Consider the following 57265-nt stretch of genomic DNA (forward strand, 5'->3'; position numbering starts at 1 on the left):
TCCTCGGCCACCGCGACCTTCGCGCCATGCGCCGCCGCGACGCGGGAAGCCCGCACGCCTCCCGATCCCGCACCGATGACGAACAGGTCGAAGTCGTAGTCGCTCATTCATGCCTCCGCTGGGTTGCGCCCGCATATGGAGCGTCCCCGGCAGAGTTACAAATGAGAATCGTGTGCCTCCCGCAAGCGGGAGGGGCCGGGGGTGGGCGCGAGCGAAGCGAGCTTTGCGCAACCCCTCCACCTCCAAAAGAGGCTAATCCGTCAAACCCCACCCAGGGCCAGATCGATCAACGCCATCGTCGACGGGTCGAAACCCTTCGGCCCCTCCGCCTCGATGGACCGCGCAATCTCCTTGCCCAGCTCGACGCCGAACTGGTCGAAGGGATTGATCCCCATCAGCACCGCATTGGCAAAGGTCCGATGCTCGTAGAAGGCGATCAGCGCGCCCAGGGCCTCCGGCGTCACATCATCCAGCAGGATCGTGGTCGAAGGCCGGTTGCCCGGATAGGCTCGCGCCGGATCGGCCACATTGTCCTTGCCGCGCATCAACGCAGCCCCCTGCGCGAAGCAGTTCACCAGCAAAGCGCGATGATGCGCCGGATCGAGCGCATGGCCCGGCTCGATCGAGGCGATGAATTCCACCGGCGTCAGGATCGTCCCCTGATGCAGCAACTGGAACACCGCATGCTGCGCGTCGGTGCCCACGCCACCCCAGGTGATCGGCGCCGTCGGCCCATCGACCGGCGTCCCATCCCGCGTCACGCTCTTGCCGTTGCTCTCCATCTCCAACTGCTGGAGATAGGAGGGCAGCAGCCGCAATCTTTCGTCATAAGCGAACAGGGCCCGCGTCTGGCAGCCCAGCACCCGCGCATAATATTGATCGACAAAGGCGGCGATCAGCGGCGCGTTCTGCCTGGGGTCGCTCAGCCGGAAATGCCGGTCCATCGCCGCCGCGCCTTCCAGCAGGCTCTCGAAAGCATCCCACCCCAGCGCCAGCGCCGCCGGAAACCCGATGGAGGACCAGAGCGAATAACGCCCGCCCACGCTCTCGGCAAAGGGCAGCACCCGCGTCTCATCCACGCCCCACTCGATCGCCTTGTCCGGCGAGGCGGTCAGCGCGATCACCCGGCCATAAGGGTCGTCGACGCCCGCCTCGACCATCCAGTTGATCGCGCTTGCCGCGTTCAGCATGGTTTCGGTGGTGGTGAAGGTCTTGGAGGCCACCGCGATCAGGGTTGCTTCGGGGTCGAAACGCGAAATCGCCCGCTCCAGCGCCGTACCATCGACATTGGACACGATGGCGACGTCATAACGCCCCCCATCGCCGCCCAGCGCATCGACGATCAGGTCCGGCCCCAGCGCCGACCCGCCGATGCCGATATGCAATATATGCCGGATCGGCCCCAGTGCCTCGCCCTCTATGGCGTCGATCAACGCCCGCATCCGCGCATGGAACATCTTGGCCCGCGCCACGCTGTCCGCGTTGCCCTCGCCCCGTTCGGCGGGATGCTCGGCGGCGCGCCCCTCGGTGTTGTTCACCGCCTCGCCCGCGAACAGGGCGTCCCGGTGCGCGGCGAAGCCCTTTTCCTCGGCCAGCTTCAGGAACCCGTCGAACAGGCCATCGGTCAAATGCGTCTTCGACCAGTCGAAGCGGATCGGGCCTTGTGTCAGGGTGAATTTGCTCAGCCGGTCGGGATCGGTGGTGAAGATGGACTTGAGATCGGCCTGGGGAAGAGCCGCGAGCGCTGCCAGTGCAGGGCTGGACATTGGGGAATATCCTCTTGTTTTGCCGTTGATCGATACCGACGCTGCACCTGTCGATTCTTGCCCATCCTAGCCCAGTCGTTCCGCTATTGCACCGCTCAGGCAGAAAAATCAGGTTGCAGGACAGCATGATGAGAGCAGCAGTTGGTCTTTAGGACGGATGGACATTCAGGAGATGACGTGGCGAAAATGGTGGTTTTCTGCGACCCGGAGCGTAGCGTACTAAAAGTAGGTGAGCACCGGAAGCGCGGAGATTGAAGCGAGGCACGTGACTCGCTTCAACCATTTGCAGGCAGCCAGAACTGAATGCCGATCCGTCCTAGCGCGCTTGACGGCGGCTTTACTAACCCGCAAAAGCCGCGACGGCCTGTTTTCAGGGCGAATTGAAGGAAAAGACGACCAAGCATGAGCGCAAAATCCGAAACGCGGGATTTCCTCTGGTTTCTCGCAAAGCTGGCGGTGTTCGTCTTCGTCCTGCGCAGCTTCATCGTGTCGCCCTTCAACATCCCGTCGGAATCGATGCAGCCGCGCCTGCTGATCGGGGATTATCTGCTGGTGGCGAAATGGCCCTATGGCTATTCGCGCTATTCGCTGCCCTTCGGCGTGCCCCTGATCCCCGGCCGCATCTTCGCCTCGACGCCCCAGCGCGGCGACGTGGTGGTGTTCAAGGCGCCGCCGAACCAGAAGAACGACTATATCAAGCGCGTCATCGGCCTGCCCGGCGACATGATCTCCGTGCGCCATGGCACGGTCTATCTGAACGGCCAGGCGATCCCCAAGCAGAAGGTCGATGACCTCGTCATCCCCGTCACCCCGAACATGACCGACGCGGCGACGAAGGAAGGCAGCCCCTCCCCCTGCTACCGCCCGAAATTCGAGGAAGCAGCGCCCGGCGGCGGTCGCCAGTGCCGCTACCCGCAATATCGCGAGACCCTGCCTGCCGTCGATGGCAAGCCGGGCAAAAGCTATAATGTCCTCGACCTCATGCCCGACGGCGCGGCGGACGACCGCGACACGGTGGTCGTGCCCGAAGGCCATCTCTTCATGATGGGCGACAATCGCGACCGCAGCGCCGACAGCCGCTTCCCGGCGGTCGACGGCGGCGGCATCGGCCTGGTGCCGGAGGAAAATCTGGTCGGCAAGGCGATGATCTCGGTCTTCTCGACCGATGGCAGCGCGAACTGGCTGCTCCCCTGGACTTGGGTTTCCGCCGCGCGTTGGAGCCGCATCGGGGAAGGCTTTTGACGAAACCCGACACCGAAGGCTGGCTGAGGGCCCTGATCGGCCGCGCGCCGAAGGACCCGACTGCCTTCACCCAGGCGCTGACCCATGGCAGCGCCAATATGGTGAATTATGAACGGCTGGAGTTCCTGGGCGACCGCATCCTCGGACTGCTGATCGCAGAGTGGCTCTACGACCGTTTTTCGGGCGAACCCGAAGGCAAGCTCTCCCGCCGCTTCAATGCGCTGGTTTCCGGCGAGACCTGCGCCGAAGTCGCCCGTAGCGCCGGGGTTCCCGCTCATCTGGTGCTCGGCAAGCAGGCCCGCGACGACGGCGCCGCCGATAGCGACAATGTGCTGGGCGACGTGATGGAGGCGCTGATCGGCGCCCTCTATCTGGAGGGCGGCCTTGAAGAAGCCCGCACCCTCGTTCGCCGCCTCTGGGGTGAACGCGTCGACACCCAATCGAGCGCGCCCAAGCATCCCAAGTCCGCGCTCCAGGAATGGGCGGCCGCCAACAAGCGCAAGCCCCCCGAATATGCGATGACCGACCGCTCCGGCCCGCACCACGCGCTGCGCTTCACGGTGACGGTTTCGATCAAGGGTGCAGGCGAAGCGAGCGCAACCGGCGGCTCCAAGCAGGAGGCGGAAACTGCTGCCGCCCAAGCGCTGCTGGACAAACTGACAATCTGAACGACTTTTATGATATGATGTACTCCTGCGAAGGCAGGAGCCCAGTTGAAACGGTAGAACTGGGCTCCTGCCTTCGCAGGAGCACTTGGCGCGATCCGAACGGAGATATGTTTGACTGTTGAGTTAGAAACCCAGCGCTGCGGCGTCATCGCCATCGTCGGCGCGCCCAATGCCGGCAAATCGACGCTGGTAAATGCCCTTGTCGGCCAGAAGGTGGCAATCACCAGCCCGAAGGCACAAACTACCCGCACCCGCGTCATGGGCGTCGCGATCGAGGGCGACGCGCAGATGGTGCTGGTCGACACACCCGGCATCTTCGCCCCCAAACGCCGCCTGGACCGCGCCATGGTGCAGGCCGCATGGGGCGGCGCGCAGGGCGCTGACCTGATCGCGCTCGTCGTCGACGGCAAGGCGGGCCTGGGTGCCAAGATGGAACCGATCGTCAGCGCACTCGCCGCCCGGCCGGAAAAGAAATGGCTGATCCTCAACAAGGTCGATATCGCCATCAAGGAAAAGCTGCTGGTCCACACCCAGCGGCTCTACGAACAGCTCGACATTGCGGAGACCTTCTTCGTCAGCGCCGCGACCGGCGACGGCCTTGCGGAACTCAAGACCGCCTTTGCGAACGCCATGCCGCAAGGCCCCTGGCACTTTCCAGAGGATCAGGTTTCCGACGCCACCGACCGGATGCTGGCGGCCGAGATCACCCGCGAACAGCTCTATCACCAGCTCCACGCCGAACTGCCCTATGCCGCGGCCGTCGACACGGAAAAATATAGCGAGCGCGAGGACGGCTCCGTCGAAATCCACCAGCAGATCCTCGTCGGCCGCTCCAGCCAGCGCGCCATCGTGCTGGGCAAGGGCGGGCAGCGCCTCAAGGAAATCGGTTCAAAGGCCCGCGCCGAGCTGGCCAGCCTGCTCGGCGTCAAGGTCCACCTCTACCTCCACGTCAAGGTGAAGGAAGATTGGGAGGATGACCGCTTCATCTACCGCGACATCGGGCTGGACTGGGTGGAGTAGAAAATCGCTCGGCGAGGCGAACGGCCTGAGAAAAAGGGGCTCCCGTCCGGACGGGGGCCCCTTTTTCATTACTCCGCCGCTGCCTTCTTCTTGGCCGGCGCCTTCTTGGCGGCAGGCTTCTTCGCCGCCGCCTTTTTCGCAGGCGCCTTCTTCCCCTTCTTCGCAGGTGCCGCCGCTGCCCGTGCATCGATCAGTTGCGCGGCCTCCTCCAGCGTCAAGGCATCCTGCTCGATCGTCTTGGGCAGCGTCGCATTGGTCGTGCCGTCGGTGACATAAGGCCCATAGCGCCCCGCCATCAGCTTGATGTCCGCCTCGGTGCGCGGATGCTTGCCCAAAACCTTGAGCGGCTCACGCGAGGAAGACCCCCGCCCGCCCTTGTTCGCCGCATCCGCCAGCTTGGCAACGGCGCTGTTCATCCCCACCTCGAAAATCTCGGCGGTGGAGGACAGCCGGCCATATTTGCCGTCATGCAGCAGATAGGGACCGAACCGCCCGATATTCGCCACGATCGGCTTGCCCGTCTCCGGATGCAGCCCGACCTCGCGCGGCAGGCTCAGCAGCTTCACCGCCCAGTCCAGCGTCATCTCGGGCAGATCCTTGGGGATGGAACCGCGCTTGGCCTCCTTGCCCTCGCCCATTTCGATATAGGGACCAAAACGCCCCGACTTCCTCACGATGTCCTGCCCGGTTTCAGGATGCTGACCCAGCACTTCCGGTCCGCTATCCTCGCCACCTTCGCTCCCGCCCGGCTGCCCGAACTTGCGTGTATATTTGCACTCCGGATAGTTGGAACAGGCAATGAACGCGCCGAATCGTCCGCCGCGCAGCGATAATTGCCCATCGCCGCACATCGGGCAGGCCCGCGGATTGCTGCCGTCCGCCTTGGGCGGGAAGAGCATCGGCTCCAGGAACTTGTCCAGTTCCGCCGTGATGTCGGACGGCTTCTGCTCCATCACCTCGGCGGTCTTGGGCTTGAAGTCGCGCCAGAAAGCTTCCAGCACCGCCTGCCACTGGGCACGGCCGCCGGAAATATCGTCCAGCTCTTCCTCAAGCCCCGCCGTGAAGTCATAGGACACGTACCGCTCGAAGAAGCGCTCCAGGAAGGCCGTCACCAGCCGCCCGCTCTCCTCGGCGAAAAAGCGGTTCTTCTCGATCCGCACATAATCGCGGTCCTTGAGCACCTGAAGCGTCGAGGCATAGGTGGACGGACGCCCGATCCCCAGTTCCTCCAGCTTCTTGACCAGCGATGCTTCGGAGTAACGCGGCGGCGGCTGGGTGAAATGCTGCTCGGCCGTCACCTTTTTCTTGGCGGGCGCATCCCCCACGCCCAGGCGCGGCAACAGCTTGCTGTCGTCATCCTCGGCGTCGTCGCGGCCCTCTTCGTAAAGCGCCAGGAAGCCCGGAAAGATCACCACCTGGCCCGTAGCGCGCAGGGCATGCTGCCCGGTGCCATCGACCAGATCGATGACCGTCCGCTCCAGCCGCGCCGAAGCCATCTGGCTCGCCAGCGCCCGCTTGAAGATCAGGTCATAAAGCCGCGCATGATCGCCCGACCCCACCTTGTCCCGATAAAATTCGGTCGGACGGATGGCCTCGTGCGCTTCCTGCGCATTCTTCGCCTTGGTCTGATATTGGCGCGGCTTTTCGGGCAGATAACCGCCGTCATAGCGTTCCGCGATCGCCTTGCGCGCGGCGGAAATGGCGCTGCCGTCCATCTGCACGCCGTCGGTACGCATATAGGTGATCGCGCCGTCCTCATAAAGCTGCTGCGCGATCCGCATCGTGTGGCTGGCGGAAAAGCCGAGCTTGCGCGCCGCCTCCTGCTGAAGCGTCGAGGTCGTGAACGGCGCCGGAGGATTGCGCGAAACCGGCTTCGTCTCCACCTTCTCGACGGTAAAGCGCCCGGCCTCCACGTCCGCTTTCGCGGCCATGGCGTCGCCTTCCTTGCCGATGGTCAGCCGCTCGATCTTCTCGCCGCGCCAGCGCACCAGCCGCGCGGTGAAGCCCTGCCCGCCCTGTTCCATCTCGGCCGCGACCGACCAATATTCCTGCGGCACGAAGCTCTCGATCTCGCGCTCGCGCTCGACCACCAGACGCAGGGCCACGGATTGCACGCGCCCCGCCGACTTGGCGCCGGGCAGCTTGCGCCACAGCACCGGCGACAGGGTGAAGCCCACCAGATAATCCAGCGCCCGCCGCGCCCGATAGGCGTCGATCAGATCCTCGTCCAACGCGCGCGGCTGGGCCATCGCCTCGGTCACCGCCTGCTTGGTGATCGCGTTGAAGGTCACGCGGTCCACCTTCTGCGGCAACGCCTTCTTGGCGCGCAGCACCTCCTGCACATGCCAGCTGATCGCCTCGCCCTCGCGATCGGGGTCGGTGGCCAAGATCAGGCGCGTCGCCTTCTTGGCTTCGTCGGCAATGGCTTTCAGCTGCTTGCCCTTGTCGCCATAATTTTCCCAGCTCATGGAAAAGCCATTGTCCGGGTCCACCGACCCGTCCTTGGCCGGCAGGTCGCGGATATGCCCATAGCTCGCAAGCACATGGAAATCGCCGCCCAGATATTTCTCGATGGTCTTCGCCTTGGCCGGCGATTCTACGATGACAAGCTGCATTCAAGCCCCGGTTCTGAAATCTCTCACGTACACGCGCGAGTCTGGAAGGTGTTTTCGGCGGACGTCAAGCGCCCCTTATGTCCAAATGTGAAGCGATCATGACAAGCTGACCCGTCCGCCCGCATGCCGCTCCAGCCGGGCCGCCAGTTCCAGCTCCAGCAGAACCGTATGCACCACCGCCGGACCAAGACCCGAAAGCCGGATCACTTCGTCGACCGGCACCGGCGCGGTCCCCAGCAGCGCGAAGATCGCCGCCCGCTCATGCTCGGCCACATCGGACGACACAGGCGCGCCCGCGAAATCGAAGCTGCCCTGCCGCACCATGCGCGGATCGATGGCCCCGATCGCCTCGATCACATCGGCCGCATTCTGCACCAGCACCGCCCCCTCCCGGATCAACTGGTTGCATCCTTGCGCGCGCGGATCAAGCGGCGACCCCGGCACCGCCATCACTTCGCGCCCGGCTTCCCCCGCCAGTCGCGCCGTTATCAGCGACCCGGATTTCGGCGCAGCCTCCACGACGACGGTGCCCCGCGCCAGCCCCGCGATGATCCGGTTGCGCGCCGGAAATTGCCGCGCCAGTGGCTGCGTGCCCGGCGGATGCTCGGTCACCAGCAGCCCCTGCTCCGCGATCTGCTCCTGCAAAGCCTCGTTTTCCGGGGGAAAGGCAATGTCGATCCCGCAGGCAATGACCGCTATCGTCCCACTCCCGATCGATCCCTGATGCGCCGCCGTATCGATCCCGCGCGCCAGCCCCGACACCACCACGGCGCCACGCTGGCCCAGATCCTGCGCCAATGTCCGCGCGAACCGGCATGCCGCCGCCGAGGCATTACGCGCGCCGACCATGGCAACACACTCCCGCGCCATCAACCCGGTGTCGCCCCGCACGATCAGCGCGGGCGGCGCGCCTTCCATCTGATCCAGGAGAAAGGGATAATCCCGGTCTCCCATCAACAGATAGCGCGCGCTCACCGCGCGGGTTCGCGCAATCTCCTGCTCGACCAGTCCGGCATCGATGATGGCCCCCTTGCCGCCGCCCCGCGCCGCCAGTTCCGGCACCGCGCGCAAGGCCTCGCCCGCGGTTCCGAAGCGCGCCATCAACTGACGGAAAGTCACCGGCCCGATGCGGGGGCTGCGGATCAGGCGCAGGCGGTTGAACCGCTCCTGTTCGCTCATTCGCCGGACGCTGATTTCTTCGAAGCGCCAACCTTGGGCTCCATCCCCTTGGCCAGCCGCGCGATATTCTCTCGATGCCGCCACAACACGATCAACGCGAGCGCCAGCGCCACGGGCACCAGATCGATCCGCCCGAAACACCACATGGAGACCGGCGCGCTGACCGCCGCCGACATGCCCCCGACCGAGGACCATTTCGTCCCGAACAGCGCGGCCAGCCACACCACCGCGAAGACGATGCCCGCAGGCCAGTAAAGCGCGGTCACCACGCCCATCATCGTCGCCACGCCCTTGCCGCCCGCAAAGCGCAGCCAGAGCGGATAGCAATGCCCGATAAAGGCCATCGCCCCCGCCATCGGCCCGCCACCATCGACCAGCGCCGCACCGATCAGCACCGCCGCCGCGCCCTTCGCCAGATCAAGCAGCAAGGTCGCCGCCGCCAACCCCTTGCGCCCGGTACGCAGCACATTGGTCGCGCCGATATTGCCCGACCCGATCTTGCGCAGGTCGCCCGCGCCGGTGAAGCGGGTCAACAGCAGGCCGAAGGGGATCGAACCCAGCAGATAACCGATCAGCAGGACGAATGCGGGAATTAGCCAGGGAGGGGTCATGATATCGCCGAAATAGTTGCGGCGCGACCATAGCGTTCCCGGCGCACCGGGCAATGCCCAAAGCGCCCGATTTCGACAGGCATTCGCTTGATTTATCCCGGATCGCGCCTAGGCTCGCCCGACAAATCCCATTGCCAATGCCATAGCCGGAGCCGCCATGACCGACCGTGCCTCCCTGGAACCCTGGACCAGTTTCTGGCGCCCCTGGATCGCGGCGTCGCTCGCGCCTCAGCAGCTATGGCAATCGATCAATTCGGGATGGTCGTTCGGCAATGTCATCGTCAACGAGAATAATTCCTCAGCCCCCCAGACGGAGCAGGCGATCCTCGCCGAGGATAGCTACGGCCGGCAGATCGGCAAGCTGCTGGACGCCGTCGACGCGCTGGTGAAGCGGCAACCGGACTGGGACAGGACGGAGGCCTATAGCGAGGTAGCGGAGCTGAAGGGACGGGTAGATGGGGTGAAACATGCCATGGCGCTCAAGCGCATCGATCAACTCCGCCGCGATCTCGACATGCTGCGCGATTCCGCCGATGCGGCCGACCGCACGCAATATGAGGCCAGCATGGCGGCGCTGCGCGGCCTGCTTTCCCCCAGCCCGCCGGGCACCCCTAAACCGCCCCGTTGACACCAGCGCCGGTCGCCGCGACATGTCGAACATAATGACAGTCGCATCCACTGCCCCCCTGCTGTTCTTCGATTCCGGCGTCGGCGGACTTTCCATCCTCGCTCCGGCACGGACAGCACTGCCCCATGCGCCGATCGTCTACGCGGCGGACAGCGCCGGCTTCCCCTATGGCACCAAGAGCGAAGCGGAAATCGCCGCGCGCGTGCCCGCCCTGCTCGGGCGGCTGGTCGAACGCTATCGCCCGCGTCTTGCCGTCATCGCCTGCAACACGGCGTCCACCATCGCTCTTTCCGCGGTGCGTGCGGCGCTGGACATACCCGTCGTCGGCACCGTTCCCGCCATCAAGCCCGCCGCCCTGCTCTCGCAGAGCCGGGTCTTCGGCGTCCTCGGCACCGATGCGACCGTCCGCCAACCCTATGTAGACCGTCTGGCCGCCGAATATGGCTCGGATTGCACGGTATTGCGCCATGGCTCGGCGGCACTGGTCCAACTGGCGGAAGCGAAATTGCGCGGCGAACCGCTCGATCCCGCCGTCGCGCACGACGCTCTTGCCGGGCTGTTCGATCAACCGGGCGGCGACCGGATGGACGTCGTGGTGCTCGCCTGCACCCATTTCCCGCTGGTCGAGGAGGAACTCGCCGCCGCATCGCCGCGCCCGCTCCGTTTCGTACATGGCGGCGAAGGCATTGCCCGGCGCATCGCCTATCTGACCCAGGGCCAGGACTGGCCTGCCGCCGCTCCTCCCGGAACTGCCGTCTTCACGAGACTGGATGAGGGGGTGGAACCCCTTCGCGCCGCGCTCGCGCGCTATGGACTACAGCGGATGGAAGGGCTTTGAACGGGGGTGGACCATTGGTCCAATCGCAAGCCATTCTATCAGTGTGATAGGTATTTCTCCCTAGCGCTGCGAGCGGTTATCACTGGTAATAGGGCGCCGCAGCAGGTAATGCCCCCTCCATAAGAGGGGATGCGGGATCAGGGACAGGGCGTTAAGTGAACTACAAGCACATCTTCACGCAGGCTATCGACCGGCTCCACACGGAAGGTCGCTACCGGGTGTTCATCGACATCCTGCGCAACAAGGGCGCATTCCCCAACGCCCGCTGCTTCCACGGCCATAATGGTCCCAAGCCGATCACCGTCTGGTGCTCCAACGACTATCTCGCCATGGGCCAGCATCCCAAGGTCGTCGCCGCCATGGAGGAGGCGCTGCACGATGTCGGCGCAGGCTCGGGCGGCACCCGCAACATCGGCGGCAACACCCATTATCATGTCGATCTCGAAGGCGAACTGGCCGACCTGCATGGCAAGGAAGCGGCGCTGCTCTTCACCTCGGGCTATGTCTCGAACGAAGCGACGCTCTCCACCCTGGCGAAGATCCTGCCCGGCTGCATCATCTTCTCGGACGAACTGAACCACGCCTCGATGATCGCGGGCATCCGCAATTCAGGCTGCGAAAAGCGCGTCTTCCGCCACAATGACGTCGACCATCTGCGCGAGCTTCTGGCCGCCGAAGATCCCGAAGCGCCCAAGCTGATCGCCTTCGAAAGCGTCTACTCGATGGACGGCGATATCGCCCCCATCGCCGCGATCTGCGATCTGGCGGACGAATTCAACGCGCTCACCTATCTGGATGAGGTCCATGCGGTCGGCATGTATGGCGCGCGCGGCGGCGGCATTTCCGAACGGGACGAGGTCGCCGATCGGGTGACCATCATCGAGGGCACGCTGGGCAAGGCTTTCGGCGTCATGGGCGGCTATATCGCGGCCGACCAGATGATCGTCGACGTGATCCGCAGCTACGCGCCGGGCTTCATCTTCACCACCTCGCTCTCGCCCGTGCTGGTCGCAGGCGTCCTCGCCAGCGTCCGCCATCTCAAGCAATCGAGCGAGGAACGCGAAGGGCAACAGGCATCCGCCGCCACCCTCAAGCGGCTGATGGCCGACGCCGGCCTGCCGGTGATGCCATCGGTCACGCACATCGTTCCGCTGATGGTGGGCGACCCGGTCAAGGCCAAGCGGATCAGCGACATCCTGCTCGCCGAATATGGCGCCTATGTTCAGCCGATCAATTACCCCACCGTTCCGCGCGGCACGGAACGGCTGCGCTTCACCCCCGGCCCTGCGCATACCGAAGAGATGATGCAGGACCTCGTCTCCGCGCTGGTGGAAATCTGGGACCGGCTGGAACTGGAACTGAAGAAGGCGGCCTGATCCGGGTCACACCCGGATCAACCCACCCCTGACCGCATAGCCGCGATACAGCATCCGGCTGTACGGAAAGCCGCCCATGTCGGCCGCCAGTCCCTCGATCGCCTGCCTGAGCCCGGCACGCGGCGACACATGGAACCGCGCCAGCCATCCGAACAGCGCCCGCTTCCACAAAGCGGGCAGATCGTCCTGCTGTCCGAAGTCCACCACCTCCAGCTTCCCGGCTGCCGCCACGCATCGCGCGGCCTGCCGCAACGCCTTTTCCCAATCGGGGATCATGGAGAGCGCGTAGCTGATGAACACCCGCTCGAAATCCGCGCGCCCGAACAGTGCCTGCGCCTCGAACCCGCAGGCATCGCCCTGCATCAGCACGACGCGATCGGCCATGCCCGCTTTAACCGCCGCCTTGCGCGCCGTCTCCAGCATCGCTTCGGAAATATCGATGCCATAGAGCCGCGCCTCCGGCCACGCCTTGCCGACCGCGATCAGGTTGCGCCCGGTCCCGCAGCCGATTTCCAGCACGGCCCCGCCGCGCGGCGGCGCGAGATCGGCGATCAATCCATCCCGCCCCAGCAGATAATATTTCCGCGACAGGTCGTATATGTGCCGCTGATGCCGATAGACGCTGTCCATCAGCCCGCCATGCTCGGCGCTCATCAGGCGCCCTTCAGCACATAGAGGTGCACGCCGCCATAGATGGCAGATCGGTCCCGCGCGGTATAATCGATCGATTCAGCGGCCCGGTAATCCCAGCGCGACAAGAGCGCGTCATCGACCCGCCCCGGCAGGATGCTCGGCTCTCCCGCCGTCCGGAACAGCACCCGCGCCCCCGGCCGCGCCGTCCGCGTGATCTGCGCCCACAACGCATTCAACTGCGCATCGTCCATCCAGTCCTGCGCATCCAGCAGGATGTAGCGATCCGCCGACCCCGCATCCTGCGACGCCAGGAAATCGGTGAAATTCACATGCCGCACATCCACTCGCTCCGCGCGTTCGACCACCGCCTGATGGTTCGCCGCCTGTAGATAAGGCGGCAAAGGCCCCTCGCCCCCGGCATAGCCCCGGCCAAAGGCCTGAACCGCGAAATAATTATCCTTAAGGTCAAAGCCGCAGGCCAGCTTCTCCAGCCGCGCCTTCAACACGCTGTCCATCCGCTCGTCCCCGGCCAGCGCCTCATATTGCGCGGGCGGAATGCCCAGGCCGAAGAGCGAAGCGGGCTGGCTCGTCAGCCAGCGCATGAAGGCGCTGTCGAAAACAGGCGCCAGCTCCGTCTCGAAGATCGCCCGCTGCTCCTCGATGCTCCGGGCATCCAGCATTCGGCGGGGATTGACGCCCTGCAGCCGCGCCAGCAGATGCGCCGCGCCGATGAAGCGCCCCAACAACCCATGTTTGTAGATGCCGCGCGCGAACCCGCCGATGCGCCGCCGCCCGATGAAGTCGCGCCCTTCCCAGTAACGCCGCGTCGCATCGTCCAGATGTGGCGCCACGAACATCCTGTATGCCGCCACATTCTCCCGGCAATCGGCCCTGGCGAAGAAGCGATGGAACGCCTCATGGTCGGGCAGGGTCCGCGCCGCCGCCAGCTTCAGCCGGTTGAGCGCGATATGCGCCGTATTCAGGTCGACCGCCGTGATCTTCGCCGGATCGGCGGTCAGATAGCTCAGCACATTGCATCCACCCGAGGCGATGGTGACGACATGGCAGTCCGGCCTGATCGCCAACGCTTCCATGTCGACCTCCGGGTCCTCCCAGATCTGTGCATAGACGAGCCCCCGGAACGCGAAGGTAAAGGCGCGCTCCAGCAAGCCCTGCCGGGAAAGATGCCGGTGCCGATGCACCGCGCGGGTAACATTCCGATGAGCCCTCGATGCCATAGTCCGCGCCTCCTCGCTGCCGGGTCGTGGGGCGGCGCATAGGGCAACGGGATGTCGCTGGCGTGACTCTGAGGTTACGGCAATATGAAGCCCCTTGCGGAACCAACCCGCCCGCTCCACTTTTTCCAACAAGCCATGCCCCACTGGATCGAACCTCACCCGACCGGCATCTACGTCCGCCCCGCCGACGCCTGGATCGATCCTTCCACCCCGCGCGAACGCGCCCTCGTGACCCACGGCCATGCCGATCATGCGCGCGGCGGGCACGGCCATGTCTGGGCCACGCGGGAGACCCTCGCCATCATGGCCCTGCGCTATGGCACGGCATCGGGTACGCCCGTCCCCTATGGCGAAGAAGTCCGCATGGGCGGCGTCACGATCGGCTTCGTGCCCGCCGGCCATGTCCTGGGCTCTGCCCAGATCGTCCTCTCCCATGCGGGGGAGCGCGTCGTCGTCACCGGCGATTACAAGCGCCGCCCCGATCCGACCTGCAAGCCGTTCGAGCCCGTTCCCTGCGACATCTTCGTCACCGAAGCGACCTTCGGCCTCCCCGTCTTCCGCCATCCCGACACGGGCAGCGAGGTCGATCGCCTCCTTGCCGCCCTGCACGCCCATCCCGACCGCTGCGTCCTCGTCGGGGCCTATGCGCTCGGCAAGGCCCAGCGGCTCATCATGGAACTGCGCGGGCGCGGCCATCACGATCCCATCCACATCCATGGCGCGCTGGAACGGATGTGCGACCTCTACCGCCAGTTCGGGATCGAACTGGGCGACCTCCGCCCTGCCACGGACGTGCCGGCCAGGGAGATGCGCGGGCGCATCATCGTCTCCCCCCCTTCCGCGCTCAACGACCGCTGGAGCCGCCGCCTGCCCGATCCGATCACCGCCATGGCGTCGGGATGGATGCGTGTCCGCCAGCGCGCGCGCCAGCGCAATGTCGAACTGCCGCTCGTCATCTCCGACCATGCCGATTGGGACGAGCTGACCGACACCATTCGCGAAGTCGCTCCATCGGAAACCTGGATCACCCACGGGCGGGAGGAAGCGCTGCTCCACTGGTGCATGACCCATCAGATGCGCGCCCGCGCCCTGGCCCTGGTGGGCCGCGAAGATGAGGATGAGGGGTGATGCGCGCCTTCTCGCAATTGCTCGACAGCCTGGTCTACACCCGGTCCCGCAACGGCAAGCTCGACCTCATCGCCCATTATATGCGCACCGCCCCGGACCCCGACCGGGGATGGGCGCTGGCCGCGCTCACCGGCAATCTCGACCTCAAGGCCGTCAAGGCCTCCGCCATCGGTGAAATGGCCCGCGCCCGCACGGACCCGGTCCTTTTCGAAATGAGCCGCGACTATGTCGGCGACCTCGCCGAAACCGTGGCCCTGCTCTGGCCCAGGGCAGAGGGCCAGGCTGAAGAGGTGGACGACGCCACCCTCACCCTGTCCGCCATTGTCGACCGCCTCCACGCCGTCAGCCGCGCTTCCGCCCCGGCCGTCCTTGCCGGAATGATGGATCATCTCGACGCCTCCGGCCGCTTCGCCCTGCTCAAGCTCGCCACCGGCGGCCTGCGCGTCGGCATTTCCGCCCGCCTTGCCAAGACCGGCTTCGCCCAGGCGTTCGACCTCGACGTCGACGAGGTGGAGGAATGCTGGCACGCCCTCGCACCCCCCTATACGGATCTCTTCCGATGGGCGGAGGGCAAGGCCGACCGTCCCGATCCGGCCGGCACGCCTTTCTTCCGCCCTTTCATGCTCGCTCACCCGCTGGAGGCGGAAAGCGTCGACCTCGACCATTATGCCGCCGAGTGGAAATGGGACGGCATCCGCGTCCAGATCGTCGGGACCGGGCGGGAAACCCGTCTCTACAGCCGGGCGGGAGACGACATCACCGCCACCTTCCCGGACATAGCGCAGGCCTTCCGCCATCACGCGGTCCTCGACGGCGAATTGCTGGTCAAGGGGGAGTTTCAGGGCGGTGAGGCCGCCAGCTTCAACGCCCTCCAGCAACGCCTGGGTCGCAAGGCGGTGACGGCCAGGATGATGAGCGACTATCCCGCCTTCGTCCGGCTCTACGACATATTGCTCGACGGGGAAAACGACTTGCGTGCGCTTCCCTGGGCACAACGCCGCGCGGCACTCGAAACCACCGTCCCGGCCCTCGACCCCGACCGGTTCGATATTTCCGCCCTGATCGAAGCGCCCGATTTCGAAACCCTTGCCGGCATCCGCGCGGGCGCCCGCGACGCTTCGATCGAAGGCGTGATGCTCAAGCGCCGCGACAGTCCCTATGTCGCCGGACGCAAGGCCGCGCTCTGGTACAAATGGAAACGCGACCCGCTGACCGCCGACTGCGTGATGATGTATGCGCAGCGCGGCCACGGCAAACGCTCATCCTTCTATTCGGACTATACGTTCGGCTGCTGGACGGAGGACGGCGAGTTGCTTCCCGTCGGCAAGGCCTATTCCGGCTTCTCCGACGAGGAACTGAAATGGCTCGACCGCTTCGTGCGGACCAACACGGTCAACCGCTTCGGCCCCGTGCGCGAAGTCGAAAAGTCGCTGGTTCTGGAAGTCGCCTTCGACAGCATCCATGACAGCAAGCGGCACAAATCGGGCCTCGCCATGCGCTTCCCCCGCATCGCCCGCATACGCCGCGACAAACCGGCAAATGAAGCGGACACGGTGGCGGGCCTGCGGCGGCTGGTCAGTTGAAAATTTCGTCCCTTCTTCGGGGCGGCGAGCCCTGCGGATAGCGCCCGCCCAACCTGTGACTTTGCGCTGTCACGCGCAGCCCCTATATGGGCGCTTTCGCGCCTTATGCGCGGCACAGCTATGGAGCAGTTGAATTGAGCAAGGTTCTGGTCATTGGCGCGGGCGGCGTGGGTTCTGTCGCGGTTCACAAGATGGCCCAAAATCCTGATATTTTCAGCCATATCACGCTCGCCAGCCGCCGCATCATCTCGTGCGAGAAGGTCGCCGAATCAGTGAAGGCGCGCACCGGCGTCACCATCGACGTGGCGCAGGTCGATGCCGACAATGTCGCCGAAACCATCGCCCTCATTGAGAAGGTTCAGCCCAAGCTGGTCGTCAACCTCGCTTTGCCCTATCAGGATCTGGCGATCATGGACGCCTGCCTTGCGACCAAGACCAACTATCTCGACACCGCCAATTACGAACCGCGCGACACCGCCCGGTTCGAATATAGCTGGCAGTGGGCCTATCAGGAGCGCTTCAAGGAAGCCGGCATCATGGCGCTGCTGGGTTCGGGCTTCGACCCCGGCGTCACCAGCGTCTTTGCGAGCTACATCAAGAAGCACCTGCTCGACCGGATCGACACGCTCGACATCCTCGACTGCAATGGCGGCGACCATGGCCAGCATTTCGCCACCAACTTCAACCCGGAAATCAACATCCGCGAAGTGACCGCGCCGTCGCGCCACTGGGAAGGCGGCAAGTGGGTCGAAGGTCCGGCGCTCAAGCACAAGCAGCCCTTCGTCTTCGACCAGGTGGGTGAGAAGAACATGTACCTCATGTATCATGAGGAACTGGAATCGCTCGCCAAATTCTACCCGGAAATCAAGCGCATCCGATTCTGGATGACCTTCGGCGACGCTTATCTCAAGCATCTGGAGGTGCTGCAGAATGTCGGCATGACGCGGATCGACCCGGTCGTCTACAATGGCCAGGAAATCATCCCGCTCCAGTTCCTGAAAGCCGTGCTGCCCGAACCGTCGAGCCTGGGCTCCACGACCAAGGGCAAGACCAACATCGGCGACATCGCGACCGGCGAGAAGGACGGGCAGCAGAAGACCGTCTATGTCTACAATGTCTGCGACCATGAGGAAGCCTATGCCGAAACCGGCAACCAGGCGGTCAGCTACACCACCGGCGTCCCGGCCATGATCGGCGCCGCTCTGATGCTGACCGGCGCGTGGAAGGGTGAGGGCGTGTTCAACATCGAACAGCTCGATCCCGATCCCTTCATGGACATGCTGAACAAGCATGGCCTGCCCTGGCAGGTCAAGGAACTGGACGCGCCGCTCGACTTCTGAGCCGCACGAAACGACAGACCATTGCCCCGGCCATCGCCCCGGCCATCGCGCCGGGGCACTGCCTATTGATCCTCAAGGGGAGCGCCCCATGGAAACCAAAGCCGGCGATCCCGCCGCCTTCGCGCATTTCGATCTCCACCGCGTCCCCTCGCCCGCCTTCGTCGTCGACGAGGCGGCGGTGCGGCGCAACCTGTCGATCCTGCGCGACATCGGCGAACGCGCGGGCATCAAGGTGCTGGGCGCGCTCAAGGCCTTTTCCATGTGGTCGCTGGGCGGCGTCGTTGCCGAATATCTCGACGGCGTCTGCGCCTCTGGCATTTACGAGGCGCGTCTGGGTCGGGAGGAATATGGCGGCGAGGTCGCGACCTATTGCGCCGCCTACAAGCCCGATGATCTGGCCCAAATCCTCAAGATCTCCGACCATGTGATCTTCAACAGCCCCGGCCAGATCGCCCGCCTGCGTCCCGTCATCGACGAAGCGCGTCTGAACGGTGTGAACTTCGACATCGGCCTGCGCATCAACCCCCTTCATGCGGAGGGGGAAGTGCCCAAATACGACCCCTCCCAACCCCACAGCCGGCTTGGTTTCCCCGTCGACCAGTTGCGGCCCGAACATCTGGACGGGGTCGATGGCCTGCACGTCCACAATCTGTGTGAACAGGATTTCCTGCCGCTCGAACGCACCTGGGCAGCGATCGAGTCACGCGTCCTGCCGCATGTCGGCCGCCTCAAATGGCTCAATTTCGGCGGCGGCCACCATGTCACCCGCGCCGACTACCAGATCGATCTGCTGATCGCCTTCCTGCAACGCATCAAGGCGCAGACCGGCCTGGAACTCTATATCGAACCGGGCGAGGCGATGGCGCTCGACGCCGGCATATTGGTGGGCGAAATCCTCGACGTGATCGACAACGGCATGCCGGTCGCCATCACGGACATTTCCGCCACATGCCACATGCCCGATGTCATCGAGGCGCCCTATCGCCCCGCCATGCTGCATGAGGATTCGGAAGGGCAAGCCACTCGACTCGGTGGTCCGTCCTGCCTCGCGGGAGACATTATCGGCGACTATCGAGTCCCCGGTGGCGCGACTCCGGGACGGCGGATCGCCTTCCTCGACCAGGCACATTATTCGATGGTAAAGACCAATACATTCAACGGCGTGCCCCTGCCCGCCATCTGGCTGTGGAACTCGGAAACCGACGAACTCAAGGAAATCCGCCGTTTTTCCTATGAGGATTTCAAGTCCCGTCTCTCCTGACGCACATTTCGTAGTCGGCCGCGCAACAAAATTTACGCACGCGCTTTACAGGGGGGGATGGCGGGCATATATCGGCCCTCCGCTGCCCCATGGGACTTCCACCGCAAGGCAGCTTCTTTGCCAACGACTACACTGGAGGTCCCTTGAGTTGCACAAGCATCATAGCGCGCTGGGGGTAGCGACCACCCTCACACCGGCAGCACCGGTAACGCTGATTCGTCCCCAGGCTGCTGCCCGGGCCGCCCGCTTCTTCACGGAGAAGTTTCCGGGGCGGTCGCTCTATGCGGTCAAGGCGAATCCGTCTCCCGATTTGATCCGCACCTTGTTCGCCAGCGGGATCACGCATTTCGACGTGGCCTCCATCGCGGAAGTGCGGCTTGTCGCTGAGACGCTGGCCGATGCTGACGGATCTCAGGCCAAGCTCTGCTTCATGCACCCGGTCAAGGCCGAGGAAGCGATCGCAGAGGCGTACCATGTCCATGGCGTGCGCACCTTCTCGCTCGACACGCTCGACGAGCTGGAAAAAATCCTGCGCGCCACGAACGACGCGACCGACCTTGAGCTGTGCGTGCGCCTGCGCGTTTCCTCCGAACATTCGGAACTCAGCCTCGCGTCCAAATTCGGCGCCGAACTGGGCGAAACCCGCGAACTGCTGATGGCCACCCGCCAGGCGGCGGACGCGCTCGGCATCTGCTTCCACGTGGGCAGTCAGGCGATGTCGCCCCAGGCCTATAGCGACGCCATCGAACGCGTGCGCGCCGCGATCGTCGACGCGGCCGTCACGGTCGACATCATCGATGTCGGCGGCGGCTTTCCGTCTGTCTATCCCGGCATGGAACCGCCCGCGCTGGAGGCCTATTTCGATGCGATCCATCGCGGCTTCGAAAGCCTGCCGGTCAGCTATTCGTCGGAACTGTGGTGCGAGCCGGGCCGCGCTCTGTCGGCGGAATACAGCTCCGTCGTGGTGCGCGTGGAGCGTCGTCGCGGCTCGGAACTCTACATCAACGACGGCGCCTATGGCGCGCTGTTCGACGCGGCGCATATCGGCTGGCGCTTTCCCGTGGCCCTGCTGCGCGAGGAAGAGAGCGAGGCGGAACTGACCGGCTTCTCCTTCTACGGTCCCACTTGCGACGACATGGACCATATGGTGGGGCCCTTCATGCTGCCGGAAGATGTGCGGGCGGGCGATTATATCGAGATCGGGATGCTCGGAGCCTACGGCGCTGCGATGCGTACCGGCTTCAACGGCTTCACATCGGAAGCGATCGTCGAAGTGGAAGATGAGCCGATGGCCAGCCTCTATATCGATGCTGTTCCGGTTCGCCGTCGCGCAACTGTCATCAAGCTGGGGTAGAGGCTCAGGCCTCCCCTTGGGAGAGGATGCAAGGTCCCTCGCCGCACTCCCCCGCGGCGGGGGGCTAATCTTATCCGCGCCGGAAAATCCCGACCAGTTCCACATGGGTCGACCAGCGGAATTGCCCGACCGGACGGACGCTTTCCAGCCGATAGCCCCCGCCGATCAGATGAACCGCATCGCGCGCAAAGCTGGCGGGATTGCACGAAACATAGGCGATCGACGGAACGGCGGAGGCCGCGATCTGCATCACCTGCTCCCTGGCGCCAGCCCGGGGCGGATCGATGACGATGGCGGCAAAGCGGTCCAGTTCCGTCGGTATCAGCGGACGCCGGAACAGGTCGCGATGATCCGCCACCATCCGCCGCTGCGCGCGATTGGCCGACGATTTGAGCGACAGCACCAGATCGCGCGCCGCTTCCGCCGCATAGACGGGGCGCGCCTCCCCCAGCGCCAGCGCAAAAGTGCCCAGCCCACAGAACAGGTCGGCCACCACACCCTGCTTCGGCAGCGCGTCGCGCACCGTTCCCACCAGCGCCGCCTCGCCGTCAGGCGTGGCCTGGAGGAAGGCATAGGGCGGAAAGGCCACCGGCACGCCACCGAAGCTGACGGTGACAGGTTCCGGCTCCCAACGGGTCTGCGGGCCATCGCCTTCATCGACGGTCAGCCGGGCCAACGCCTGTTCCTGTGCGAAGCCAAGCAGGGCTTCGTCCGCCGCCAATCCTTCGACCTTCACGCCTTCCAGCAGCAGATCGATTCCCTGATCGGTCAGCGACATGCGCACATGCGCCGCCTGCCGATCCCGCAGGATCGCTGCACAAAGCGCGCGCAAAGGCTCCAGCAGGGCGAACAGGCGGGGATCGAGTATCTCGCACATGGAAAGGTCGATCAGCGCATGACTCCCGGCCTCCGCAAAGCCGATGACCACCCTGCGCCCTTGCCTGCTCGCTCGCAGTGAAGCGCGCCGTCGCGTGCGTGGCGGCGAGATATGCGGCGGCAAAATGCTACCGGCTGTCACACCCTGCCCGGCCAAGGCCCCGGTCACGCGCGCGGTCACGAAATCGGCATAGCTGGCCTCATCCACATGCTGCAATTCGCAGCCACCACAGGACGGGAAATGGCGGCACGGCGGATCGACATGGTGGGGGCCGCGCAGGATCGATCCGTCAGGATTGATGCGGTCGCCCGGCGCGCTCAACGGGACATGGCGCCCCTGGGCCGTCACGCCGTCGCCCTTGGCGGCAATGCGAACGATGATGTCGTTTTCGATGTCGGTCACGCTCTTGGCCTTGATTACAGGCGCGAGGCGATAGCCGCTGGCAGTTCCACAAGCAAATCATCCGCGACGAATGCAGCCCCGGCCCTTCGCGCGGCCTCCCCATGGAGCCACAGCGCTTCACAAGCTGCGCGATATCCGTCCCCAGTGACGGCAAGCCGGCCAGCCACCAGCCCCGCCAGCACATCGCCAGTGCCTGCCGTCGACAACCAGGCGGAACTGCCCGATGCAATCATTGCGCGGCCATCGGGGGCAGCGATGACGCTGTCGCTGCCCTTGTAGATCAAGATCGCGTCGGCTCGCCTCGCAGCCTCCAGCGCGCGGTCGATCTTGCTGCCCGGCAAGTCGCCGAACAGGCGGACAAATTCGCCCTCATGCGGAGTCAGGATCGCGCCAGCCGGAATGGCGTCGACACCCTTGCCCGCAAGCAGGGTAAGCGCGTCCGCGTCCAGCACCAGGGGGTGCCCGCTCACCATCGCCGCCTCCAGCCTCGCGGTCGCGTCCTGATCAAGGCCCAGCCCCGGCCCGACCAGAACGGCCTTGAACCGGGCATCATTCAGCAATCGCCCGACATCGCCAGCGCCATCGGCCTTTTGCGTGATGATGGCATCGGGGCTGCCGCCGACCAAATCGTGCGCAATATGACGAACCATCCCTGCTCCGGAATGCGCAGCGGCGTGGCTGGCAAGCTGGCCGGCGCCCGCCATTTCGCCGCCAACCACCGCGACCAGGCCGCGGCTATATTTATGGTCCAACGGTTTCGGCGGGAACATGGGTGGCGGAGACAGGCGATGAACCGTCGCAGCCGACACATCAATGCCGATATCTGCACAGATCAGCCTTTGCCAGCAGTTCGCGGACGGTTGCAGCAGATGGGCGGGTTTGAAGGCGCCCAAGGCAACACATATGCCAAAGGCCGGAACGGCCGAAAGCAGGGCGCCGCTATCCGTATCGACGCCGCTGGGCAAGTCGACCGCATAGCTGAAACCGGCGCTGGCCGTCAGCGCGCAGAGGCGATCGGCCAGGGCAGGGTCCAACCCCCGCGACAAACCGGTTCCGAACAGGGCATCGACAATCTGGGTCGCCGGTGCGGCGCTGAAGATATCCTCCACCGGCCCCGCCCAGCACGCCCGCGCCTTGAGGCTCGAAGGTGTCAGGCTTTCACCCAATGCAGCGACGCGGACCGGCACACCGCGCGCGCGCAGCAATCGGGCGATCACGAAACCGTCGCCGCCATTATTGCCCGGTCCGCACAGCACCAGAAGGTCCCTCTTGCCGCCTGCCCGCCAGACAATCTCCGCCGCAGCCGCGCCAGCGCGCTCCATCAATTCATATTCGGGCACGCCGGTCGCAAAGACCGCCTGCTCGGCCGCTCGCATTTGCGCGGCAGTCAAGATCGCCTCAGCCCTGCTCATTTCAGCACCTCGCCGAACCGCGCGGGCAGACGATAACGATCGGGGCCGACGCTCAATTCCGTCCTGTCCCCGTCCACCCTGCGATTGCTCGATTCCTCCGCGCCATCGGCGGGCATGACGCTTTGCCCATTCTGGATGATCAGGAAGCGACGAAACCCGCCATCGGCATGGCGTATGGTCAGAAGATCGCCATCACGCTCGACGGGGCAATGGCCGGTCCAGTCGGCGCCGATACCGATCGCGCATTCCACCGTTTGTTCGGCATGACCCGCCCCCGGTTGCGCGCCGCATCCTGTCAACGCCAGGAAAAGCGCCATCGTACCCGCTGCAAGGCCATATCTCGGCATGCTCGTCATGCCAGCTGGTTGCGGCATTCCAGGACGATCGGGCCCAATATCCTGGCGAAACGCGCCTGGCCCTCCGGATCGCCGACCAGATCCTGCCGCATCTCTACACCAAGATAGGGGATACCGTTATCCTCAGCATGGCGGTTCATCGTCGCATTCAGCAACTTGCCGGAATAGGGCTGCTGGTCCCCAACCTTCAGGCCCGCATCCTCCAGCTGGGGAATGGCGATGCGCGCCGCCCTGTCATCCTCATTATAAAGAATGCCGATATCCCACGGGCGCTGCTGATCGGGATCGCTTGCCAGTCGGGGTGTGAAACTATGCACCGACAGGATGAAGGGCGATCCCATATCGTCGAGCAGCCGACCGATCCGATGATGATAGGGATGGTGGAAACGGATCATCCGCGCGGCAAGGTCGGCATGACGGTTACCGGGAATGGCGTGGCCGTCGCTCATCACGGGAAGCAGGCCGGGAGCGTCATCTTCCCGGTTGAGATCAATCACGAGACGGGACACACCACCCAATATGGCGGTGCAGCCCAGTTGTCGGGCGAGAAACGTGCTGACCTCGGCCACGCCGATGTCGATCGCGATATGATCGTTCAGCAGCGCGGGATCGATGCCCAGTTCGATATCGACCGGGACGCGGGCCGAGGCATGATCGCCGATGATCAATATATCGAGATCGCCGCCGTCAACCTCCGTATAGGCCTCGTTCATGCGCTTCTGATCCTTGTTTCCGCGATCCACCATTGCGGATGCCCCTCCCGAAGCGAAGTCGCCGCCGCCACCAAATCACGCTCCGTATCGAACAGCGCGAAGCACGTCGCGCCTGATCCCGACATGCGGGCCATCGCCACGCCTTCGCAGGATCGCAGGCCTGACAGCACCTCGCCGATGACGGGTGCTACGGCCATCGCCGGCGGTTCAAGATCGTTGCGCCCGGCCTCGACCAATTGCCGGAGATCGCTGGCCGCCAAAGCGCCGCGATCGACCTGATCCCATCCTCCGAAAATGCGTGCCGTCGAAACGCCCACACCGGGATTGACCAGCAGCATGGGCATACCCGCCAGGCCGGGGATCGTCTGGCGCTGCAACACTTCGCCCCGGCCACTTACCATCTGCGTCACGCTAGACAGGCAGGCCGGAACATCCGATCCCAGCGACAGGGCAATCTGCTCCAGCGTCTCCGGCACGATGGAGACGTCCCACAACCGCATCAGCAACCGCAACGCCGCTGCTGCATCGGCCGAACCGCCGCCAATGCCAGATGCGACAGGCAGGTTCTTCGTCAGCACCAACGCCGCGCCATCGTCTTTCCCGACATGGAAGCGCAAGGCGCAGGCAGCCTTCATCACCAGATTATCCGGTCCGGCATCCAGCATCTGCGCAAAAGGCCCCTCCACACGCAGGCTGATCATGCCATCGAGCCGGACATGACCGGCCAGCCGATCGCCCGCTTCGGCAAAGACGAACAGACTTTCCAGCGCATGATAGCCGTCAGGCCGTCTTTTCCGGACATGGAGCGCCAGATTCACCTTGGCAAAGGCCGTTTCGACCAGCTCTCCGGCACGGCATTCCGCTTCAACGTGCGGCATATTCCGGTTTCATTCCCTCTTTCGTTTTGGCGGCCAGACGCTCCGCCGCATGCCCTTCGGCAAAAACCGATGCTGCGCGCCAAGCATAGCGCGCTTCGTAACGGCGCCCCACCGCCCAGAGCGCATCGCCGAGATGCTCGTTGATCGTCACATCGGCCGGAGCCCCCGCCGCCGCGCGTTCCAGCATCGGCACGGCCGAGTCCAGGTCGCCGGTAACGAACTGCGCCCAGCCGAGCGAATCCGTGATCGAGGGGTCCTGCGGCTTGAGCGCGCTGGCCCGCTTCAACAGCCCAAGCGCTAAGTCCATATTCTGTCGCCGCTCGATCTGCGCATAGCCCAGATAATTGAGCACGGTCGGCTCATCGGGCGCGATCCTGGCCGCCCGTTCCAACACCGTCCGCGCCTCGCTCCAACGAGCGCCTTGTTCGAGTGCGCTCCCTTCGAACAACAGCAGGGCCCAAGGCACGCCCTCTTCGGGATAGCGCGCCTGCGCAGCCTGGAAGGCGAGCGCCGCACCGCCAAAATCCTTATCCTCCGCCAGAAGCCGGCCAAGCTGTACATGCCGTCCCGCTCCGGCCTGAGGGGCTGCCGCCAAAGTGCGGGCCAGGGCGATAGCCTCCCCGCGCCGGCCCGACGCGGCGAGCGCCTCGACCAGTTCTGCCTGTCCCAGCGCACCATACCAACCCGTGGGCACAACCTTGCGCGCTTCCTCCACGCCATAGGCGGAATAGCCACCCCGCGTGAGCAGGTCCGCAAGAACGACGCGAAGCGCGCTTTCCTCGGGGGCGGCGAAGCTGGCGATTCGCGCCAGCCGGATACCCAGCGTTCCTGTGCTGTTATCGGTCGAGATATCAGCCGCCAACCGTGCGAGCAGATATGCGAACCCCTGCGCGGGCGACAGTGGCTTGCCGCCTGCGGCCGGCGGCCTGCCCCGATCAATATCGGCCCGTGCCCGGGCGAGATCGGCCTCATCCTCCGGCAGCAGCGCCAAAGCGTGAGTCTTCGCGCCCCTGGCCGCGAGTTGTCCCGCGAAGAGCAATCGCATATCCGCCGCCGGTCCGACCCGCAGGGCCAGCGCGCGGCGGATGGCGGGTTCCGCCATGTCCAGATCGCCGCGGCCAAGCGCCAGCAGCGCCTGATGCTCGTCGGCATAGCGTTTTGCCAGGGACGCGAAACGGTCGTTGGGATCAATGGCGGGCGGCGCATAATGCCCTTCGCCCATCGAAATCCAGCTCAGGATGATAGGCGCGAGAAAGGCGAAATTGGCTTCCGTGACCAGCCTGTCGACCAGTCCGCGCGCCGACGCCCAATCCTTGCGGTTCAATGCGTCGCCAATCTGAAGCAACGTGCCGTCGCGGGGCAGCAGCCCATCACTTTCCAGCAAGGCGGCGGATTTGAGCGCCAGCATCCGGTCACCGCTGATCAGCGCCTGGAAATAGGAACGCCGGGCTACCGACAGGCTTGCGGGGTCCCGCCCCAGCGCCTGTCGGTAGCTGTTGAGCGCCAGGCCGGGGGCGCCGTCACCGTCTGCCAATCGCCCGCGCATATAGGCGTGCAGCGCGCTCCCCGGATCGACCGATGCCCCCGCCACGGCGGGCAGCATCAGCATCATTGCAGCAAATGCATGTTGAGGCAGGCGCCTACATATTGGGATAGTTCGGTCCTCCGCCGCCTTCGGGCACGACCCAGTTGATATTCTGGGTCGGGTCCTTGATGTCGCATGTCTTGCAGTGGACGCAGTTCTGCGCATTGATCTGGAAACGGGGATTGCCCTCTTCCAGCCCGACCACTTCATAGACACCCGCCGGACAATAGCGTTGTGCCGGCTCGTCATAAAGGGGCAGGTTGTAGCTGATCGGGATCGACGGGTCCTTGAGCTGCAAATGGACCGGCTGATCTTCCTCATGGTTGGTGTTGCTGAGGAACACCGAAGACAGACGGTCGAAGCTGATGACGCCGTCGGGCTTGGGATAGTCGATCTTCTTGCTGACGTCCTTGCGCCAAAGCTTCTCGGCATCGGGCTTGTGCTTCATCGTGAAGGGCAAGCCGATCTTGAGCGTGCGCATCCACATGTCGATGCCGGCCAGAACCGTGCCGATGGTGCCGCCGAATTTGCTCAGCAGCGGTTCGGCATTCTTCACCAGTTGCAACTCGGCCGCGATCCAGCTCGACCGCAGCGTCGGCTCGTAATCGGCCAGCACGTCGCCCGAACGGTTGGCCTGGATCGCCGCGAAGGCTGATGCGGCGGCCAGCATTCCCGACTTCATCGCGGTATGCGTGCCCTTGATGCGGGGAACGTTGACGAACCCTGCGGAGCAGCCAATCAGCGCACCGCCGGGGAAGGCGAGCGTGGGGATCGACTGCCAGCCACCCTCGTTGATCGCACGCGCGCCATAGGAGACGCGACGGCCGCCTTCCAGATATTTGCGGATTTCCGGATGCTGCTTCCAGCGCTGGAATTCCTCGAACGGATAGAGATAGGGGTTGCTGTAGCCAAGGCCCACGACGAATCCCAAAGCCACCTGGCCATTGGCCTGATGATAAAGGAAGCCGCCGCCATAGGCATCCGTCAGCGGCCATCCCTGGGTGTGGATGACCAGACCCGGCTTGTGCTTGGCGGGGTCGATGTCCCACAATTCCTTCATACCGATGCCGTAGACCTGCGGTTCGCAGTCGGCGTCCAGCGTGAACTGGCGCTTCAGTATCTTGGTCAGATGGCCGCGCGCGCCCTCGGCGAAGAAGGTGTAACGGGCATGCAGTTCCAGGCCCGGCTGATAGTCGGGCTTGCGGTTCCCTTCGCGGTCGATGCCCATGTCGCCGGTAGCGACACCCTTCACCGAACCGTCCTCATTGTAGAGGATTTCCGCCGCTGCGAAGCCGGGGAAGATTTCGACACCTAGCCCCTCGGCCTGCTCGGCCAGCCAACGGCAAAGATTGCCCAGCGATCCGGTATAGGTGCCCTTATTATGCATCCAGCCGGGCGTCATGATGTGCGGCATCGCCATCTTGCCGCCCTTGCTGAGGAACCAGTGCTGGTTATCCGTCACCGGCGTTTCCGCCATGGGACAACCCATATCGCGCCATTCGGGAAACAGTTCATCCAGCGCCTTGGGATCGACCACCGCGCCCGACAGGATATGCGCCCCGATCTCCGACCCCTTCTCGAGTACGCAAACCGACAATTCCTGCCCGGCTTCGTTCGCCAACTGCTTCAACCTGATCGCAGACGACAGCCCGGCCGGTCCTCCGCCGACAATGACGACGTCATAGGGCATCGAATCCCGTTCGCTCATAGTCCCTCCATCTTGCGCGCGCCCTTGGTTTTCTCCCCAATCCGATCGCCGCGCTACCCAAACGTTTTACCACTGAGCGCGATGAAGAAACTTGACCACGGCGTCAACCTCTGGCCCAAGAAGATCGATGCGGGGATTATTGCAGGAAAATGTGGCAGAGGCTGCCGGCGCCTATCTGGCTTGGTGGAATCTGGCGGGCGTGGATTGCGCCGTCGGTGAGACGCCGGTCAACTGGTTGCGTCCCGCGCCGACGGCAGCGCCGATCGGCGAATCCCCGGCTGTGTCCCAAGCGCCGTCGCGATCCCTTCCGCAAAGCTTGGAGGCATTCCTTGCCTGGCTTGCCGAGGCGGCCGATCAGCCGGAACGCCGCTGGCCCGGAACGCCGATCCGGCCCACAGGTCCCACCAACGCACCGTTGATGATCGTCACCGACATGCCTGATCCCGCCGACGTCGGCGCAGGGCATTTGCTTGCCGACAAGGCGGGGCAGTTGTTCGACGCCATGCTGCGTGCCATCGGACTCGGTCGTGCGGACATCCATCTCGCATCGCTTTTTCTGTCGCGCCCCCCCGGCGGCATGGTCGAGGCTTCTGATCTCATGGCCGCCGCGGCAAGAATGCGCACACATGTGATGCTTGCCGCGCCCCGGCGATTGTTGCTGCTGGGCGACCGCACGATCCGCGCGCTACTGCCCGAAAATCATCGTTTACCGAATTTTAACCATGATGACGGCACTGTTCCCGTCTTCGCCACATTTCATCCCCGCCTGCTGCTCGGTCAGCCCGCGGCAAAAGCGGAGTGTTGGCGTATATTGCAGAGTCTGATCGAGGAAATGCCCCAGTGATTCGCGCCGTAACCCGTTCGTCATGCCTGGCCATGGCTGCCGCCGCCGCATTGGCTGCCATGCCCACTCGCGCCGATACGGGGGGTGCCATAGTTGATTATTCCAATTCCCGGTCCACAGCACCGTTGCAACTGAACGATGCCGACAGGACACGTTACAGCGCCATCTTTGCAGCGCTGCGTGACCAGAAATGGGTCGATGCCAAGGCGATGACTCTCGCATTGGGAGCAGACGACGCCATCCGGCCGGTTGCCCTGGCGGAACTGTATCTCGCCAAGAATTCACCGCGCGTCGAACTGTTCGAACTGCTGGATCTGATCAACAAGGCGCCCTGGCTCGACAAGGCGGATCAGCTTTCCCGTCTCGCGCAAAAGCGCGGGGCGACGATTTTACCTACCCTGCCCCAGGTTCAGAAGATGGTCTGGCTGGGTAGCGCGCCGCGCCGCGAATATGTGCCCGCGGTCAAGACGGACATGCTGGCCCAGACGCTGGTCGGCCAAATCCAGCCCTTCATCAAGAATGATGACCCCGCGGGCGCCGAGGCCCTGCTTGCTACCGCGGAACCCGGCCTGACGCCGGACGGCCTGACGGAAGTGCGACAGCGCGTTGCCTGGGCCTATTATATCGAAAGCGACGACAACAACGCCCGACGCATGGCGGCCAGAGCGCTGGAAAGCCGCAGCGGCGGCGACTGGGCGGTGCAGGCCCATTGGACCACAGGGCTTGCCGCCTGGCGGCAGAATGATTGTCTGACGGCTGCCCCCGCATTCGCCAATGTCTCGGCATTGGCCGGCAATGCGGATATGCGCGCCGCGGGCGCCTATTGGGCGGCGCGGGCCTATATGGTCTGCGGTGAAGCGGAGAAGGTCGAAAATTTCCTCAAGACCGCCGCTCGGTCGGATGAAAGTTTCTATGGGCTGCTGGCGCGCGAGACGTTGGGCATGCCGCTGGGCGGCGCTCCGGTTGCGGCCCGCTTCGGCCCCGTCGAATGGCAGCAACTCAAGGACAGCCCGAACGCCCGCGCAGCGATCGCCTTGGTGGCGGTCGGCGAAAATGGTCGGGCCGATCAGTTGCTCCGTTATCAGGCGCGGATCGGCGGCACGGGTCAGTATGACGCCCTGCTTCGCCTCGCCAGCGCGCTGAATCTTCCGGAAACGCAGCTCTGGCTGGCGCATAACGGGCCTGCGGGCAAGCAGCCGGCAAGCTTTGCCCGATTCCCTGCGCCGGCGTGGCGTCCCGATGGCGGCTGGCGGGTCGATCCCGCGCTGATCTATGCGCACACATTGCAGGAATCGGGTTTCCGCCGTGACGTCGTCAGCAGCGCGGGTGCGCGCGGCCTGATGCAGGTGCTGCCCAGCACCGGCAACCTCATGGGTCTAGCCTCTTCCGACCAGCTTTTCGTGCCGTCGACCAACATGGAATATGGCCAGCGCTATCTCGAAAGCCTGCGCGACATGAGCGCGACCGGTGGATTGCTGCCCAAGGTGATGGCCGCGTACAATGCCGGACCAATGCCGGTGGAGCGGTGGAATAGCGAAGTGAAGGACAATGGCGATCCCCTGCTCTTCATCGAATCGCTGCCCTATTATGAAACCCGCGCCTATGTGAACATCGTGATGCGCAATTACTGGATGTATCAGATCCAGGCGAAGGGAAGCGCGGATTCGCTGACCGGCATGGCACAGAGCCTGTGGCCGACCTTCCCGGGCGCCAAGGGTGCGCGGCTCGTTCGGCTGACCCCCAAGACGCCGATGGCGAGTGCGAGCATCGCGGGCGGCTCCGACTGATGCCGATCGATGAAAGCCGGGCCTTCCTGCCGGTCCGGATCGCGCTTCTTACCGTGTCAGACAGCCGGACAACCGCCGATGATCGTTCGGGCGACATATTGGCGGAACGAATCGGCGCTGCCGGTCATATCCTGGCCATGCGCTATATCGAACGGGACGAACGCGCCGCCATCGTCGCCCGGCTCCATAGCTGGATCGACGATCCCGAGATCGATTGCATCATCACCACCGGGGGAACCGGCGTCACGGGCAGAGATGTCACTCCAGAGGCGCTTGCCCAGGTTCAGGATAAGGAAATCCCCGGCTTTGGCGAACTCTTCCGCTGGTTGAGCTATCAAACCATCGGCACTTCCACGATCCAATCGCGCGCGACGGCCTGCGTCGCGCGGGGCACCTATATTTTCGCGCTACCGGGATCGACCGGCGCCGTGAAGGACGCGTGGGACGGCATCCTGGTCAGCCAACTCGACAGCCGTTTTCGCCCCTGCAATTTCGTCGAACTGATGCCGCGCCTGACCGAGCGTTGAGGTTTATTTGCCCTTCACCGGGTTTTCCTTGAAGAATTTCGCGGCCTCGTCCAGCATGACCGCCCACCAGTCGATCACATCGGCGAAATTCTTCTGATTGAGCCCGCCTACGGTCGTCACATCATAAGCCAGTGCCAGCGAATGATCGTCCCAGACGGACATCTGGCTGAAACGCTTGTCCTTGTTCCATTTGTTGGCAAGTTCCGGTGTATTGCCGCCATCATCCTCGAAGCTCAGCTGAAATTGCAGCGATCCGCATTTCTTCGCCTGCTCGCATTCGTAGAAGAAGATGGTGAAGTTATAGCCATTGGCGGCGCTTTCGATCAATGGATTGCCTGTTGTCTTACTTTTGCCCAGAGCAGCCTTATAGCCCTCGGCCTGCAAGGCACGGACCACCGATTGCGGATCGCTGGCGCAGACAAGTCCGTCACCGCAAGGGTCGGCATCGACCGCCCAGGATGGCGACGCCGTCGCGACGATTCCCATGGCCACGGCCATCGCTATCCTCTTCATCCACCCCCCTTGAAATCATGGCATGTTGATGCCCGGAGCAAATCGTCTTGTCAATATGTTCCTCTTATGTTCTAACGACAAGATGGTCGTTGAGAAGGGCAGAGGTGCGACGCTGAATGGCGAGAGCCGGCGCTTCAACATGCCTGAACGGATTGCGGACGGGGATTGGCTCGACACGCTTGAAGAAGTGGATGGTCTTCCGCCGCGCCGCCGTACACAGGTCACGGTGGAGCAACCACGCACAATCATCAGCCGCAACGCGTCCCCGGATATTGCCTTCAGCCAGTCGATCAACGCCTATCGGGGATGCGAACATGGTTGCATCTATTGCTTTGCGCGGCCCACCCACGCCTATCACGACCTGTCGCCCGGGATCGATTTCGAGACGCGCCTGTTCGCCAAGCCGAACGCGGCGCAATTGCTGAAAGTCGAACTTTCGCGCAAGTCCTATCATGTCGCGCCGCTGGCCATCGGGACCAATACCGATCCGTATCAACCCATTGAAAAGGATTGGACAATTACTCGACAATGCCTTGAAATATTATGGGAATGCCGACACCCGGTTTATATCACCACCAAGTCCGACCGCGTCTTGCGGGACATCGACCTGCTTGCCGGGATGGCACGGCACGATCTTGTTTCCGTGATGATTTCCGTGACCAGCCTTGATCCGGCCGTCGCCCGGACATTGGAACCGCGTGCGCCGCATCCACTACGTCGACTCGACGCCATTCGTCGTTTATCGGAGGCTGGCGTTCCGGTGGTCGCCAGCATATCCCCGATCATCCCCGCCATCACCGATCATGAGATAGAGTCGCTGATCGCCCATGTGGCTGCGGCGGGAGCGCGGGAAGTGAGCTATATCCCCGTCCGTTTGCCCCATGAGGTCGCGCCCCTGTTCCGGGCATGGCTGGAGGCTCACTATCCCGATCGTGCGGGCAAGGTCATGGGGATCATCCGTGAATTGCGGGGCGGGCGCGACAATGATCCCGATTTCGGCAGCCGGATGCGCGGGAAGGGCGTATGGGCCGACCTTATCAGGGCGCGCTTTCTGAAAGCACGCCAGCGGGCAGGCTTAGGCGGCCGGCGACTGATGCTGCGCACCGACCTCTTCCGTCCGCCCCAAGGCGACCAATTACGGTTATTTTAGAGCATCTTGCACAAAAGTGGGAACCGGTCTTGCGCAAAAATGGGGCGGAAACGAAAAACTGGGCGCGCATCCCAGACTTTGATTTAACGCGGCGCCCTCTAACTCACGAGCCTCATTCCCGACCGCCTGTTGCGCGCTCGGTAACCGTCGGCCTTGGCTTCCATCCGTTCGAAGCGGCCAATGCGGAGACCTGGAATGAGCGCGATCGCATCGACTTGGTCGGCGCCGACTAGATAATCGTCCCCCAGGAAAAGCCGTGCAGCCTTGCCGTCCGCGACGGGTGCGCGAAGAAAGACTTCGCTCCGCCCCCCCTTCGCGCGCGCCAGCAATTGCGCCAAAGCCTCGGCCGCCGCCGGATCACTGACATCGACCACCAATTCCATACGTGAACTGTTGGCCAGGTGGCGGAACGGCTCAACCCCGCGAATGGTGACACGCGGCGTTTCCTCTCCAGGCAGACGGTCCAGCTCGACCATCAGCAGCGCGCAATCCCCTTCGCGGGCCATGTCCTCGATCGCCTTGCACGCCTCCTCATCGAAGCAACTCGCCTGAAACTGGCCGCTGCTGTCGGAGAAGGTGGCGGCGGCATAACGCGCACCCCGCTTGGTTTCGCGCCAGCGCACATCCTCGACCATGGCGGCCATCACGCCATTGGCCCGGCCGCCTTCGGCCACTGGCTCCGCGCAAATCGCGCCATAACTCTTCGCGCCCCGCGCTTCCGCCAGATGCCGGAAGCGATCCACCGGATGGGCCGAAAAATAGAAGCCGAAAGCATCCTTTTCCTGCGCCATGCGGTCAGCGGTCGACCAGGTCTGGTGCGGGGGAATGCGCACATCGGCATGGGGTGTCTCAACGTCCCCGAACAAGCCGCCCTGCCCGCTTTCCCGTGCCTCGGCCGCGCTGGAGGCCACGCTGAGAATGGTCTCGGCGGCGGCGTGGACGCCCGCTCGGTCGGCATGGATGCCGTCGAACGCACCTGCCGCCGCCAGGCTTTCCAACTGGCGCCGGTTCAGGAGGCGCGGTTCGATCCGGTCGGCAAAATCGTCCAGCGACTTGAAGGAACCGCCCGCGTCGCGCTCCGCGACCAATTGTTCCATCGCCTTTTCGCCCACACCTTTCAGGCCCCCCAGCGCATAGCGCACCGCAAAGCCAAGGCGTGGATCATCGCCTTCCTGCTCAACCGCCTCGACCGAAAAATCGGCCAGGCTGCGATTGATGTCCGGCGCAAGGCAACTGAGCCCCATTCGACGCATATCATCGACGAACACCGTCAGCTTGTCGGTCAGGTGAATATCGAACGCCATGGAGGCGGCGTAGAATTCCGCCGGGAAATGCGCCTTCAGCCAAGCCGTCTGATAGGCGAGCAAGGCATAGGCGGCTGCGTGCGATTTATTGAAACCGTATCCCGCGAACTTGTCGATCAGGTCGAACAGTTCGTTCGCCTTGCCTGCCGCAATATCACTCTTTGCGCAGCCCTCCACGAAACGGGTGCGCTGGGCATCCATTTCCGCCTTGATCTTCTTGCCCATCGCGCGGCGTAGAAGATCGGCGTCACCCAGCGAATAGCCGGCCAGTATCTGCGCGGCCTGCATCACCTGTTCCTGATAGACGAAGATGCCATAGGTTTCTTCGAGGATCGGTTTCAGCAGGATATGGGGATATTCAATATCTTCCTGGCCGTTCTTGCGACGGCCAAACATCGGGATATTGTCCATGGGCCCGGGACGATAGAGCGACACCAGCGCGATGATGTCCCCGAAATTGGTCGGACGCACGGCGGCCAGCGTCTTGCGCATGCCCTCCGATTCCAACTGGAATACGCCCACCGTATCACCGCGCTGGAGCAGTTCGTAGACAGCCGGATCGTCCCAGCCGAGTACGTTCAGATCGATCTCCACCCCCCGCCCGGCGAGCAGTTGCACGGCCTTGTGCAGGACCGACAAGGTCTTGAGGCCAAGGAAGTCGAACTTCACCAGCCCCGCGCCCTCGACATATTTCATATCGAACTGCGTCACCGGCATGTCGGATCGGGGGTCGCGATAGAGCGGCACGAGCTGCGACAGGGGCCTGTCGCCGATCACCACGCCCGCAGCATGGGTGGAGCTGTGACGAGGGAAACCTTCCAGCTTCATCGCATAGTCGATCAGCCGCTTGACCTGGTTGTCATTGTCATATTCCGCCCTGAATTCGGCAACGCCATTCAGGGACCGTTCCAGCGTCCAGGGATCGGTCGGATGGTTGGGCACCAACTTGGCGAGGCGGTCGACCTGGCCATAGCTCATCTGGAGCACGCGGCCTGTGTCCTTGAGCACCGCGCGAGCCTTGAGCTTACCGAAGGTGATGATCTGCGCGACATGATCCGCGCCATATTTCTGCTGGACGTAGCGGATGACTTCGCCGCGCCTGGTTTCGCAGAAGTCGATATCGAAGTCGGGCATGGAAACGCGTTCCGGGTTCAGGAAGCGTTCGAACAGCAACCCCAACTGCAACGGATCGAGATCGGTGATGGTGAGTGCCCAGGCGACGACCGAACCGGCGCCCGAACCACGGCCCGGACCCACCGGAATATCATGATCCTTGGCCCATTTGATGAAATCCGCGACGATCAGGAAATAGCCCGGAAACCCCATCTGGATGATGATGTCGGTTTCGAACTTCAATCGGTCGAAATATGGCTTGCGCTCTTCCTCGCCGGTGATCCCGACCCTGGCCAGCCGTTCCTCCAGCCCCTGTGTCGCCTGCTCACGCAGCATCATCGCCTCGCCCTCTATATCGCCGGCGAGGCTGGGAAGGATCGGCTTGCGCTTGGGCGCGGCCACGGCGCAGCGCTGAGCGACCACCAGCGTGTTGGCGAGTGCTTCGGGCAGATCCTCGAACAGCCGCTTCATTTCCGCCGCCGGTTTCATCCAGGCATCGGGCGAACTGGTGCGCCGATCGGGCGTTTCCACATAGGCGCTGTCCGCAATGCAGAGCATCACGTCATGCGCCTCATGAAAATGCGGCTCTGCAAAACAGGTGGGATTGGTCGCCACCAGCGGCAGGTCGCGCGCATAGGCAAGGTCGAGCAGTTCCGGTTCCGCCTTCCCCTCGACCGGATCGAGACGGCGGCAGATTTCTATATAGAGCCGCCCAGGGAAAAGCTCTTCAAGCCGGTCCGCATAGGCCAGTGCGGCATCGGGCTGGTCCTCGGCGAAAAGGCGCGCCAGGGCTCCCTCGCCCCCTGCCGTCAATGCGATCAGGCCGTCCGTGCGGCCCGCCAGCGTTTCCAGGCTGATATGGGGCACTTCCTCGACCGGCCGGTCCAGATGCGCCATGGAAACGAGCGCGCAGAGATTGTCATAACCCGTCGAATCCTGCGCATAAAGGGCGATCCAGTCATGCACCGGCGCGGCATTGGCAGGACGGCCGGGCCGGGAAATGCCGATCATCGCGCCGATGACCGGCTGTACCCCCTCCCCTTTGCAGGCATCGGAAAAAGCCATGGAGCCGTAGAGGCCGTTGCGGTCGGTAATCGCCGCAGCGGGAAAGCCCAGGGCCTTGGCCTGTTTGGCGATCTTCTTGGGGTCGATCGCCCCTTCGAGCATGGTGAAGGAAGAAAAGACGCGAAGGGGGACGAAACCGGCATAAGGCATTTTGCCAATCTAGGCGTCCCCCCCGATTCGACGCCAGCCCCTCACCTTAAGAAAGTCGTGGGTAACATGAAGGCTTTCCGAAAAAGAAACTCGTGAACCGGTCGATAGTTAACTCATCCCCAATTTTTGAGCGTTACGACCGGCTCATGCGTTTATCCACCATCACCAACTACGCCTATGGTGCCACCGTATTCCTGACGCTGGCGTCGGGCACCGTCATGCTGATGGCATCCAGCGCCGAACAGACCGAGCGCGCCGCCGTCGAGCAACGCTCGACCTTCGACCAGATGACAGCGACCCTGGAGGAGGATGTCTATCGCCAGACGGAGCAGGCACGCAGTTTCGTGATCACGGGCGATCCCACCCATGTCATCGCCTATCGCCGGGAAAAGGCCGAATTGCATTCGGTCGAACAGAGGGTTGCCCATCTTCAGGACGCAGGCGCCAATATCAGCGAACTGGGTGCTCTGAAACAGGCGCTGCGCTGGGCGGACGCCCTTGTCGACGAGCAGGAAGCCGCCATCCAGGCTGCGCAAAAGGGCGATGGAGAAACTGGGCGCAAAATCCTGTTCGGCGATGAATATGGCCGCGAACTGGATCGGGTTGCCGCTCAGGTCGGCAAATTCCAATATATGCTGGATCAGCGGACCGAAGCCTCCGTCCGGCGGGCGACCGATACCGCCCGGCAGTGGCGCTTCATGTCCGAACTCATGTTGGGTGCGACTGCCCTGCTTTTCCTGTGCGTGCTGTACTTCATCCTGAAACAGCGCATCCTGCGGCCGGTGGTGCGACTGAGTGACGTGGTGACGCGGCTGGCGGCACAGGATTTCGCCGCCGTCCCGCCCGAACTTCCGCAAGTGGACGAAATCGGGGACATGGCGCAGGCCGTGCGCATCTTCCGCGAAAACGGGCTGGAACGGCAACGATTGGAACAGGAGCGTGACGCCGATCGCGTCACCCGGGATCAATTGTCGCGCATGACCCAGCGTTTGCAGGGTTGCGACAGTATAGGTGATCTGGTCGACATCGTCGGCCGCTTCGCGCCGGAAATCGCACCCGGCTTCGCAGGACGGCTCTATATTCAGGACATGCGGCGCAATGCCATGGTCCAGGCCTGTCAGTGGCTTGAACCCCGCCAGTCACAAGCGCCGGAATTTGCGCCTTCCGCCTGCTGGGCGCTGCGCCGTGGCCAGACCCACAAACCGACGGGCGAACTGATCGATATTCCGTGCGAACATCTGGGTGGCCAGAGCGCCATCGCGACCATATGCATCCCGTTGACGGCGCAGGGAGAAAGCATCGGCCTGCTCTATTTCGAGCAGCCCGACAATGTGCCCGCCGACCAGCTAAACCGCGCGGAAAAATATCTGGAGATGCTGGCGGAGAATATCGGGCTCGCGCTCGCCAATCTGCGTTTGCGGGACGCGTTGCGACAGATGGCGATGGCCGATCCTTTGACCGGCCTTGCCAATCGGCGCCGCTTCGATGCGGTGTTCAAGGAACAGATCGCCCTGGCCGAAAGCAAGGATGCACCCTTGGCCTGTCTGATGATCGATATCGACCATTTCAAGCGGTTCAACGACAATCATGGTCATGATGCGGGCGATGCGGTGCTGCGCGCGGTTGGCGACGTACTCCATGAGGCTCTTCGCGAAAAGGACTGCGCTTTTCGTCTGGGAGGGGAAGAATTCGTGCTGCTGATGCCCGGGTTTAACCTGGATCAAGCATTGGACCGTGCGCGCATGGTCCAACAGAAGATACAGGATTTGCGCGTCGAGCATCGCGGCGATGAACTGGGACCAGTCACGGCATCGTTCGGCCTTGCGGCTTTTCCCGATCATGGCCGGGCGGAAACGCTGCTGCGGACCGCCGATGCGGCGCTGCTGCGCGCGAAGAGTCAGGGCCGCGACCGGATCGTGATCGCAACGGTGCGGGACGCCGCCTCACAGGTGGCCTGAACCATCCTCCAGCACGCCTTCGTGCAGGCGAACCACCCGGTCCATCTTCTCGGCCAGCCTCTCATTGTGGGTCGCGACCAGTGCGGCCGATCCTTCCTCCCGCACCAGGCGCAGGAATTCGGCCAGCACGATGTCGGCGGTCCGTTCATCCAGATTGCCGGTCGGCTCGTCGGCCAGCACCAGCGCGGGCCGGTTGGCGAGCGCGCGGGCCACGGCGACGCGCTGTTGCTCACCGCCCGAAAGCTGGCTCGGCCGATGCTCCAGCCTGTGGCCGAGCCCCAGCGATCCCAGCAGGGATTCGGCACGGGCCCGCGCCGTGCCCATGTCCACGTCGCGGATGACCTGCGGCAGGACGACATTCTCGATCGCGTTGAAATCGGGCAGCAGGTGATGGAACTGATAGACGAAGCCCAGCGCATCCCGCCGCAACCGGGTGCGCCCGTCATTGTCGAGTTGCGCCGCCTCTTCACCGCCAATGCGGATCGACCCGTCGAAGCCGCCTTCCAGCAGACCCACCGCCTGAAGCAAGGTCGACTTGCCCGACCCCGATGGTCCCAATAGCGCTACGATCTCGCCGGTTCCGACCGAAAGATCGACGCCGCGCAGCACCTCTATAGTGACGCCGCCCTGGGTGAAGCTGCGCTTGAGGTCGCCGACCTTCAATATGTCATTCATAGCGCAGCACCTGCACGGGATCGGTATTGGCGGCCTTGAACGCCGGATAGAGCGTCGCGAGGAAACTGAAGATCAGCGCCATCAGGCAGATGATGGTGATCTCCACGGGATCGGGCTTGGCCGGCAGTTCGGTCAGGAACCGGATCGAGGGGTCCCAGAGATTCTGCCCGGTGAGGAACTGGATCGCATTCACCACGCTCTGCCGGAAGAAGAGGAAGGTGAAGCCCAGCACCATGCCCGCCGCCATGCCCAACGTGCCGATGGTGACGCCAACGGTCATGAAGATCTTCACCAACCCGATCCGGCTGGCACCCATGGTCCGCAATATGGCTATGTCCCGCGTCTTGGCGCGCACCAGCATGATCAGCGAGGAGAGGATGTTGAACACCGCGACCAGCACGATGATCGACAGGACGACGAACATCGCCACGCGCTCGACCGCCAGCGCCTCGAACAGCGATGCGTTCATCTGACGCCAGTCCGTGATGACGGCGCGGCCCGCGACCTTGCCCGCCAACGGCTCCAGGATCGCGCCGACCTGATCGGCATTGACCGTCTGGACTTCGATCATGCCGACCACATCGCCCAGCAGCAACAATGTCTGCGCATCCTCCATCGGCATGACGACGAAGGCCTTGTCATAATCATAGATGCCGACTTCGAAGATGGCGGCGACCTGGTAGGACACCTGGCGCGGCACGGTGCCGAAGGGGGTGGAACGCCCCGCCGGATTGATGATCGTGATATTGTCGCCGAGTTGGACGCCCATATTCTCGGCCAGCCGGGATCCGATCGCCACCTTGCCGCCATGGGGGGTCAGCGCATCGAAATTGCCCGCGACAACCTTCGCCTTCAAGGTCGCATTGTTGCGAATGTCATTGACGGTCATGCCGCGGACCAGCACGGCCTCGACCCGTCCCTGGAAGCTGCCCAGCAAGGGCTGGTCGATCAGCGGCGTCGCACTGACGACGCCGGGCGTCGCCTTCGCTTCCTTCAGCACCGCCTTCCAATCGGGCAGGCGCCCGCCATAGCCCTGCACCACCGCATGGCCGTTGAGGCCGACGATCTTGTCGAACAGTTCGGCCCGGAAGCCGTTCATGACGCTCATCACGATGATGAGCGCGGCCACGCCCAGCATCACCGCAACCAGGCTGATCCCGGCAACGAGGAAGATGAACCCCTCTCCTTTGCCGGGCAGCAGATAACGCTTGGCGATCATCCGTTCGTATCGGGATAGAATCATGATGGCGCGGAATGGCCTCTTGATAAGGATATGGCTTGCCCGTCTAGCACGGTATCGATCAACGGCAAGCATTGCCCGATTGTTGCATCGACGCCACAGCATGATCGGGAAAATCACAGGGAGCATAAATAGCCCGTGACAGCGGCCTGCGCAGTCCATAGCACAGGCTTCGAAGCACAGGTAAATGGCCGTGGTTCAGGGATACTGCATCCCGCTTCGAGCTTAGGGGGCTAAGAAGCGGTCGAGGCAGGCCAAGGGGGAGACGAGCAATCGTCCATTAGTACCCGGGTCGTGGCAGCACGGCCCGGGTACTTTTCTTCGTTCTGCCCGCCGTCGGTCGATGCTGCCCTCGAAATCAGGGATCGGCTGTCCGGTTGTGACGTCATGCAACGACGGCTTCCGTATCGGGCGAGCATATCGCCCTGTCCCACTTGAAACACCCTGACGTCGAACCATATCCGCATTGTCCGGCCGCCGCTTGGGGTCGGACAGCGTTTCGCCGGATGCCAGATCGGGTCCGGCAGGATCATTTTGCTCTTAGGAGATTATGACAATGCGTGGTTTTGACCTGACCCCCTATCGTCGTTCCACCGTCGGCTTCGACCGCCTGTTCGACCTGATCGAAAATAACGCGCGGTTGCAGCAGGCTGACAATTACCCCCCCTTCAATATCGAGCGGCTCTCCGATGATCGCTATCGTGTGACGCTGGCCGTTGCCGGATTCCGCACCGACGAGATCGACATCACCGCCCAGCAGAACCTGCTCCAGGTGACGGGCCGGAAGGAAGAATCGCAGGGCGGCGACCGCGCCCGCTTCCTGCATGTCGGCATCGCCAATCGCAGCTTCGAGCGCCGTTTCGAACTGGCCGATTTCGTCCGGGTGGAAAAGGCCGATCTGGCCGACGGCCTGCTGATCATCGAGCTGGTCCGCGAAATACCCGAAGCCATGAAGCCCAAGAAAATCGCCATTAATGGCGGTCAACTGGTCGACATCAACGGCAAGGATCGCGACGCCGCCTGATTCGCAGCTATGTGACAGGGTGGGCGCGGCGTTCGAACGCCGCGCCCTCTTTCATCGAGATCAAATCTCGACCTGGCTGCCCAATTCGACCACGCGGTTGGTCGGCAGGCGGAAGAATTCCATCGCACTTTCCGCATTGCGCAGCATCCAGGCGAAAATCTTCTCCCGCCAGAGCGGCATGCCCGGCTTCGCGGAGGGCAGCAATGTCTGGCGCGCCAGGAAGAAGCTGGTATCCATCATCCGAAACGCCTGACCGCAGCCGGTGACATTCTTGAGCGCGGCGGGCACGTCAGGTTCCTGCATGAAGCCATATTGCAGGACGAGGCGGTAGAAGCCCCGACCCAGATCCTCCAGCCGGCACCGGCCGTCATCCTCGACCACGGGCACGTCCTTGATCTTGACGGTGAGCAGGATCACTCGTTCGTGCAGCACCTTGTTGTGCTTGAGATTATGCAGCAGCGCATGGGGCACGCCGTCGGGCGTCGAGGTCATGAATACCGCCGTTCCCGGCACCCTTACCGCGCTGTTGGCGGCGGATGCCACGAACACCGGGATCGGCATGGCGGCTTCGCGCAGGCGATCCTGCACCAGCCTGCGTCCGCGCGACCAGGTCGTCAGCAGCGTGAAGATGACAAAGCCGATCAACAGCGGGAACCAGCCGCCGGCAGGCACCTTCGTCAGGTTGGCCGCCAGATAGGCGCCGTCGACCAGGAACAGCACCGTCAAAAGCGGAGCCGAATAATACCAGGGCCACTTCCACAGGCGGTAGAGCAGCACGGTCAGCAGCACATTGTCGATGAACATGGCGCCCGTGACGGCGATGCCGTAGGCCGCGGTCAGGTTCGATGAGGTCTGGAACACCAGCACCAACAGGATGACCATCACCATCAACCCCCAGTTGATGAGGGGGATGTAGATCTGACCCGCGGTCGACGCGCTGGTATGGGCGATGCGCAGACGCGGCATGAAACCGAGCTGGATCGCCTGCTGCGTCACGGAAAAGGCGCCCGAAATCACTGCCTGGCTGGCTATGATCGCCGCCAGTGTGGCAAGGCCGACCAGCGGCAATTGTCCCCATTGCGGCGCCAGATAGTAAAAGGGGCTGTGCAGCGCCGCCGCCCCCTCCCGGAACAGAAGCGCGCCCTGTCCCATATAGTTCATCATCAGCGCGGGCAGCACGAAGGCCAGCCAGGACACCCGGATCGGGCTGCGGCCGAAATGGCCCATATCGGCATAAAGCGCCTCCGCCCCCGTCACCGCCAGCACCACCGCGCCCAGCGCCAGGAAGGCGGGCAGCGGATCGGTGACGAAGAACATGAAGGCCCAATAGGGATTGAAGGCGTGCAGGATGCCCGGCGTCTTGACGATGCTGATGATGCCCAGCACCGCGATGGTCAGGAAATAGAAGAGCATGATCGGGCCGAAGAGCGAGGCGACGCGATTCGTCCCCAGCCCCTGAATCCAGAACAACCCCAGCAGGATCATGATCGCTGCCGGCAGGATCAGCGGCGCGAGGTTGCTGTTGTAGACGGCAAGGCCCTCGACCGCCGAAAGCACCGAGACCGCGGGGGTGATCATCGAGTCGCCGTAGAAGAGCGAGGTCGCGAACACCCCCAGCAGCACGATCCCGCGCGACCAGCGCTGGGTCTTCGTCTGGCCGTTGATCAGCGCCAGCAGGGCCAGGCTGCCGCCCTCCCCCTTATTGTCGGCGCGCATGATGACGGTGACATATTTCAGCGTCACCACCAGCATCATCGACCAGAACATCAGGCTGATGACGCCCAATATGTGATCGGGATCGAGATCGAGATGATGATGCCCGGCAAAGGTTTCCCGGAAGGCGTAAAGCGGGCTGGTGCCGATGTCGCCGAACACGATGCCGATGGCACCCACCACCAGCTTCAGCGTCGCCTTCTGCCCCGCATGGCCATGACCCTGGGCGTCGTCCTCCGCATGCACGGCGCCGGTGTTGGTCGCGTCAGCCATGAAGAAAATGCCGAATTGTCATGATCTTTGGACACCTGAACGGGGAAGCGGCCCGTCTTGTCATTCCATAAGCCCCCGCAAACCGCCGCGCCCTATCATGGCTCCATGGTCTAGGCAATGCGTCGGTGGGCCTGATCGGCGCTATGGGCTTTGGGAACCCAGCATGGCGTCGATACGCGCGATATTGCCTTCCAGTTCCTTGCGGATCTCGCTGCCTTCGGGCGCGCTGGCGGCGAGCGGGGCCCAAAGCGCCCGCGCTTCCTTGAGCTGTCCCGCGCGGGCGAGCGCCAAACCGTAGAAATAGCGCGGCGCCGGTCCACCAGGATCGATCGCCATGGCCCTCCGATAGGCAAAGTCCGCCGCAGGCGACATGACGCCTCCGGCATGGGCCACCAGCGCATTGCCGAAGCCCAGCCACAAATTGGGATCGTCGGGCATTTCCCGCAGGCCCGAAAGCAGCACATTGGCCGCTTCCCTGGTCTTGCCCTGTCGCCCAAGACCGTCGGAGAGCAACAGCCACTGGCCCGCCTTGCCATAGCGTTCCGCCATGCCGCGGCGCTGCTCGGCCAGCTTTTCATCAAAGGCGACTCCGCTCTTTTCCTCCGCTTGCCGGGATGCCCCGGCAAGGGCGGGCCGCCCCTGCCATGCATAGCCCGCAAGACCGAGCAGCAATGCCGCCGCGGTGATTTCCCAGGCTGAGCGCGGTATCCGACCGACGGCCAGGATCGCGACAAGAGCGCCCACCGCCATGACAATCGCGATGATCCAACCCGTCATGACCGCCTCCGCTTGATTCGGCCGCGCACGATCAGCAGCCCCAGCCCCAGAAACAGCAGCGGGGCAGCCCATAGCGGCCATAGGATCGGTTCGGCCGTCGGCTCATAACTCACCCAGTCGCCATAGCGCTCGATCAGCCAGGCGCGGATATGCTCGGGCTGCTCGCCCGCCATGATACGTTCCCGAATCTGGGAGCGCAGGTCGCCCGCCATGCTGGCGTTGCTGTCCGCGATCGACTGACTCTGACAGGTGAGGCAACGGATAGTCTCCATGAGCGTCCGCGCCTTCTTCTCCAGCGCCGGATCGTCGATCTGACGGTCGGCATAGGGTGCGGGCGGCAGCGCGGACTGCGCCAGGGCGGGCGCGCTCAACATCAACAGGAGCATGACCAGCAGCCCCCTCATTGCGCGCGCCTCAGCCGGTCGAGGATCATCGGCACATCATCCTCGCGGATGTCGCCGACATGCTGATAGGCGATGCGGCCCTTGCCATCGATGACGAAGCTTTCCGGCACACCGGAAGAGCCGAGCGCGATCTGCACCTCGCTCCGGGCATCAAGGCCGATCCGGGCATAGGGATTGCCGTAGCGCTTGAGGAAGGCGTCGACATCGGGTCGGGCATCGCGGATGGCGATGGCGTCGATCTCCACGCCGGCCTGCTTGAGGGCCATGAGTTGCGGCGCTTCCGCGGCACAGGGCACGCACCAACTGGCGAAGATATTGAGCAGGCGGGGCTTGCCGCTGGCCAGTTCACTATTCGCCAGCGGCGGGCGGTCGCTGGCCGCGGCAGGAAGGACAAAGGGCGGAAGCGGCTTGCCGACCAGCTTCGAGGTGATGATCCTGTCGTCCGGACGCAGCAGCCCGCTCGCGAACAGGCCGAAAAAACCGAGGAAAAGCAGAAGTGGCAGCCAGATCAGCAGCTTCCTCATGCGAGAGCCTCCGTGGCCTTCCGGGCCCGCCATTTGAGGAGCCATCCCCGCCGCTCCCGCCCGACCAGCGCCAGGGCACCGCCCAGCGCGATCAGGAAGCCACCCAGCCAGATCAGCGTCACGAAAGGCTTCCACCAGATGCGCAGTTGCCAGCGGCCCTCATCGGCTTCCTGACCCAGCACGACGTAAAGCTGGCCGTTCCAGCGCGTCAGCAGGGCCGCCTCGGTCGTGGGGGTGGGCGGAGACGCGAAGAAGCGGGATTGCGGATGCATCAAGACCGGCTCGCTACCGCCCCGGCTCACCTCCACATCGGCCTGAAGCGCGGTCCAGTTATCACCCGCGATCGGGATTATCTGCTTGAACCGCAGCGTCCAGCCCGCCGTCTCCACCATGTCGCCGGGACGTGCGGCCACCAGCTTCTCGACCGTGAAGGCTGAATCGCAGGCCATGCCCGCGAGGCTGACCGCGCAGCCCAGATGCGCGATCACCATGCCCCATGTGAAAAGCGGCGTCCGGCGCAGGTTGCGCTTCCACAGCGGCGCCAAGCTGCCCACGGCGACCGCCAGCGCGATCACCAGCCCGAGGAAAGGCAGGATGCCGATCCGGCCCCAGGCAAACATGGCAAGCGTGATCAGAACGACCGCCCCTGCGACAAGCGGGATCGCCATGCGCCGGCCCACTTCGCGCATCCTGTCGCGGCGCCATCGGGTCAGCGGCCCCAGGATCATGACGACCATCAAAGCCAGCGCGATCGGCCCGGCAATCCGGTCGAAATAGGGGGCACCCACCGACACCTTATGACCGAAAGCCTCCGTCAGCAGCGGATAGAGCGTGCCGATCAGCACCAGCCCCAGGATCACCGAAAGCAGCAGGTTGTTGACGACCAGCATGGTTTCCCGGCTGACCAGTTCGAACGGCGCGCCTTCGCGTACCGCGCCCACGCGCCAGCCGAACAGCGCCAGCGCGCCGCCGATATAGATGCCGAGCAGAACGAGGATGAAGGTCCCCCGCTCCGGATCGACGGCGAAGGCATGCACGCTGGTCAGGATACCGGACCGGACCAGGAAGGTGCCGACCATCGACATGGAAAAGGCGATCACCGCCAGCATCACCGTCCAGGCGCGCAGCGCATCGCGGGTCGCCAGCACGGTCACGCTATGCAGCAGCGCGGTCGCCGCCAGCCAGGGCATGAGGGAGGCGTTCTCCACCGGGTCCCAGAACCACCAGCCGCCCCAGCCCAGTTCATAATAGGCCCAATAGCTGCCCGCCGTGATGCCCAGCGTCAGCAAGATCCAGGCACCCAGCACCCAAGGACGCATGGCACGGGCGAAAGCGGCGTCGACCTGCCGGGTGAGCAGCGCCCCGACCGCGAACGAAAAGGCCACGGAAAGACCGACATAGCCAAGATAGAGGGTCGGTGGATGGAAGGCGAGCCCGGGGTCCTGCAACAGCGGATTGAGCCCCTGCCCGTCCGCCGGGGCCGGATCGATCCGCGCGAAGGGATTGGAGGCGAAGAGCAGGAAGACATAGAAGCCGAGGCTGATCGCCGCCTGGCCGCCCAGCGTCGCCATGTGCGTTTCACGCCGCAGGGCGCGTTCGAACAGGGCGACGGCGGCGCCTGCCACGCCCATGACCGTCACCCAGAGCAGCATGGACCCTTCATGATTGCCCCAGGTCCCGGCGAATTTGTAGAGCCAGGGCTTCATCGAATGGCTGTTGGTAACGACCAGCAGGACGGACATGTCGGATCGCAGGAACAGCGTGATCAGCAGGGCAAAGGCGATTGCCGTCAAGCACCCTTGCGCCACGGCGACGGGCCGCACCGCGCCCAGCAGATCGCTTTTGCCGCCCGCAAGGCCGATCGCCACCAGAGCAAGCTGGAGCAGCGCCAGCGAGGCGGCAAGCCATAATGCGGCAAGGCCGGCCTCAGCAATCATCCGCGCCGTTCCCCGCTCACTGGTCCGCCTTCATCTTGTGGGTCTCTTCGTCATATTGCATGCCCTGCAATTCGCGCGGCATGTAGCGCTCGTCATGCTTGGCGAGCAGATTGGTGGCCTGGAAGGTGCCGGCGGCATCGAAAGCGCCTTCCGCCACAACACCTGATCCTTCCCGGAACAGGTCGGGCGTAATGCCCTTAAAGCTGGCCGGAACCTTAGCCTTGCCGTCGGTGACGTCGAAATGGATGGTGACGCCGTCGCTCGCGCGCTTCAGGCTGCCCTTGACCACCATACCACCAAGCCGGATCGCCCGGCCGGGCTCGACGCCCTTGGTCCTGACGTCGTTAGGGACATAGAAATAGGCGGCCTCGTCCTTGAGCGCGGACGCCGCAAGCAGCCCCGCCCCGATCAGGGCGGCGAGGGCGACCACGGCCAGGATCAACCGTTGATGCTTTGCCTTCATGCCCGGTCCGCCAACTGCCGCGCCCTGGCTTCAGCGCTGCGCATCGCGCGCCAGCTCAGAATGCTGATGACGGCGGTGCCCGAAAAGGTCAGCGCATAGGCGCCGATCACGAATGCCCACTGGTTCATTCCCTTACCCCCGCGTCCTCATCCCCGAGCAAGCCGCTGCATCCGTGCTTCGATCTTGTTCTGTGCCAGGATGGCGCGCATGCGCATCAACACGATCGCGGCGAAAAGCAAGGTGAATCCGATCAGGGTGAAACCGAGCGGCCAGAGCAGCGCATTGTCGATGCTCGATCCCCGCAGCGTGATGCTGGGGCCTTGATGCAGGCTGTTCCACCACACCACCGACCGGTTGATGATGGGCAGGTTGATCGCGCCGACCAGTCCGAAAATGGCAGTTACCGGACTGACCCCACCGTTCCCCTGCCGCGCGCTCGCATTGGCGAGGGCGATATAGCCGAGATAGAGGAAGAAGAGCACCAGCATGGAGGTCATGCGCCCGTCCCATTCCCACCAGGTGCCCCAGGTCGGGCGCCCCCAGATCGATCCGGTGACAAGGCATACCGCCGTGAAAAAGGCACCAGGCATGGCGATCGCCCGTCCAGCCACGGCGGCAAGCGGATGGCGCCAGACAAGCTGCATCAGCGCCGCCACGGCAATGCCCGTCCAGCCGCCCATGCCCAGCCAGGCGGCAGGCACGTGGATATAAAGGATGCGCACCGTATCACCCTGAAGATAGTCCGCGGGCGTCACGAACAGGCCGCAACCCGCCCCGACGAGCAGCAGGATAAGCCCCGGCCAGAACAGCCAGGCCGTCAGCGGCCGGACAATCTTGAGGAAGCGCGCAGGATTGGCAAAGCGATGCATGGGAGAAGGCTATTAGCTTTCGAAAACGCTCAAGGCCAGTGGACCTTTTACCCAATGTCGGTCTTCGGAAAATCGCGATCGGGCGGCGTCGCGACCCTTTTTTGTGACAGACAGGCGACAAATCGTCCCTGACACACTATATGCGCGCCAAAGCCGCCCCCGATGGGAGCGGACAGGATTGGCAGTGGACCACCAAAAACCCATGTTTACGACGAATCCGTTCGACGACGACAAACTGCGTGAGGAATGCGGTATTTTCGGCGTTTTCAATGCTGAAACCGCCTCCGCCATGGTTGCGCTTGGCCTTCATGCGCTTCAGCATCGCGGCCAGGAAGCCGCCGGCATCACGAGCTGGGACGGCCATGATTTCCATACCCATCGGGCGATGGGGCATGTGGCCGGGAATTTTGACCGCGACGAAGTGATTCGGGGCCTGCCGGGCGGCGCAGCCTGCGGTCATGTCCGCTATTCGACCACCGGCGAAACCTCGCTGCGCAACGTCCAGCCGCTTTATGCGGAGCTGAGTTCGGGCGGTTTCGCCGTCGCGCACAACGGCAATATCTCCAATGCCATGAAGCTGCGCCGGGAACTGATCCGGCGCGGGTCCATCTTCCAGTCGACCTCGGACACAGAGGTCATCATCCATCTGGTCGCCACCTCCACCTATCGTACGCTGCTCGACAAGTTCATCGATGCGCTGAAGCAGGTCGAGGGTGCCTATTCCCTGATCGTCATGACGCCCGAGGGCATGATCGCCTGCCGCGATCCGCTGGGCATCCGGCCGCTGGTGATGGGCAAGCTGGGCGATTCGACGATCTTCGCCTCAGAGACCGTCGCCTTCGACGTGGTCGGCGCGGACTATGTCCGCTCGATCGACCCCGGCGAACTCGTCATCGTCACGCATGACGGCGAAGTGCGCAGCCACCGCCCCTTTGGCCAAAGCCATGCCCGCCCCTGCATTTTCGAACATGTCTATTTCAGCCGCCCCGATTCGATCGTCGACGGCTCCAGCGTCTATTCCGTCCGCAAGGCGATCGGCGCACAACTGGCCATCGAAAATCCGGTCGAGGCGGACTATGTCATCCCAGTGCCCGACAGCGGCGTTCCGGCGGCGATCGGCTATGCCCAGCAGTCAGGCATTCCTTTCGAACTGGGCATCATCCGCTCGCACTATATCGGCCGCACCTTCATCCAGCCGGGCGACAAGGTCCGCCATCTGGGCGTGAAGCTGAAGCATAATGCCAATCGCGCCCTGATCGAGAGCAAGCGGATCGTCCTGATCGACGATTCGATCGTGCGCGGCACTACATCTCTCAAGATCGTGCAGATGATGCGCGAAGCGGGTGCCAAGGAGGTGCATATGCGCATCGCCAGCCCGCCGACCAGGCATAGCTGCTTCTACGGCGTCGACACGCCGGAGCGCACCAAACTGCTGGCGCACCGCCTGGACATTGACGGGATGCAGGACTTCATCCACGCCGACAGCCTGTCCTTCATCTCGATCGACGGCCTCTACAAGGCGCTGGGCGAGGCGAAGCGGGCCGACATCCGGCCGCAATATTGCGATGCCTGCTTCACCGGCGACTATCCCACCACGCTGACCGACCAGGACGAGGCCGTGGTGCAGAACCAGCTCGAACTGCTGGCCGAGCGGGTCGTCTGACCGCCTTTTTCAGCCGTTGAATGGACAAGTCCGGCGCCTTGCTGCATCGGACTTGTCCCTGCCTGACCCTCATGAGGGAAATTCCATGTCGACGCAGCCTCTTTCCGGTAAACTGGCCCTCGTGACCGGCGCGAGCCGGGGCATCGGCGCCGCCACTGCGCAAGCTCTGGCCGCTGCGGGCGCTCATGTCATCCTGACCGCGCGGACCGGGGGCGCGCTGGAAGAGGTGGAGGACCGCATCCATCAGGCAGGCGGCAGCGCAACCATCGCACCGCTCGATCTGGTCGACGGGGAAAGCATCGGACGGTTGGCGCAGGCCATTTCGGGACGTTGGCAGGCGCTCGATATTCTCGTGCTGAATGCCGCGACCTTGGGCAGCCTGGCTTCGGTTCCCGCCATTGATGCCAAGGAATTCGCCCGATTGCTCACGCTCAACATTGCCGCGCCCCAAGCGTTGATCGCCGCCTTTGACGCTATGCTCCGGGCAAGCGACGATGCCCGCGTGGTGGCGCTCACCTCATCGGTCGGCGCGCAGCCGCGGGCCTATTGGGGTGCCTATGGCGCGTCCAAGGCGGCGCTGGAAACGCTGGTCGGCGCCTATGGCGAGGAAGTGAAGAACATCTCCGCCATCCGCACCCATATCGTCGATCCGGGCGCCACGCGAACCGCGATGCGGGCGCGCGCCTTCCCCGGTGAGGATGCCGCGACGCTCAAGGACCCGTCGGTCGTGGGGAACGCCATAGCCGATCTGGTCGTGGCCGACACGCCGACCGGCCATCGAGTCCGGATCTAGGATTTCACCAGCGTCACCTGCGCGACATCGATGCTGCCGCCCCGGAAACCGCCCTCGCAATACATGAGATAATAGCGCCACAGATCGACGAAATGCTGGTCGAAGCTGGAGGGCAAATGCCCCTTGTCGATCGCACGGTCGAAGCGTTCCCGCCAGCGCCGCAGCGTCTCCGCATAATGGGTGCCGAAACGGTGGACGTCCCGCCATTGCAGCCCCTGTTCTTCCGCCAACCGACGGAAGCGGCTTTCGGACATCAACATGCCACCGGGGAAGATATGGGTCTGGATGAAATCGGCGCCGCGCGCATAATTTTCGAATAGGGCGTCATCGATCAATATATATTGGATCGCCGCCCGGCCGCCGGGCTTGAGCAGCCGCGCGATCGCCTCGACATAAGCAGGCCAATAGCGTTCGCCGACGGCCTCCACCATTTCCACGCTGGCGATCGCGTCATATTGCCCCTGGGCGTCGCGATAGTCGCGCAGGATGATGTTGGCCCCCGACCCCAGCCGGTCTCGCGCATATTCCGCCTGCTCGACCGACAGGGTGAGACCGTCATAGCGGATCGCACAGCGCTCCATCGCCTGTTCGGCCAGACCGCCCCAACCGCAGCCGATCTCCAGCAGGGAATCGCCTTCCTTGAGGTTCAGCCGGTCGAGAATCGCATCGACCTTCCGTTGCTGCGCCCGCTCCAGGCTTTCGATTAGATCCTCAGGATCGCGGAACAAGGCACTGGAATAATGCATGTTCCTGTCGAGCCAGAGGCCATAGAAATCATTGCCCAGATCATAATGATAGGCGATGTTCCGGCGCGACCCCTTGCGGCTGTTGCGTCGTGCCCAGTGCATCGCCTGCCCCATCCAGCGCGCGGGACCGGCGGGACGGGCGACATTGCCCAAGGCAACGGCATTGGCCATGAACAGTTCGAACAGCGGGACCGGGTCGGGGCTGGTCCATTCACCCCGCGCCCAGGCCATGTACCAGCCCGCCGAACCGCCGGTGATCAGGCGTAGCAAGGCCCGCCAGCGCAGCAGATGCACTTCGCATTCCGGCCCGGCCGCCCGACAGCCCAGCAGCCGCCGGCTCCCGTCCGGGAGGATCGCGTGCAGCGATCCCCTTTCCAGTCCCTCATCGATACGGTCGAGCAGCCGATGGAATTGCTGGCCCACCCATCGTCCCAGCCAGCCGTGATCGCGCGGGTCCAGTCGACGCCGAACCGGAATCGCTGCCCTGCCGCGACGGGGATCAATTGCGTTCATTCCAGCACTCTGCCTGATGGTTTACGCCGTCGCAATCATGGCTTGCCATGGCGATATGCCGCCAGCGCCCTTTCTCGTCCCTCTCTGTGTCCGATGCATTTGGACGGATAATCCGCCGGACGGACGCCATGGGTCTCCGGATCGTGGATTTGATGATCGTCCAGATGCGCCAGTTCAGGCACCCATTTCCTGATATAATCGGCGGCATCGAATTTCTCGGACTGGGTCAGCGGCGCCATGATACGGGAGAAGATATTGGCGTCCACGCCGCTGCCCGCGACCCATTGCCAATTGACGCTGTTATTGGCGTAGCTGGCGTCGACCAGCGTATCCCAGAACCAGCGCGCGCCATGGCGCCAGTCGATCAACAGATGCTTGATCAGGAAACTGGCCGCAATCATACGCACGCGATTGTGCATCCAGCCCGTCGCCCAAAGCTGGCGCATGCCCGCATCCACGATCGGATAGCCGGTGCGGCCGCTCGTCCAGGCCTTGAAGTCCGTCTTTGCCTCCCGCAAATCGCGCCATGGCATGGCGTCGAACGCCGCTCGTGCATTTTCCGAGCCATAAGCCGGCATCGTCCAAATCTGCGTATGCGCATAATCGCGCCAGATCAGTTCCTTGAGGAATATCGTCGCATCGGCGGGCGCCTTGCCGATGCGATGCCAGACTTGGGCCGGTGAAATCTCCCCGAAATGCAGATGCGGCGACAGACGCGACGTTCCCTCCCGCGAAGGCAGGTCGCGGGCAGCCGGATAGTCGCCGACCTCATCCAGGAAAGCGGCGACATTGGCACGCGCGCCCTCCTCGCCAGGCGTCCAGTCGCGGGCAAAGGCGACGGCCCAGTCCGGTTTTTTCGGCAGGAGATGCCAATCCTCCAGCGCATCGCCATCCGGCCATCGGGCGACTGTCGCGATTCGCGACGGCGACGGAGTCGGTGCTGCGGGCGGCATCTGATCCATCAGCGCCCGATAAAAGGGCGTGTAGATGCGATATGGGCCTCCGCCTCCGGTTCGCACCGCACCGGGCGGCAGCAACAGCCCGCCATCATACAGGCACAGGTCAAGTTCCCGTCCCACCGCCTTTTCCGCATTGCGCCACCATGGCTCATAATGGCGCAGGGCATGAACCCGACGGGCGCCGGTTTCCTGCGCAAGCCTGGCGAGTTCCAAGGCACATTCTCCCCGTCGCAGGATGAGCCGCGAACCTTTGCTGCGCAGCTTTTCATCCAGGCTCTTCAGGCTGTGATGCAACCACCAGCGCGACGCCCCGCCCATCTTCCACTGGCGAGGCGCGCTGTCGTCCAGCACATAGACCGGAATTACCGGGCCTTCATGAACGGCAGCGGCCAGGGCGGCCTGATCGGACAGGCGCAGGTCCTGGCGAAACCAGAGGATGACGGGAGAAGTCATGGGTTTTCCCATGCCATTGGGCCACCCCGGTTCCAAGCATCTCTTTTCCGTCACTCATTCCATTTGGAACACAAATCACCGCCCCGGCGATTTTCATCCATGGACGCGCGGCTCCCCGCCGCTTATTCTTGCACCGCAAAAAGGTCATGTTCGAAAGGCATGCCCCGGAACAAAGATCAGGAACTATGATGGCCTCGATGCCGAATGATTCAGAACACGCCTACCGGCCTTGCGTCGGCGTCATGCTCGTCAACATGGATGGCAAGGTTTTCGTCGGCCAGCGGATCGATAATGCGGTCGAAGCCTGGCAGATGCCGCAGGGCGGCATTGACGATGGCGAGGATATGAAGGCCGCCGCTCTACGCGAACTGAACGAGGAAACGGGAATCGATCAGGCGCATGTGGAAATCATCGCCAAGGCGCGGGAAGAGCATTTCTACGACCTCCCGCCCGAACTGATCGGCAAGCTGTGGGGCGGCAAATATCGCGGCCAGCGGCAATTCTGGTTCCTCGCGCGCTTCCTGGGGAGCGATGCCGACATCGACATACGGACCAAGCATCCCGAATTCCGCGACTGGAAGTGGGCCGATCCCGAATCGCTGCCGGACCTGATCGTGCCGTTCAAGCGCAAGCTATACCGCGATATCCTGCACGAATTCAGGGCGTTGATCTGAAAAGAGGGTTAAAATCGGCCATCATGTCGGTATGAGAAGGGCCATGCGCTATTGGCTGGCCCTTCTCCCGCTCCTCATCCCGACGCCGGCATGGGCCGATTATCCGGTCCTGCTCCCCTCCTCCGTGCGCGAAATGCTGGAGGCGGCGATCGCGAACGGCAATGAAACCGAGATCGCCACTGTCGCGAAGATCGCCAAGCAGACCAATCCCGGTTCGGCCGATGAGATACAGCGCATGGTCAACAGCTGGAAGGAACGGACCAAGGCCACCCGCGATACCGTGATCCGGGAGGCGCGCTTCACCGAACTGTGGACCGGCAAGGTCGAGGCAGGCGGGTTCCGTTCGACCGGCTCCACCAGCGAAATCGGCATCAGCGCCAGCGCTGCGCTCAAGCGAACCGGCATCCAATGGTCGCACAAGCTTGCGGCCAGCATCGATTATCGGCGAGCCAATGGCATCACCTCGCGCGAGCGCTATACGGCGAGCTACGAACCCCGCTACGAATTCGATCCTCGCGGCTTCGCTTATGGCCTGACCCAGTTCGAGCGCGACACCTCGATCGGTTATGACGAGCGTTACACCGCCTCGGTCGGAATCGGCTACAAGCTGATCGTCAGCGATCCGATCGACCTGTCGCTGGATGCCGGTCCTTCGATCCGTCACGCCAAATATGTGATCGGCGAACGGGAAACCAAATTGGGCGCGCGTGCATCCATGGACCTGGCCTGGCGACTGGCGCCCATGCTGACCTTCAAGCAGGTGGCGTCGGGTTATGCGGAAAGCGACGTCTATACGATCAATTCCCTGACATCGCTGGAGACCAAGGTCGGGACGCGATGGTCGGCGGCCATGTCCTATAATGTGCAATATGAATCGGAAACGCTGCTGTCGGCACGGGACTTCGATACGTTGAGCCGGCTTACGCTGACCTACAGCTTCTGACCGGCGCCTTCTGAACGGGGTGGAGGCGTCGACTTCGCTCTGATAGGGTCGCGAGGATGAGAGGAATTTCATCGCTTGAACGAAAGGTGATGGGACAGGCCGCGGCGGCACCCATGCTCGCGCAAACCGAAAAATGGGCCGGGGTGAACAGCGGGTCACGCAACCTGGCCGGTCTTTCCACCATGGCCGGGATGCTGGCGGATGCCTTTGCACCATTGCCGGGCGCATTGCGCCTGATCGATGCCGCGCCGGTGGAGGCGGTGGCTCCCGATGGCAGACTGACGACGATGGCCCATGGGCAGCATATCCGACTGACCGTCCGGCCGGATGCAGCGGTGCAGATCTTGCTTACCGGTCATATGGATACGGTGTTCCCCGCCGATCATGCGTTCCAAGCATTGCGCTGGATCGATCCGCTGACGCTGAACGGACCGGGCGTGGCGGATATGAAGGGAGGCCTTGCCGTCATGCTGGCGGCGCTGTGTGCTCTGGAGACGGCGCCCGAAGCCGGAAATCTGGGCTATGAGGTGATCATCAACAGCGATGAGGAAGTGGGCAGCCCCTCCTCCGCCCCATTGCTTCGGGAAGCAGCCGCGGGAAAGCGCGCCGCCTTCACCTATGAACCGGCCCTTCCCGACGGTACGCTCGCGGGCGCAAGAGCGGGCAGCGGCAATTTCGCCATCGTCGTAACGGGCAAAAGCGCCCATGCGGGCCGCAATCCGGATGATGGCCGCAACGCGCTGCTCGCGGCCGCGGACCTTGCCCTACGGCTGAAGGCGGGCAGCGGCGGAGGCCTTTCCTGCAATCCGGCGCGGATCGAAGGCGGCAGTCCCAACAATGTCGTTCCCGACCACGCCATTCTCCACGTCAATTTCCGACCGCGAACGCCCCCCGACGAAGAGGCGGCGCGGCAAATGCTGGACAAGGCGATCCGCCAGGTATCGCGAGACCATGAGGTGACGATGCATCGCCATGGGGGCTTCGGCCGCCCGTCCAAACCGATGGATGCAAAGGCGGAAACGCTGTTCGCACTGGTCCGGCAATGTGGGGAGGATATGGGGCTCGCGATAGGCTGGCGGGATACGGGGGGTGTTTGCGACGGCAATAACATCGCCGCATGCGGTGTGCCCGTGGTCGACACCATGGGAGTACGCGGCGGCAACATCCACAGCGATTCGGAATATCTTATCGTAGAGAGCCTGGCCGAACGCGCGCAGCTTTCGGCGCTGGCATTGCTGCGTATGGCGCAGGGGCGTTTTCCATGAAGGGGATGAAGGCGTGAGTTTTTTCATGCGCACGGCGCGAGCCGACGATCTACAGACCCTTTATGAAATGGCGAAACTGACCGGGGGGGGATTCACCAATCTGCCGCCGGACCGTAAGTCACTGGGCGCCAAGCTGGAGCGGACCGAACAGGCCCTGTCCCGCCAGACAGAAGGTGTCGAAGACGAACTGATCGTCATGGTGCTGGAAAACGGTCAGACAGGGCAGGTTCGCGGCACCTGCCAGATCTTCAGCACGGTCGGGCAAAGCTGGCCCTTCTACTCCTATCGGCTGGGCGTGCTGACCCAGCACAGCCGGGAGCTTTCGCGCACCTTCCGGGCAGAGATGCTTTCGCTCGTCACCGATCTGGAAGGATCGACCGAAGTAGGCGGCCTGTTCCTGCATCCGCGCGAGCGGGCGGAGGGGCTGGGCCTGCTGCTGGCACGCAGCCGTTATCTCTATATCCGCAACCATCGCGCCCGTTTCGGCGAACGGATCATCGCGGAACTGCGCGGCGTGATCGACGAGGCCGGCGGA

At 63.7% G+C, this 57265-nt stretch carries 51 protein-coding genes (2 of these 51 only partly in view); 23 read left to right on the forward strand and 28 right to left on the reverse strand.

What is annotated here, in order from left to right:
- Positions 1–107, reverse strand: partial view of a glutathione-disulfide reductase gene (gor, locus tag CAF53_RS15810; RefSeq protein ID WP_100238572.1) — the beginning only. The gene continues 1240 nt to the left of window position 1, outside the view; the window shows 107 of its 1347 coding nt (coding positions 1–107); it begins with the start codon at positions 105–107; its stop codon lies beyond the left edge, outside the window.
- A 153-nt stretch (positions 108–260) separates the two neighbouring features.
- Positions 261–1766 (reverse strand): glucose-6-phosphate isomerase, encoded by a 1506-nt coding sequence (pgi, locus tag CAF53_RS15815; protein ID WP_100238573.1) that lies wholly within the window; start codon positions 1764–1766, stop codon positions 261–263.
- Between the two features lie 402 nt (positions 1767–2168).
- On the opposite strand from pgi, the gene lepB reads away from it, so the two are divergent.
- From lepB to era, 3 genes are all read left to right on the forward strand, one after another.
- On the forward strand, positions 2169–3008 hold the full coding sequence (gene lepB, locus CAF53_RS15820) for a signal peptidase I (RefSeq protein ID WP_046762939.1): 840 nt from the start codon (positions 2169–2171) through the stop codon (positions 3006–3008).
- On the forward strand, positions 3005–3676 hold the full coding sequence (gene rnc, locus CAF53_RS15825; RefSeq protein ID WP_100238574.1) for a ribonuclease III: 672 nt from the start codon (positions 3005–3007) through the stop codon (positions 3674–3676). The genes lepB and rnc overlap by 4 nt, the downstream gene beginning before the upstream one ends.
- A 111-nt stretch (positions 3677–3787) precedes the next feature.
- Positions 3788–4696 (forward strand): GTPase Era, encoded by a 909-nt coding sequence (gene era / locus CAF53_RS15830; RefSeq protein ID WP_046762941.1) that lies wholly within the window; start codon positions 3788–3790, stop codon positions 4694–4696.
- 68 nt (positions 4697–4764) lie between these two features.
- On the opposite strand, the gene topA is transcribed toward era, so the two are convergent.
- From topA to plsY, 3 genes are all read right to left on the reverse strand, one after another.
- Positions 4765–7311: a type I DNA topoisomerase gene (gene topA / locus CAF53_RS15835; protein ID WP_100238575.1), complete on the reverse strand. Its 2547-nt coding sequence runs from the start codon at positions 7309–7311 to the stop codon at positions 4765–4767.
- 96 nt (positions 7312–7407) lie between these two features.
- Positions 7408–8490, reverse strand: coding sequence for a DNA-processing protein DprA (gene dprA / locus CAF53_RS15840; protein ID WP_100238576.1), 1083 nt, complete (start codon positions 8488–8490; stop codon positions 7408–7410).
- The gene (plsY, locus tag CAF53_RS15845; protein ID WP_046763270.1) at positions 8487–9101 is read right to left on the reverse strand and encodes a glycerol-3-phosphate 1-O-acyltransferase PlsY; all 615 of its coding nucleotides are present in this window, start codon (positions 9099–9101) and stop codon (positions 8487–8489) included. Before plsY ends, dprA begins: the two co-directional genes overlap by 4 nt.
- 157 nt (positions 9102–9258) lie before the next feature.
- On the opposite strand from plsY, the gene CAF53_RS15850 reads away from it, so the two are divergent.
- The 3 genes from CAF53_RS15850 (at position 9259) to hemA (ending at position 11943) form a co-directional block, all read left to right on the forward strand.
- Entirely contained in the window at positions 9259–9729 is a 471-nt protein-coding gene (locus CAF53_RS15850) for a hypothetical protein (protein WP_100238577.1), read from the forward strand.
- Positions 9730–9763: 34 nt separating this feature from the next.
- Complete coding sequence (gene murI, locus CAF53_RS15855) at positions 9764–10567, forward strand: glutamate racemase (RefSeq protein ID WP_100238578.1); 804 nt, start codon at positions 9764–9766, stop codon at positions 10565–10567.
- 155 nt (positions 10568–10722) lie between these two features.
- The gene (hemA, locus tag CAF53_RS15860; protein WP_100238579.1) at positions 10723–11943 is read left to right on the forward strand and encodes a 5-aminolevulinate synthase; all 1221 of its coding nucleotides are present in this window, start codon (positions 10723–10725) and stop codon (positions 11941–11943) included.
- 6 nt (positions 11944–11949) lie between these two features.
- On the opposite strand, the gene CAF53_RS15865 is transcribed toward hemA, so the two are convergent.
- The gene (locus CAF53_RS15865) at positions 11950–12597 is read right to left on the reverse strand and encodes a methyltransferase domain-containing protein (protein WP_100238580.1); all 648 of its coding nucleotides are present in this window, start codon (positions 12595–12597) and stop codon (positions 11950–11952) included.
- Positions 12597–13814: a DUF3419 family protein gene (locus CAF53_RS15870; RefSeq protein ID WP_100238581.1), complete on the reverse strand. Its 1218-nt coding sequence runs from the start codon at positions 13812–13814 to the stop codon at positions 12597–12599. The genes CAF53_RS15865 and CAF53_RS15870 overlap by 1 nt, the downstream gene beginning before the upstream one ends.
- A 135-nt stretch (positions 13815–13949) precedes the next feature.
- Between CAF53_RS15870 and CAF53_RS15875 the strand changes: the two genes are divergently transcribed.
- From CAF53_RS15875 to CAF53_RS15895, 5 genes are all read left to right on the forward strand, one after another.
- A complete protein-coding gene (locus CAF53_RS15875; protein ID WP_100238582.1) occupies positions 13950–14942 on the forward strand; it encodes a ligase-associated DNA damage response exonuclease in 993 nt (330 codons plus the stop codon).
- Positions 14942–16525 carry a cisplatin damage response ATP-dependent DNA ligase gene (locus CAF53_RS15880; protein WP_100238583.1) on the forward strand — a complete coding sequence of 528 codons (1584 nt, stop codon included), beginning with the start codon at positions 14942–14944 and terminating at the stop codon, positions 16523–16525. The genes CAF53_RS15875 and CAF53_RS15880 overlap by 1 nt, the downstream gene beginning before the upstream one ends.
- 134 nt (positions 16526–16659) lie before the next feature.
- On the forward strand, positions 16660–17865 hold the full coding sequence (locus CAF53_RS15885; protein ID WP_100238857.1) for a saccharopine dehydrogenase family protein: 1206 nt from the start codon (positions 16660–16662) through the stop codon (positions 17863–17865).
- A gap of 88 nt (positions 17866–17953) precedes the next feature.
- Positions 17954–19126 carry a carboxynorspermidine decarboxylase gene (locus CAF53_RS15890; RefSeq protein WP_100238584.1) on the forward strand — a complete coding sequence of 391 codons (1173 nt, stop codon included), beginning with the start codon at positions 17954–17956 and terminating at the stop codon, positions 19124–19126.
- Between the two features lie 148 nt (positions 19127–19274).
- Positions 19275–20480: a type III PLP-dependent enzyme gene (locus CAF53_RS15895; protein ID WP_046762952.1), complete on the forward strand. Its 1206-nt coding sequence runs from the start codon at positions 19275–19277 to the stop codon at positions 20478–20480.
- Between the two features lie 70 nt (positions 20481–20550).
- Here CAF53_RS15895 and CAF53_RS15900 read toward each other — a convergent pair whose 3' ends face one another.
- Genes CAF53_RS15900 through CAF53_RS15930 form a run of 7 tightly spaced genes read right to left on the reverse strand, consistent with a single transcriptional unit; the run spans position 20551 to position 28411 of the window.
- Positions 20551–21759 carry a class I SAM-dependent RNA methyltransferase gene (locus CAF53_RS15900; protein WP_100238585.1) on the reverse strand — a complete coding sequence of 403 codons (1209 nt, stop codon included), beginning with the start codon at positions 21757–21759 and terminating at the stop codon, positions 20551–20553.
- Between the two features lie 14 nt (positions 21760–21773).
- Positions 21774–23171 carry an NAD(P)H-hydrate dehydratase gene (locus CAF53_RS15905; RefSeq protein ID WP_100238586.1) on the reverse strand — a complete coding sequence of 466 codons (1398 nt, stop codon included), beginning with the start codon at positions 23169–23171 and terminating at the stop codon, positions 21774–21776.
- Entirely contained in the window at positions 23168–23527 is a 360-nt protein-coding gene (locus tag CAF53_RS15910; protein WP_242443453.1) for a hypothetical protein, read from the reverse strand. The genes CAF53_RS15905 and CAF53_RS15910 overlap by 4 nt, the downstream gene beginning before the upstream one ends.
- The gene (locus tag CAF53_RS15915) at positions 23524–24240 is read right to left on the reverse strand and encodes an N-formylglutamate amidohydrolase (RefSeq protein ID WP_100238859.1); all 717 of its coding nucleotides are present in this window, start codon (positions 24238–24240) and stop codon (positions 23524–23526) included. Before CAF53_RS15915 ends, CAF53_RS15910 begins: the two co-directional genes overlap by 4 nt.
- Positions 24237–25118, reverse strand: a complete 882-nt coding sequence (locus CAF53_RS15920) for a 4-(cytidine 5'-diphospho)-2-C-methyl-D-erythritol kinase (protein ID WP_100238587.1) — start codon at positions 25116–25118, stop codon at positions 24237–24239. Before CAF53_RS15920 ends, CAF53_RS15915 begins: the two co-directional genes overlap by 4 nt.
- A complete protein-coding gene (locus tag CAF53_RS15925) occupies positions 25105–26727 on the reverse strand; it encodes a tetratricopeptide repeat protein (RefSeq protein WP_100238860.1) in 1623 nt (540 codons plus the stop codon). Before CAF53_RS15925 ends, CAF53_RS15920 begins: the two co-directional genes overlap by 14 nt.
- A 31-nt stretch (positions 26728–26758) precedes the next feature.
- Complete coding sequence (locus CAF53_RS15930; protein WP_100238588.1) at positions 26759–28411, reverse strand: electron transfer flavoprotein-ubiquinone oxidoreductase; 1653 nt, start codon at positions 28409–28411, stop codon at positions 26759–26761.
- 151 nt (positions 28412–28562) lie between these two features.
- Between CAF53_RS15930 and CAF53_RS15935 the strand changes: the two genes are divergently transcribed.
- Genes CAF53_RS15935 through moaB form a run of 3 tightly spaced genes read left to right on the forward strand, consistent with a single transcriptional unit; the run spans position 28563 to position 31569 of the window.
- Positions 28563–29255 carry a uracil-DNA glycosylase family protein gene (locus CAF53_RS15935; RefSeq protein WP_242443454.1) on the forward strand — a complete coding sequence of 231 codons (693 nt, stop codon included), beginning with the start codon at positions 28563–28565 and terminating at the stop codon, positions 29253–29255.
- A complete protein-coding gene (locus CAF53_RS15940) occupies positions 29252–31042 on the forward strand; it encodes a lytic transglycosylase domain-containing protein (RefSeq protein ID WP_100238589.1) in 1791 nt (596 codons plus the stop codon). Before CAF53_RS15935 ends, CAF53_RS15940 begins: the two co-directional genes overlap by 4 nt.
- Positions 31042–31569, forward strand: coding sequence for a molybdenum cofactor biosynthesis protein B (gene moaB, locus CAF53_RS15945; RefSeq protein ID WP_046762959.1), 528 nt, complete (start codon positions 31042–31044; stop codon positions 31567–31569). The genes CAF53_RS15940 and moaB overlap by 1 nt, the downstream gene beginning before the upstream one ends.
- Positions 31570–31572: 3 nt before the next feature.
- On the opposite strand, the gene CAF53_RS15950 is transcribed toward moaB, so the two are convergent.
- Positions 31573–32082: a YbjN domain-containing protein gene (locus CAF53_RS15950; RefSeq protein ID WP_100238590.1), complete on the reverse strand. Its 510-nt coding sequence runs from the start codon at positions 32080–32082 to the stop codon at positions 31573–31575.
- Between the two features lie 82 nt (positions 32083–32164).
- Between CAF53_RS15950 and CAF53_RS15955 the strand changes: the two genes are divergently transcribed.
- A complete protein-coding gene (locus tag CAF53_RS15955) occupies positions 32165–33232 on the forward strand; it encodes a PA0069 family radical SAM protein (protein ID WP_100238862.1) in 1068 nt (355 codons plus the stop codon).
- Positions 33233–33330: 98 nt separating this feature from the next.
- Here the strand turns inward: CAF53_RS15955 and dnaE are convergent, their stop codons facing one another.
- Positions 33331–36864: a DNA polymerase III subunit alpha gene (gene dnaE / locus CAF53_RS15960; RefSeq protein WP_100238591.1), complete on the reverse strand. Its 3534-nt coding sequence runs from the start codon at positions 36862–36864 to the stop codon at positions 33331–33333.
- A 146-nt stretch (positions 36865–37010) separates the two neighbouring features.
- Between dnaE and CAF53_RS15965 the strand changes: the two genes are divergently transcribed.
- On the forward strand, positions 37011–38822 hold the full coding sequence (locus tag CAF53_RS15965) for a diguanylate cyclase (protein ID WP_100238592.1): 1812 nt from the start codon (positions 37011–37013) through the stop codon (positions 38820–38822).
- On the opposite strand, the gene CAF53_RS15970 is transcribed toward CAF53_RS15965, so the two are convergent.
- Together CAF53_RS15970 and CAF53_RS15975 are read right to left on the reverse strand one after the other, a co-directional pair.
- On the reverse strand, positions 38808–39497 hold the full coding sequence (locus CAF53_RS15970) for an ABC transporter ATP-binding protein (RefSeq protein WP_100238593.1): 690 nt from the start codon (positions 39495–39497) through the stop codon (positions 38808–38810). The genes CAF53_RS15965 and CAF53_RS15970 overlap by 15 nt on opposite strands.
- Entirely contained in the window at positions 39490–40740 is a 1251-nt protein-coding gene (locus CAF53_RS15975; protein WP_046762964.1) for a lipoprotein-releasing ABC transporter permease subunit, read from the reverse strand. The genes CAF53_RS15970 and CAF53_RS15975 overlap by 8 nt, the downstream gene beginning before the upstream one ends.
- Positions 40741–41293: 553 nt before the next feature.
- On the opposite strand from CAF53_RS15975, the gene CAF53_RS15980 reads away from it, so the two are divergent.
- Entirely contained in the window at positions 41294–41761 is a 468-nt protein-coding gene (locus CAF53_RS15980) for an Hsp20 family protein (protein ID WP_046762965.1), read from the forward strand.
- A 60-nt stretch (positions 41762–41821) separates the two neighbouring features.
- Here CAF53_RS15980 and CAF53_RS15985 read toward each other — a convergent pair whose 3' ends face one another.
- The 8 genes from CAF53_RS15985 to ccmC all read right to left on the reverse strand — a co-directional run bounded on the left by CAF53_RS15985 (position 41822) and on the right by ccmC (position 48721).
- A complete protein-coding gene (locus CAF53_RS15985; RefSeq protein WP_046762966.1) occupies positions 41822–43747 on the reverse strand; it encodes a potassium transporter Kup in 1926 nt (641 codons plus the stop codon).
- A gap of 141 nt (positions 43748–43888) precedes the next feature.
- Positions 43889–44524 carry a cytochrome C biosynthesis protein gene (locus CAF53_RS15990; RefSeq protein WP_100238594.1) on the reverse strand — a complete coding sequence of 212 codons (636 nt, stop codon included), beginning with the start codon at positions 44522–44524 and terminating at the stop codon, positions 43889–43891.
- Positions 44521–44928, reverse strand: a complete 408-nt coding sequence (locus CAF53_RS15995) for a cytochrome c-type biogenesis protein (protein ID WP_046762968.1) — start codon at positions 44926–44928, stop codon at positions 44521–44523. Before CAF53_RS15995 ends, CAF53_RS15990 begins: the two co-directional genes overlap by 4 nt.
- Positions 44925–45452: a DsbE family thiol:disulfide interchange protein gene (locus tag CAF53_RS16000; protein WP_197707427.1), complete on the reverse strand. Its 528-nt coding sequence runs from the start codon at positions 45450–45452 to the stop codon at positions 44925–44927. The genes CAF53_RS15995 and CAF53_RS16000 overlap by 4 nt, the downstream gene beginning before the upstream one ends.
- A complete protein-coding gene (locus tag CAF53_RS16005; protein ID WP_100238595.1) occupies positions 45449–47389 on the reverse strand; it encodes a heme lyase CcmF/NrfE family subunit in 1941 nt (646 codons plus the stop codon). Before CAF53_RS16005 ends, CAF53_RS16000 begins: the two co-directional genes overlap by 4 nt.
- A gap of 16 nt (positions 47390–47405) precedes the next feature.
- The gene (gene ccmE, locus CAF53_RS16010) at positions 47406–47852 is read right to left on the reverse strand and encodes a cytochrome c maturation protein CcmE (protein ID WP_046762971.1); all 447 of its coding nucleotides are present in this window, start codon (positions 47850–47852) and stop codon (positions 47406–47408) included.
- Positions 47849–47980, reverse strand: coding sequence for a hypothetical protein (locus CAF53_RS29040; RefSeq protein WP_269748625.1), 132 nt, complete (start codon positions 47978–47980; stop codon positions 47849–47851). The genes ccmE and CAF53_RS29040 overlap by 4 nt, the downstream gene beginning before the upstream one ends.
- Positions 47981–47998: 18 nt before the next feature.
- A complete protein-coding gene (ccmC, locus tag CAF53_RS16015) occupies positions 47999–48721 on the reverse strand; it encodes a heme ABC transporter permease CcmC (RefSeq protein WP_046762972.1) in 723 nt (240 codons plus the stop codon).
- A gap of 202 nt (positions 48722–48923) precedes the next feature.
- On the opposite strand from ccmC, the gene purF reads away from it, so the two are divergent.
- Both purF and CAF53_RS16025 read left to right on the forward strand, forming a co-directional pair.
- Positions 48924–50384, forward strand: coding sequence for an amidophosphoribosyltransferase (purF, locus tag CAF53_RS16020; protein WP_100238596.1), 1461 nt, complete (start codon positions 48924–48926; stop codon positions 50382–50384).
- Positions 50385–50469: 85 nt separating this feature from the next.
- The gene (locus CAF53_RS16025; protein ID WP_046762974.1) at positions 50470–51177 is read left to right on the forward strand and encodes an SDR family NAD(P)-dependent oxidoreductase; all 708 of its coding nucleotides are present in this window, start codon (positions 50470–50472) and stop codon (positions 51175–51177) included.
- Here CAF53_RS16025 and CAF53_RS16030 read toward each other — a convergent pair.
- Together CAF53_RS16030 and CAF53_RS16035 are read right to left on the reverse strand one after the other, a co-directional pair.
- Complete coding sequence (locus tag CAF53_RS16030; protein ID WP_100238597.1) at positions 51174–52436, reverse strand: cyclopropane-fatty-acyl-phospholipid synthase family protein; 1263 nt, start codon at positions 52434–52436, stop codon at positions 51174–51176. The genes CAF53_RS16025 and CAF53_RS16030 overlap by 4 nt on opposite strands.
- A 35-nt stretch (positions 52437–52471) precedes the next feature.
- On the reverse strand, positions 52472–53848 hold the full coding sequence (locus CAF53_RS16035; RefSeq protein ID WP_100238598.1) for a deoxyribodipyrimidine photo-lyase: 1377 nt from the start codon (positions 53846–53848) through the stop codon (positions 52472–52474).
- A gap of 188 nt (positions 53849–54036) precedes the next feature.
- Here CAF53_RS16035 and CAF53_RS16040 point away from each other — a divergent pair, with 188 nt between their 5' ends.
- The 4 genes in view from CAF53_RS16040 to CAF53_RS16055 are tightly spaced (at most 56 nt apart) and all read left to right on the forward strand, a layout consistent with a single transcriptional unit that may run on beyond the window.
- Positions 54037–54522, forward strand: a complete 486-nt coding sequence (locus CAF53_RS16040; RefSeq protein ID WP_046763276.1) for an RNA pyrophosphohydrolase — start codon at positions 54037–54039, stop codon at positions 54520–54522.
- Positions 54523–54565: 43 nt separating this feature from the next.
- On the forward strand, positions 54566–55465 hold the full coding sequence (locus CAF53_RS16045; protein ID WP_046762976.1) for a DUF481 domain-containing protein: 900 nt from the start codon (positions 54566–54568) through the stop codon (positions 55463–55465).
- Between the two features lie 56 nt (positions 55466–55521).
- Entirely contained in the window at positions 55522–56730 is a 1209-nt protein-coding gene (locus CAF53_RS16050) for a hydrolase (protein WP_046762977.1), read from the forward strand.
- A gap of 13 nt (positions 56731–56743) precedes the next feature.
- A protein-coding gene (locus CAF53_RS16055; RefSeq protein WP_046762978.1) for an arginine N-succinyltransferase crosses the window boundary here: on the forward strand, positions 56744–57265 show its 5' portion. 498 nt of this gene lie beyond the right edge of the window; the window shows 522 of its 1020 coding nt (coding positions 1–522); its start codon is at positions 56744–56746; its stop codon lies off the right edge, out of view.

It is taken from the genome of Sphingobium sp. LB126 (assembly GCF_002795205.1).
GTDB classification, from domain to species: Bacteria; Pseudomonadota; Alphaproteobacteria; order Sphingomonadales; family Sphingomonadaceae; genus Sphingobium; species Sphingobium chungbukense.

What these genes read in the sequence shown, in the direction of transcription:
- CAF53_RS15915 (WP_100238859.1), bottom strand. Translation starts at nt 24,240, where the DNA reads ATGAACGAGGCCTATACGGAGGTTGACGGCGGCGATCTCGATATATTG.
- CAF53_RS16000 (WP_197707427.1), bottom strand. Translation starts at nt 45,452, where the DNA reads ATGAGGAAGCTGCTGATCTGGCTGCCACTTCTGCTTTTCCTCGGTTTT.
- CAF53_RS15955 (WP_100238862.1), top strand. Translation starts at nt 32,165, where the DNA reads ATGGTCGTTGAGAAGGGCAGAGGTGCGACGCTGAATGGCGAGAGCCGG.
- moaB (WP_046762959.1), top strand. Translation starts at nt 31,042, where the DNA reads ATGCCGATCGATGAAAGCCGGGCCTTCCTGCCGGTCCGGATCGCGCTT.
- CAF53_RS15980 (WP_046762965.1), top strand. Translation starts at nt 41,294, where the DNA reads ATGCGTGGTTTTGACCTGACCCCCTATCGTCGTTCCACCGTCGGCTTC.
- CAF53_RS16045 (WP_046762976.1), top strand. Translation starts at nt 54,566, where the DNA reads ATGCGCTATTGGCTGGCCCTTCTCCCGCTCCTCATCCCGACGCCGGCA.
- murI (WP_100238578.1), top strand. Translation starts at nt 9,764, where the DNA reads ATGACAGTCGCATCCACTGCCCCCCTGCTGTTCTTCGATTCCGGCGTC.
- ccmE (WP_046762971.1), bottom strand. Translation starts at nt 47,852, where the DNA reads ATGAAGGCAAAGCATCAACGGTTGATCCTGGCCGTGGTCGCCCTCGCC.
- purF (WP_100238596.1), top strand. Translation starts at nt 48,924, where the DNA reads ATGTTTACGACGAATCCGTTCGACGACGACAAACTGCGTGAGGAATGC.
- CAF53_RS15930 (WP_100238588.1), bottom strand. Translation starts at nt 28,411, where the DNA reads ATGAGCGAACGGGATTCGATGCCCTATGACGTCGTCATTGTCGGCGGA.
- CAF53_RS15910 (WP_242443453.1), bottom strand. Translation starts at nt 23,527, where the DNA reads ATGACGAGCATGCCGAGATATGGCCTTGCAGCGGGTACGATGGCGCTT.
- CAF53_RS15990 (WP_100238594.1), bottom strand. Translation starts at nt 44,524, where the DNA reads ATGACGGGTTGGATCATCGCGATTGTCATGGCGGTGGGCGCTCTTGTC.
- CAF53_RS15865 (WP_100238580.1), bottom strand. Translation starts at nt 12,597, where the DNA reads ATGAGCGCCGAGCATGGCGGGCTGATGGACAGCGTCTATCGGCATCAG.
- ccmC (WP_046762972.1), bottom strand. Translation starts at nt 48,721, where the DNA reads ATGCATCGCTTTGCCAATCCTGCGCGCTTCCTCAAGATTGTCCGGCCG.
- CAF53_RS15975 (WP_046762964.1), bottom strand. Translation starts at nt 40,740, where the DNA reads ATGATTCTATCCCGATACGAACGGATGATCGCCAAGCGTTATCTGCTG.
- CAF53_RS15870 (WP_100238581.1), bottom strand. Translation starts at nt 13,814, where the DNA reads ATGGCATCGAGGGCTCATCGGAATGTTACCCGCGCGGTGCATCGGCAC.
- CAF53_RS15965 (WP_100238592.1), top strand. Translation starts at nt 37,011, where the DNA reads ATGCGTTTATCCACCATCACCAACTACGCCTATGGTGCCACCGTATTC.
- CAF53_RS16025 (WP_046762974.1), top strand. Translation starts at nt 50,470, where the DNA reads ATGTCGACGCAGCCTCTTTCCGGTAAACTGGCCCTCGTGACCGGCGCG.
- CAF53_RS29040 (WP_269748625.1), bottom strand. Translation starts at nt 47,980, where the DNA reads ATGAACCAGTGGGCATTCGTGATCGGCGCCTATGCGCTGACCTTTTCG.
- CAF53_RS16040 (WP_046763276.1), top strand. Translation starts at nt 54,037, where the DNA reads ATGGCCTCGATGCCGAATGATTCAGAACACGCCTACCGGCCTTGCGTC.
- CAF53_RS15875 (WP_100238582.1), top strand. Translation starts at nt 13,950, where the DNA reads ATGCCCCACTGGATCGAACCTCACCCGACCGGCATCTACGTCCGCCCC.
- pgi (WP_100238573.1), bottom strand. Translation starts at nt 1,766, where the DNA reads ATGTCCAGCCCTGCACTGGCAGCGCTCGCGGCTCTTCCCCAGGCCGAT.
- lepB (WP_046762939.1), top strand. Translation starts at nt 2,169, where the DNA reads ATGAGCGCAAAATCCGAAACGCGGGATTTCCTCTGGTTTCTCGCAAAG.
- CAF53_RS16035 (WP_100238598.1), bottom strand. Translation starts at nt 53,848, where the DNA reads ATGACTTCTCCCGTCATCCTCTGGTTTCGCCAGGACCTGCGCCTGTCC.
- CAF53_RS15995 (WP_046762968.1), bottom strand. Translation starts at nt 44,928, where the DNA reads ATGAGGGGGCTGCTGGTCATGCTCCTGTTGATGTTGAGCGCGCCCGCC.
- CAF53_RS16005 (WP_100238595.1), bottom strand. Translation starts at nt 47,389, where the DNA reads ATGATTGCTGAGGCCGGCCTTGCCGCATTATGGCTTGCCGCCTCGCTG.
- CAF53_RS15925 (WP_100238860.1), bottom strand. Translation starts at nt 26,727, where the DNA reads ATGCTGATGCTGCCCGCCGTGGCGGGGGCATCGGTCGATCCGGGGAGC.
- CAF53_RS16050 (WP_046762977.1), top strand. Translation starts at nt 55,522, where the DNA reads ATGAGAGGAATTTCATCGCTTGAACGAAAGGTGATGGGACAGGCCGCG.
- CAF53_RS16030 (WP_100238597.1), bottom strand. Translation starts at nt 52,436, where the DNA reads ATGAACGCAATTGATCCCCGTCGCGGCAGGGCAGCGATTCCGGTTCGG.
- plsY (WP_046763270.1), bottom strand. Translation starts at nt 9,101, where the DNA reads ATGACCCCTCCCTGGCTAATTCCCGCATTCGTCCTGCTGATCGGTTAT.
- CAF53_RS15950 (WP_100238590.1), bottom strand. Translation starts at nt 32,082, where the DNA reads ATGAAGAGGATAGCGATGGCCGTGGCCATGGGAATCGTCGCGACGGCG.
- CAF53_RS15905 (WP_100238586.1), bottom strand. Translation starts at nt 23,171, where the DNA reads ATGAGCAGGGCTGAGGCGATCTTGACTGCCGCGCAAATGCGAGCGGCC.
- CAF53_RS15850 (WP_100238577.1), top strand. Translation starts at nt 9,259, where the DNA reads ATGACCGACCGTGCCTCCCTGGAACCCTGGACCAGTTTCTGGCGCCCC.
- CAF53_RS15970 (WP_100238593.1), bottom strand. Translation starts at nt 39,497, where the DNA reads ATGAATGACATATTGAAGGTCGGCGACCTCAAGCGCAGCTTCACCCAG.
- CAF53_RS15985 (WP_046762966.1), bottom strand. Translation starts at nt 43,747, where the DNA reads ATGGCTGACGCGACCAACACCGGCGCCGTGCATGCGGAGGACGACGCC.
- CAF53_RS15920 (WP_100238587.1), bottom strand. Translation starts at nt 25,118, where the DNA reads ATGCCGCACGTTGAAGCGGAATGCCGTGCCGGAGAGCTGGTCGAAACG.
- dprA (WP_100238576.1), bottom strand. Translation starts at nt 8,490, where the DNA reads ATGAGCGAACAGGAGCGGTTCAACCGCCTGCGCCTGATCCGCAGCCCC.
- CAF53_RS15890 (WP_100238584.1), top strand. Translation starts at nt 17,954, where the DNA reads ATGGAAACCAAAGCCGGCGATCCCGCCGCCTTCGCGCATTTCGATCTC.
- dnaE (WP_100238591.1), bottom strand. Translation starts at nt 36,864, where the DNA reads ATGCCTTATGCCGGTTTCGTCCCCCTTCGCGTCTTTTCTTCCTTCACC.
- CAF53_RS15880 (WP_100238583.1), top strand. Translation starts at nt 14,942, where the DNA reads ATGCGCGCCTTCTCGCAATTGCTCGACAGCCTGGTCTACACCCGGTCC.
- topA (WP_100238575.1), bottom strand. Translation starts at nt 7,311, where the DNA reads ATGCAGCTTGTCATCGTAGAATCGCCGGCCAAGGCGAAGACCATCGAG.